A 57,671-nucleotide genomic window follows, 5' to 3' on the forward strand; every position below is an offset into this window, starting at 1 on the left:
CGCGGGCTCGACCGGCTCGACCGGCGGCGCGGGCTCGACCGGCTCCTCCGGAGGCAACGGCTCCTCCGGCGCCACCGGCTCGACCGGCTCCTCCGCCGGCAGCTGCTCCTCCGCCGGCACCGGCTCGCCCGACCCGCTCGACTCCCCCGCCGAGGACTCGCCCGACCCGCTGGACTCCCCCGCCGAGGACTCACCCGACCCGCTCGACTCCCCCGCCGAGGACTCGCCCGACCCGCTCGACTCCCCCGCCGAGGACTCACCCGACCCGCTGGACTCCCCCGCCGAGGACTCGCCCGACCCGCTGGACTCCTCCGCCGACGCCTCGTCCGTCTCGTCTGTCGCCGTGTCGCTCGGCGACGTCCCGTCGCCCGTCCCCGTACCTGCCGGGTCCTCGACGGAGAACTGCAGAGCGATCTCGACGATCTCGGGGGCGGCGGGTTCGTCCTGGTCACCGGCGCTGCCCCGCAGCCGGTCGACCACCACGGTCGTGTCCTGCTGCACGAGGACGACGGTGAAGTTCTGGACGATGACGGGTGCGGGCTTGACGACCGTGACGGGCCGGCGCCCCAGTTCGGGCCACGTCTGCCCCGTGTAGCGGACCTGCTCGCGAGCCGCGGGCCGGTCGAGCGGGTTGCCGCAGGCACACCGCACACGCGGCACGCCCCGCTCGTCCACCAGCACGGCGGTCCCGGCCTGCAGGACGGACTGGTAGGGGAGCGCCCTGCCGTTCCGGAAGCCGTGGTTGGTGACGGCCGTGTCGGTGCGGAGGACGACCGGGGTGAGCGACATCAGGAACTGCCGGATGTCGCTGGGCCGGATTCCCTGGGCACGGGCCCAAGCTGCCGCCCGGTCCGGATGGCCCTCGAAGAACTCGGCCATGAACTCGGCGCTGCAGGCCTCGGCACCCGTACCGCCGTAGAGGCCCGCGGTGTCACCGGACACGGGCACGTCCCGGCTGCTCGTCTCCGGCGGCGCACCGTCCCCGGCGTCGGGCGACCCCGGTTCCTCGCCGGTCGGGGACGCCACCGGCGCCGGCTCGGATCCTGTGCCCTCGGGTGCCGGCGGCGGCGTGAAGGGGTCACCGGCGGAGGAGTCCGCGGGTTCGGCCAGGACGGGCGTCGCCTCGACCGGGTCGAGGAGGTTCGCCAGCACTGCACCCGTCCCCAGGGCGAGGACGAGCAGGCCGACGACGGCGAAGCGCATGGCGAGACGTCGCCGCGGCGAACCGCTCGGCCGCGGACCCTCGGTGGACAGGGCCGGGATCGCGGCAGCGGCAGCACCGACGCGTGACCGGTCCCCGGCGTCCGACAGCGGTGCCGGACGCGCGACGGACCCGCGCCGGTCCCCGGCGGACCCGGCGTCGTGACCGTGTCCTGGCCCGTGGTGCTCCTCGAAGGCCGGCCCGCGGCCCGGAGAGGGGGCGGTTCCGTACGGGGCGTGGTCTGCGGCCGGGAACCCCACGGACGGTCCGATGGAGGGCCGGCTGCCGCCGTCCCCGTCGTCGACGGCCGTCGCGACCTCCGGGGGGAAGCCGTCCGACGTCGCGACGGCGCCACGCAAGCCCGCTCCGCTGTCCGCGGTCCGCCAGTCCCCTGATGGCGTTCCGGGCGTCGGCCGGACGAGGGCCGACTCGAGCTCGCTCACGAGCTCCTGGCACGACCCGTACCGGTCCGCCGGCTCCTTCGCCATGGCCCGCGTCACGACGGCGTTGACCGCGGCGGGGACCTCGGGGCGGATGCCCGCGATCGGGGGCGGCGTCTCGACCAGGTGGGCCCACAGCAGCGCGGCGTCCTCGTCCCGGCGGAAGGGCGGCTGCCCGGTCAGGCACTCGTACAGCACGCAACCGAGCGCGTAGATGTCGGTGCCCGGGCCCACCGGCCTGCCCTGGATCTGCTCGGGGGAGACGTAGTCGACGGTCCCGAGGAAGTGCCCGGTGCCGGTCAGCCCCGAGAGCTCGGACGCGCGCTTGGTGAGACCGAAGTCCGTGAGGTAGACGTGGTGGCCGCGAGCCTGCCCGGGGCGCTGCGGACCTTCTGCCACCAGGATGTTCGCCGGCTTCACGTCCCGGTGGACGAGCCCCGCCCGGTGGGCGGTGTCCAACGCGTCCCCCAGCTGGCTGAAGATCCGCAAGGCCCAGTCCAGGGGCAGTTGACCGCCCTGCTCGGTCAGGACGCCCTTCAGGTCGCGCCCGACCACGTACCGCATCGCGATGTAGAGCTGCCCGTCGGCATCGCCCGCCTCGTAGATCGGCACGATGTTCGGGTGGTCCAGCGATGCCGCCAGCCGGGACTCCCTGATGAAGCGCTGCCGGAACTGCTCGCTGTCGGCGAGCTCCGGCGGGAGCAGCTTCAACGCGACCTTGCGGCCCAGGCGCATGTCCTCGGCGCGGTAGACCACCGCCATCCCGCCGCGGCCGATGAGGGAATCGATCCGGTAGCCGGCGATCACGCTGCCCGGTTCGTAGGTGGTCATGGTCGACCGTCTCCGCTCAGCGTTCGGCCCCGCCGCACCGGGGGCGATGGCGGTATGCGGGTGTCAGCGGGGGCCGGCGGGAGGTGCGGGACGCGGCACGCTCTCCCGACACCGGCGTGCCGGCCGACCGAAGTGGCTGCTCTGGGCACATGGAACCTCGCCTGCGTGTCCGGGCGATCCGACATGAGCAGGGTCGACTCCGGCGCGAGGCCAGGATAGTCACCTCAGGTGTGATCGGAAGCCTCACGAGGTGTTTTCCCCGGCCACCTTGGTGGTGGACGGGTCCCGACGCGCCGCCTCGATCGCCGGCTGCCCGCCGCTCGTCGCCCCGACCCGGACCGGGTGCTCCGGGCGCAGGCCCTAACCTGATGGGCGTGCGAGCGGTCCGGATCACCCGGTTCGGCGGTCCCGAGGTCCTCGACCTCGTCGACCTCCCCGAGCCGGAGCCGGGTCCCGGTCAGCGGCTGTTCGACGTCAGCACGGCGGGCGTCAACTACGCCGACACCCACCAGATCGAGGACTCCTACCTCGCCCGGCAGCGGCTGCCGCTGGTGCCCGGGGCGGAGTTCGTCGGCCGGTCGGACGGCGGCCCGCGGGTCGTCGGCCTGCTCGACGGCGGCGGCTACGCGGAGAAGGTCGTCGCGGACGAGCGGCTCACCTGGCCGGTGCCCGACGGGGTGGACGACGAGCAGGCGCTGGCCGTCGTCCTGCAGGGGGCGACCGCCTGGCACCTGCTGCGCACCAGCGCCCACCTGGCCGAGGGGGAGACCGTCGTGGTCGTCGCCGGCGCCGGAGGGGTCGGCTCGCTCGCCGTCCAGCTGGCCCGGCGGTGGGGCGCCGGCCGTGTGATCGCCACTGCCTCGAGCCCCGGCAAGCGCGCCCTGGCCGAGGAGCTGGGCGCCGACGCCACCGTCGACCCGGCGTCGGCCGACGACGACCCGCGGCCGTTCACCGCGGCGTTGCGGGAGGCCAACGGCGGCGAGCCGGTCGACGTCGTGCTGGAGATGACCGGTGGGAACGTCTTCGCCGGGTCGCTGTCGGCGCTGGCCCCCTTCGGCCGGCTGGTCACCTACGGCATGGCGGCCCGGCAGGAGACCCGATCGGTGCACCCGGGAGCCCTCCTGCAACGCAGCCGGGCGGTCATCGGCTTCTGGCTCGCGCACTGCATGCGCCGGCCGCACCTGCTCGACGCCGCGATCGGGGAGCTGCTGCCCATGGTGGCCGACGGATCGCTGCGCCCGGTCGTCGGCGGCCGCTACCCGATGTCCGCCGTCCGCGAGGCCCACCGGGACCTGCGCGCCCGGCGCACCACCGGCAAGCTCGCGCTCGACCCGGCCCGTTAGCCGAGGGGCTGCAACGGCCTCGCTGCAGGGGCCCGCCGCGAGCAGAGCGAGTGGTGGGGGGCAGCGGGGTCCTTCTAGAGCAGGCGGTTGGTCCAGAGCAGGCTGAGCACGGTGCCGAGGAGAGCCACCAGCACGCCGGCCCGGACGAACCACGGGCTGATGTCGCGCGGCTCTATGGTGTAGCCGATCTGGCTGCCGAGGTCGGCGTAGACCTCCTCCAGCTCGGCCGCGCTCGCTGCCTCGCTGTAGCTGCCGCCGGTCTGGTCGGCGATCTCCTCGAGCGTCGCGCGGTCGACCGGCACCGGGACCTGCTCGCCGTCGAGGTCGAGCACCCCGTAGTCGGTGCCGAACGCGATGGTCGACACCGGCACGCCCGCGTCCACGGCGGCCTCGATGGCCTGCGTGTCGTTGCGGCCGACGGTGTTGTAGCCGTCGGACAGCAGCACGATGCGGGCCGGCGGCAGGTCCTCGGCCGGCGCGTCGAGGCTGGCCTGGTAGTTCTCGATCGCGTTGAGCGCGGTGAACACCGCCTCGCCGATCGCGGTCGACTCGGCCAGGTCGAGGTTGTCGATGGCGGTGCGCACCTGCTGGCGGTCGGTCGTCGGCGTCACCAGCGTCGTGGCGGTGCCGGCGAACGACACCAACCCGAGGTTGATCCGCTCGGGCAGGATGTCGACGAACTGCTTGGCCGCCGTCTGCATCGCCTGGAAGCGGGTGGGCTCGACGTCGCTGGCCTCCATCGACAGCGAGACGTCGACGGCCATGACCACGGTGGCCCGCTCGCGCGGCACCCGCACCTCCGTGCTCGGGACGGCGAGGCTGGCGACGAGCGCCGCGAAGCCGAGCGCGAGCAGGCCGAAGGCGACGTGGCGCCGCCAGCCCGGACGCCGGGGCACGATCGACCCGAGCAGCGCGACGTTCGTGAACCGGGCGGCGTAGGCCTTGCGGCGCAGCTGCAGGACGACGTACAGGGCGACGAGCGCGGCCACACCCAGCAACCCGAGCAGCCACAGCGGGGACTGGAAGGTCATCGGGAGGCTCCTCCGCTGCCGGCACGCCGGCGGTCTGCGACGAATCGGACCACGTCCATGAGCCAGTCGCGGTCGGTGCGCAGCTGCAGGTGCCCGGCGCCGCACCGGCGCAGGGCGGCGGCGATCTCCCTCCGCTGGGCGGCCGCGCCGGCGGTGAAGCGGGCGCGGAACTCGGCGTCGCCGGTCGGCACCTCCAGCGTCTGCCCGCTCTCCGGGTCGACGACGGTCAGCAGCCCCACGTCGGGCAGCTCCAGCTCGCGGGGGTCGACGACCTCGATGGCGAGCAGCTCGTGACGGGCGGACAGCCCGCGCAGCGGGCGCTCCCAGTCCAGGTCGCCGAGGAAGTCGGAGACCACCACGACCAGCCCGCGCCGCCGCTGCGGGCGGCGCATCGTCTCCAGCGCCGCGGCGAGGTCGCCGCGGCGCCCGCCCGCGGCCCGCGGGGTGGCCACCACGGAGCGCAGCAGCCGCTCGGCGGCCTGCCGGCCGGGCAGGGCCGGGTAGCGGTCCAGCCGCTCGCCGGTGGTGACGACGGCGCCCAGCCGGTTGCCCCCGTGCACGGTGAGGTGACCGACCGCGGCGAGGCCGGCGATCGCCAGGTCGCGCTTCGTGCAGGCCGCGGTGCCGAAGTCGAGGCTGGCGGAGAGGTCGACGACCGCCCAGGTCTCCAGCTCCCGGTCGGCGATGGTCTCGCGCACGTGCGGCACCTGGGTGCGCGCGGTCACCGGCCAGTCCATCCGCCGGACGTCGTCGCCCGGGTGGTAGGTGCGCGAGTCACCGGCCTCGCTGCCGGAGCCGGGCACCAGACCCAGGTGGTCGCCCTGCAGCAACCCGTCGAGCCGACGCCGGACGGTCAGCTCCAGCCGGCGCAGCAGCACGTCGGTCGGCCCGTCGGTGAACCGCGGCGGGGCGCCGTTCCCCCCGCCGGTCCCGACGCCGGACCCGGGCGTGGCCGGGTGCAGGAGCAACCCCGGGTGGGCGCCCCCCACGGGAGGGGGCGCCACCGGCGCAGCGGCCGCGGCGCGGCGTCGGCGCCTCACGCCGACTGCGCCCCCGGGGCGGCTCCGCCGTCCGCGGACCCGTGCCGGCCGTGTTCTGGCCCGGCCGCGTGCGCCCCGCCGGGCGGCGGCCCGAACCCCGGCCGGCCGAACGGATCCGGGCCCGGTTGCCCGTACGGGCCCGGCGCCGGCGGCCAGCCCGGGTGCGGCCCCGGCTGCGGACCGCCGTACGCGGGCACCGACGGTCCTCCCGGGACGCCCGGCCCGCCGCCCTCGGCCCGCTGGCGCGGGGCGACCTGGGGCAGCGGCACCGTCTGCACGATCCGCTTCACCACGTGGTCGGCCGGCACGCCGTCGGCCAGCGCGTCGTAGGAGAGCACCAGCCGGTGCCGCAGCACGTCGCCGGTGACGTCGAGGACGTCCTGGGGCAGCACGTAGTCGCGCCCGCGGACCAGCGCCAGCGCCCGGCTGGCCGCGATCAGCCCGAGGGACGCGCGCGGGCTGGCGCCGTAGGAGACCCACGACGCGACGTCCTCCATGCCGTGCTCCCGGGGCGACCGGGTGGCCACCACCAGCCGGACGACGTAGTCGACCAGGGCGTGGTGGACGAAGACCCGGGAGGCGGTCCGCTGCATCCGCCGCAGGTCCGCCGGCCCCAGGACCGTCTCGGCGACGGGCGGCTCCGAGCCCATCCGGTAGACGATCTCCCGCTCCTCCTCCGGGCTGGGGTAGTCGACCAGCACCTTCATCAGGAACCGGTCGCGCTGCGCCTCGGGGAGCGGGTAGACGCCCTCGGATTCGATGGGGTTCTGCGTGGCCAGCACCAGGAACGGGTCGGGCAGCGGGTGGGTCACCCCGCCGATCGACACCTGGCGCTCGGCCATGACCTCCAGCAGCGCCGACTGCACCTTCGCCGGCGCCCGGTTCACCTCGTCGGTGAGCACGAAGTTGGCGAACACCGGGCCCAGCTCGGTGTCGAAGGCGTCCTGCCCCGCTTTGTAGATGCGCGTGCCGATGATGTCGGCCGGCACCAGGTCCGGGGTGAACTGGAGGCGGGCGAACCGGCCACCGACGACCTTCGCCAGCGTCTCGACGGCCAGCGTCTTGGCCACCCCCGGCACGCCCTCGAGCAGCACGTGGCCGCGCGCGAGCAGGGCGACGAGCATCCGCTCGACCAACCGGTCCTGGCCGACGATCACCCGCTTGATCTCGAACAGGGCGCGCTCCAGGCGCTCGGCGTCGACCGACGGTGGGACGGGCGGGCCGGCCTCGCCGGCGCGGGCGTCGACGGGGGCGTCGGTCGGGGTGCTGGCAGGGCTGCTCACGGATCTCCCTGGTCGGTCCGGTCGACGCGGCCGGCGCACGGCGGGTCGACGCAGGCGGCGGAACCGCCCACCACGGCCAGTGTCCTACACCGAGGACGGGCGGCCACCGCCTCGCGCGGTCCGGCGTCCCGCCGGCCCGCTGACCGGCTCGGACGCCGTCGCCGGGTGGTCCGGAGCCGATGGCTGCGACCGCCCGGCACGCGGTCGGGAAAGAAGTTGCGAAGGCGCGCGCACTCCCCTGCCCCGCGGCGCCGGTCGCTGCTAACGTTCGCTGTGCGTCGGGCAGCTCCCCCCGTGGCTGCCCGACGCCTCTACGTCCGGCCCCGGTCGAGGTGCCGCCGCGCGCCGTGGCGGCCGCTACCGGCGAGCCCCTGCACCGGCCCGCGGACCGCCGTCCGGTCCTGCGCACGCCGGTCAGGCCGAGGGCCGCACGGCCCCCGCGTATCCGCGCCACCGCATCGGCGACACCTTGACGACGTCCCCGCTCTGCGGCGCCTCCACGATCCGCTCCCCGCCCAGGTACAGGGCGACGTGGTGGATGGTCGTCGGGTCCGACGGATCGGTCGCCCAGAAGACCAGGTCCCCCGGCTGCAGGTCGTCGACGGCGACCGGCGGCAGACCGGCGAACTGCGCCCGGCTGTTGCGCGGGATGGGGACGCCGGCCTGCGCGTAGGCGTACTGGGTGAGGCCGCTGCAGTCGAAGCCGAAGACGCCCTCGTCGAGGTCGAAGCCGTAGCCGGGTCCCCCGGTGCCGCCGCCGCCCCAGGCGTACGGCGTGCCGAGCCAGGTGAGCGCGGCGTCGACCGCGGTGGCCGCCGCGGACGCCGAGCCCGACCCGGGCGGGACGGGTGCGCGGACCGGCGCACGGACCGGCGCACGGACCGGCGCGGGCCGGGCGAGCGCCGCCGGCCGGGCCGCCGCCTGCTCGGCGGCCGCGCGGTCTGCGGCGGCGCGCTCGCCGACCAGCGCGGCGAGCTCCTGCTCGGCCGCGGCCAGCGCGGTCTGCAGCCCGGCCTGCTCGACGGCCAGCGCGACGGCCTGCTCGCGGGCGGCCCGCGTCGCCGCCTGGGCCGCCTCGAGCGCCGCGGCGGCCCGGGTGCGCAGTGCCTCGGCCTCCACCAGGGCGGTGCGCGCCTCGGCGTCGGCCCGGGCGGCCTGCTCCTGCAGCGCCGTCACGCGCAGGAGCACCGCCGACCGGTGCTCACCGGCCGCCTCCAGCAGCGCCGCCCGCTCGACCAGCTCCCCGACGTCGGCGGAGGTGATCAGGGAGGCCGCACCCGGGTACGAGCTGCCCGACATGTAGCTGTTCCGGGCGAACTCGACCAGCTCGCCGCGGGCCACCTCCAGCTCGGCGGCGGCCGCGGCGGCCGCGTCCGCGGCCGTGACGGCGCGTTCCTGCGCCGCCGTGTACTGCGCCTGGGTGGCCTGGAAGCCGTCCATGGCGATCGCGGCGGCCGCCTGCGCGGCGGCCACCCGGTCCTGCGCCGCGACCAGCTCACCGGTCAGCGCGCCGATCCGGGCGGCGACGGCATCGGCCGCGGCGCGCGCGTCGGCGATCTCGGTGTCGCCGGGCGTGGCCCCCGCGGAGCCCGGCGCGACGCCGCCGAGGAGCGTGAGGACCAGCGCGGCGGAGGCACAGGTGACCGTCCGCCGGGCGGCCCGGTGCCACCGGCTGCTGCGGATGTCGCCCACCACGCCCCCGACCTCGTCCCCGCGCGCCGGGACCCCGTCGGGGCCGGCCGTGCGGCTCGTCTCCAGCGCGGCACCCGGCAGGGCGCCACTCTGGAGGAGATCGGCCCGTCCGGGAAGGCCGTTGAGCACGCTCCCCCGGACGGGTGACGCGGGCAGGCGCCGCCGACCGGGCGGGATCACCCGGTCAGGTCAGCAGAGCGACGTCAGCGGGGCGGCCTCAGTGGACCTGGCGGTCGGAGGTCGACCAGTAAGCCTCGCGCAGCTTGAACTTCTGGATCTTGCCGGTCGCGGTGCGCGGGATCGCGTCACGGAACTCGACCCGCTTCGGGATCTTGTAGCCGGCGATCCTGCCCCGGCAGTGGGCGATGATGTCGGCCTCGGTGACCTGCTCGCCCTCGGCGACGACGACCAGCGCGGTGACCAGCTCACCCCACTTGTCGTCCGGTACGCCGATGACGGCGACCTCGGCCACCGCCGGGTGGGCGAAGACGACGTCCTCCACCTCGATCGAGGAGACGTTCTCCCCGCCGGTGATGATCACGTCCTTCTTGCGGTCGGAGATGGTGAGGTAGCCGCCGTCGTCGATGCTGCCGCCGTCGCCGGTGTGGAACCAGCCGCCGTCCAGGGCCTCGGCGGAGGCGTCGGGGTTGTCCCAGTAGCCGGCGAGCACCGTGTTGCCCCGGGCGAGGACCTCCCCCGACTCGGACACCGCCAGCCGGGTGCCCAGGCCGGGGACGCCGGCCCGCGACAGCAACCGCGCCCGCTCCTCGGGATCGAGGTCGTCGTACTCGGCGCGCGGCCGGTTGATCGTGAGCAGCGGCGCGGTCTCGGTCAGCCCGTAGATCTGGTTGAACTCCCAGCCGAGCTCGTCCTCGACCCGGGCGATGGTCTTCGACGGGGGCGGTGCGCCGGCGACGATGATCCGCACGCGGTCGCGGCCGGGGACCTCGCCGTCCCAGTCGGCCGCCGCGTCGAGCACGGCGTTCCACACGGCGGGGGCGCCGGCCATCACGGTGACACCGTGCCGGTCGACCCGCCGCAGGATCTCCGCGCCGTCCACCTTGCGCAGCACCACCTGCCGCGCCCCGACGCCGGCCATCGTGTAGGGCAACCCCCAGCCGTTGCAGTGGAACATCGGCAGCGTGTGCATGTAGACGTCGCGGTCGGAGACCTGCATGTGCATCCCGAAGGTGACCGCGTTGACCCAGGTGTTGCGGTGGGTCATCTGCACGCCCTTGGGCCGGGCCGTCGTCCCGCTGGTGTAGTTGATCGTGGCGGTGGCGTCCTCGTCGGGTTCCGACCACGGCCGCGGCTCGGCGTCGGGTCGCAGCAGCTGCTCGTACTCCTCGCCGGTGCCGAACCGGTGCTCGGCCTCCACGGTCTTGAGCGAGGTCTCCAGCTCCGGGTCGACGAGCAGCACCCGCGCGCCGGAGTGGCCGACGATGTAGCGCACCTCGTCGGGCGAGAGCCGGAAGTTGACCGGCACGAGCACCCGCCCGGACGACGGGACGGCGAACAGCAGCTCCAGCAGGCGCGCGGCGTTGTGGCTGACCACGGCCACCCGCTCCCCCTCGCCGACGCCCAGCTCGTCGAGGCCGGCGCAGAAGGCCCGGCCGCGGCGGGCGACCTCGCGGTAGCTCAGCTCGCCGAGCGAGGGCGCCGGCTGCGCGGGCTCGTCGACGACGCCGGTCCGGTCGCCGTAGACCAGCTCGGCCCGGTCGATGAAGTCGCGGGTGGTCAGGGGCACGCGCATGCCGGCTCCCGGAGGTGCGTGGCCGGCGCCCCGCCGGCCGCTCGACGTGGTCTCCGTCACGCTAACGCGTGCGGTGACGATCGGGTGACCCGGTCACCGGATCCCGCCCCGCGCACCGGGCCGGACGCCGGTCGGCGCGCGTGGGCGCCGTTCAGCGCGCGTGGGCGAGGGCCGACGGCGTGCGGCGGCCCACGATCGCCGGCGCCTCGCGCACCAGCGTCTCGTCGGTGAGCGCCTCGACCATGAACAGCGCGAAGTCGACCCGCCGCGTGCGGTTGCTCGCCAGCACCGGGTCCCCCACGTGCCGGCTCCACACCGGCAGGCCCTCGCTCTCGCCCTCCTCGAGGTCGCTGCCCCGGACCACCGTCCAGCGCGTGTCGCTGGCGAAGATCCGCCGGCAGGCCTCCACCTGGTCCCGCAGGTCGGCGAACCGGGCCAGGCGCGCCAGCAGACCGAACACCGCGACGAACGCGCGCAGCCGCCGGGTGTAGACGTCGCGGCCGTCCCGGGTGATGTGCCAGCCGCAGGAGAAGACCAGCCGGGCGCCCGGCTCGGCGGCGTCGAGCACCGCCTGGGCGGTGCCCGTCGAGTAGCCGCGCACGCCCCGGGGCACCAGCACGGTCAGCACGCCGTCGCACCCGGCCACCGCGCGGCCGACGACGTCGGGGTCGTCGGTGCGCCCCGGGACGACGGTCATCCGCCCGTCGAACTCGGCGAGCTTGACCACGCTCTCCGGGCGGCACACCCCCACGACCTCGTACCCCCGGTCCAGGGCGTGCCGGACCATGTAGCGCCCGAGCTTGCCCGAGGCGCCGACGACGCACACCCGCCGGACGCCGCCGGCCGACTGGTCGCCTGCCATCCGCTCCATCGCTCCCCCTCTCCGGCGCCCCGCGGCCGAACCGGCCCGACGCGTCGTCCCCACGGTGTCAGGCCTGCCACCACGTCGTCAGGCCTTCCACCACGACGCGGTCCGCGCACGCGCCCGCCGAGGCCCCCGGTCAGCCGAGCAGCAGCCACACCGCGGCGGCCACGCCCGCCGTCGCCGCCGCCGTCCGCACGGAGTCGACCCGCAGCAGCCGGCGGTGGGTCCCGGCGTCCCACCCGGCGCCCAGCCGCCGGTGCAACGGCACGGCCCCTCCGGCGGTCGTGCCCAGCACGACCGCCAGGCAGGCCGCGCCCACGAGCACGGGCGGCAGCGGGGCGCCGTCCGGTCGGTCGGTCAGCAGCCAGGCGGTGGTGACCGCCTGGCCGGCGAACAGCGGCCCGACGACGCGGGCGATCCGCCGCTGGTGCCGCCGCTCGAAGGCGGCGAACGCGGACGGCGGGACGAGCGCGAACTGCGGGTAGACCAGCGACCGCACGGTCCACTGGAACCCGGCGTATGCGGCGGTTCCCGCCAGGTGCAGGACAAGCAGCGTCACCCCGGCGTCACGCGACCCGGCCGACCAGCCGCGGCAACGCGGTGGCGATCGGCTCCCGGACGACGAGGTCGGCCAGCCCGTCGTAGGGGGTGGGCTCGGCGTTGACGACGACGACGCGGGCACCGTTCGCGGCGGCGACCTCGACCAGGCCGGCCGCCGGGTGCACGGTGAGCGACGTGCCGACGGCGAGGAGCAGGTCGCAGTCGGCGGCGGCGCGCGCCGCGGCGTCGAGGACGTCGGCGTCCAGGGCCTGCCCGAAGCTGATCGTCGCCGACTTGAGGATGCCGCCGCAGTCGCGGCAGGCCGGGTCGTCCTCGCCGGCGTCGACGCGGTCCAGCGTCGCGCGCATCGGCGTCCGGACCCCGCAGGACAGGCAGGCCACCTCGTGCACCGTGCCGTGCAGCTCGAGCACCAGCTCCGGCGACGACCCGGCCGCCTGGTGCAGCCCGTCGATGTTCTGGGTGAGCAGCGCCCGCAGCCGGCCCTGGCGCTCCAGGTCGACCAGCGCGGCGTGGGCGGTGTTCGGCGCCGCGGTCCAGGCCGGGTGCCGGCGCCGCTCCTGCCAGGCCCGCCGCCGGACGCCGGGGTCGGCGACGTAGTACCGCAACGTCGAGAGCTTCTCCGCCTCGGGGTCCCGCGTCCACACGCCCCGCGGGCCGCGGAAGTCGGGAATGCCGCTGTCGGTGGAGACGCCCGCGCCGGTGAGCACCGTGATCCGGCGCGCCGCGGTCAGCCAGCCGGGCAGCGGATCGGGGACGGCGCCGGTCACGTCCGCCACGGTAGGAGGTCCCCCGCCCGTTTGCGATGCAGGTCACGGAGGGGGAAGGGTTGCCCCACCGAGGCCCCGTGAGCCGCTCCTGGGATGATCGGCGGTGGTCAACGAGGCGGGAACCGACGAGGGGTAGGCGCAGAGCAGTGGCAGCCAGCAAGGACAGCTTCGGGGCCCGGTCGACGCTCACCGTCGACGGGACCGACTACGACATCTACCGGCTCGACGCGGTGGAGGGCGCGGAGAAGCTGCCCTTCAGCCTGAAGGTGCTGCTGGAGAACCAGCTGCGCACCGAGGACGGCGAGAACATCACCGCCGACCACGTCCGCGCGCTGGCGCACTGGGATCCGCAGGCCGAACCCGACCAGGAGATCCAGTTCACGCCGGCCCGCGTGGTCATGCAGGACTTCACCGGCGTCCCCTGCATCGTCGACCTGGCCACGATGCGCGAGGCGATGGCCGAGATCGGCGGCGACGCGCAGAAGATCAACCCGCTGTCCCCCGCCGAGCTGGTGATCGACCACTCGGTGATCGCCGACGTCTTCGGCACCCCCGAGTCCTTCGGGCGCAACGTCGAGATCGAGTACGAGCGCAACCGGGAGCGCTACCAGTTCCTGCGCTGGGGGCAGGGCGCGTTCGCCGACTTCAAGGTCGTCCCCCCGGGCACCGGCATCGTGCACCAGGTCAACATCGAGCACCTGGCCCGCGTGGTCTTCCCCCGGCAGGACGGCGACCGCACGGTCGCCTACCCCGACACGGTCGTGGGCACCGACAGCCACACCACGATGGTCAACGGCCTGGGCGTGCTCGGCTGGGGCGTCGGCGGCATCGAGGCCGAGGCGGCGATGCTCGGCCAGCCCGTGTCGATGCTCATCCCGCGCGTGGTCGGCTTCAAGCTGACCGGTCAGCTGCCGGACGGCGCCACCGCCACCGACCTCGTGCTGACGATCACCGAGATGCTCCGCCAGCACGGCGTGGTCGGGAAGTTCGTCGAGTTCTACGGCGCCGGCGTCTCCGCCGTCCCGCTGGCCAACCGGGCCACGATCGGCAACATGAGCCCGGAGTTCGGGTCGACCGCGGCGATGTTCCCCATCGACGAGGAGACGATCGGCTACCTGACGCTGACCGGGCGCAGCGAGGAGCAGGTGAAGCTGGTCGAGGCCTACGCCAAGGAGCAGGGCCTCTGGCACGACCCCGACCGGGAGCCGGCCTACTCCGAGTACCTCGAGCTGGACCTGTCCACCGTCGTCCCGTCGATCGCCGGGCCGAAGCGGCCGCAGGACCGGGTCTCGCTGACCGACGCCAAGGAGGCGTTCCGCGCGGCCCTCGGCGACTACGTCAGCGACGACCAGACCGGCGGTGAGGCCCGCAAGCCCGGCGTCCCCGCGAACGAGGCGCCCTACGGCGTCGCGTCCATCGTCGACGAGGCCTCGGCCGAGTCGTTCCCGGCCTCCGACCCGGCCGCCCCGGCGGCCTCCGGGGACGGCGAGGCCGGCCGGCCGCACCCCTTCGTGCACGGCGAGCAGCTCCCCGACCGGCCGACCAGGCCGACCGAGGTCGTGCTCGAGGACGGCACGGAGACCTTCGTCGACCACGGGCACGTCGTGATCGCGGCGATCACCTCGTGCACCAACACGTCGAACCCGTCGGTGATGATCGGCGCGGCGCTGCTGGCCAAGAACGCCGTCGAGCGCGGCCTGCTCACCAAGCCCTGGGTGAAGACGACGCTCGCCCCGGGGTCGAAGGTCGTCATGGACTACTACGAGAAGGCGCAGCTGACGCCCTACCTGGAGAAGCTCGGCTTCTACCTGGTCGGCTACGGCTGCACGACCTGCATCGGCAACTCGGGCCCGCTGCCCGAGCCGGTGTCGAGGGCGGTCAACGAGGCCGACCTCGCGGTGGTCTCGGTGCTGTCGGGCAACCGCAACTTCGAGGGCCGGATCAACCCCGACGTCAAGATGAACTACCTGGCCAGCCCGCCGCTGGTGATCGCCTACGCGCTGGCCGGCTCGATGGACGTCGACATCACCACCGAGCCCCTCGGCCAGGGCAGCGACGGCTCGGACGTGTACCTGCACGACATCTGGCCCTCGCCCCAGGAGGTGCAGCGGGTCATCGACGAAGCCGTGAGCGCCGAGATGTTCGCCGAGGACTACGCGGACGTGTTCGCCGGCGACGAGCAGTGGCGCGCGCTGCCCACCCCGGAGGGCGACACGTTCGCGTGGGACCCGGAGAGCACCTACGTCCGCAAGCCCCCCTACTTCGAGGGCATGCCGGCCGAGCCGGCCCCGGTCGAGGACATCACCGGCGCCCGGGTGCTGGCGGTGCTCGGTGACTCGGTCACCACCGACCACATCTCGCCGGCCGGGTCGATCAAGCCGGACTCGCCCGCGGGCAAGTACCTGCAGGAGCACGGGGTCGAGCGCCGCGACTTCAACTCCTACGGCTCGCGCCGGGGCAACCACGAGGTGATGATCCGCGGCACCTTCGCCAACATCCGCCTGCGCAATCAGCTGGTGCCCGGCACGGAGGGCGGGGTCACCAAGAACCACCTCACCGGCGAGACCACGACGATCTACGAGGCGTCGCAGGCCTACGCCGATCAGGGCATCCCGCTGGTGGTGCTGGCCGGCAAGGAGTACGGCTCCGGGTCGTCGCGCGACTGGGCGGCGAAGGGGACCGCGCTGCTCGGCGTCCGGGCGGTCATCGCCGAGAGCTACGAGCGGATCCACCGGTCGAACCTGATCGGCATGGGCGTGCTGCCGCTGCAGTTCCCGGCCGGCGAGTCGGCCGCGTCGCTGGGCCTGTCGGGCGACGAGGAGTTCACCATCACCGGCGTCACCGAGCTGAACGAGGGCCGCACGCCGCGCACGGTGACGGTGCGCGCCGGCGGGGTGGAGTTCGACGCGACGGTGCGCATCGACACGCCCGGCGAGGCCGACTACTACCGCAACGGCGGGATCATGCAGTACGTCCTGCGCTCGCTGCGCGGCGCGCGGGGCTGAGTCCGTGGACCTGGGGCTCGGCGGCCGCGGCTACCTGCTCACCGGCGCGAGCCGGGGGCTGGGGTCCGCGGCCGCCCGGGCCCTGGTCGACGACGGCGCGCGGGTGCTGGTCACCTCCCGCTCGCCGGACGGCGTCGATGCGGCGGCCGCCGAGCTCGGTGGCGCGCCGGTCGCGCACGGGCTGGCCGCCGACCTGGCCGACCCCGACGCCGCCGACCGGCTGGTCGAGGGCGAGACCGCCTCGGGTGACCCCGCCGCGGCCCGCGCCCGCAACGCCGCCCGCGTGCCGCTCGGCCGGGTCGGCGAGCCCGAGGAGTCCGGCCGGGTCGCCGCCTTCCTGCTCTCCCCCGCCGCCTCGTACGTGACGGGCGCGATGGTGCCGGTCGACGGCGGGCTGCTGCGGTCCCTGTGAAGAAGGACCCCCTCGCCCCCGACCGCTCGCCCGCTCGCGGCGGGCCCATGCGGGGCGACCCTGTCCTGGTGGCCTGCGCGCACGGCACCCGCAGCCCCGCCGGGCGGCGGCTGGTCGCCGAGCTGGCCCTGGCCGCCCGCCGCCTGCGGCCGGGCCTGACGACCACGGCGGCCTTCGTCGACGTGCAGCCCCCCACCGTGGCCGACGTCGTGGCCGGGCTCGCCGCGGAGGGCCGACCGGCGGTCGTCGTCCCGGTGCTGCTGTCCGGGGGCTACCACGTGCACGTCGACATCGCCCGGGCGGTCGAGGGAGCCGGGTCGGCCGTCGCCGCCCGGCCGCTGGGCCCCGACCCCCGGCTGGCCGCCGTGCTGCACGACCGGCTGGTCTCGACCGGCGCGGATCCGGCGGACCCCCGCACCGCCGTCGTCCTCGCCGCGGCCGGGTCCAGCGACGCCCGGGCGGTCGCCGACGTCGAACGCACCGCGGCCCTGCTGCGGAGCTCGTGGGCCGGCCCGGTGACGACCGGGTACGGCTCGGCGGCCCGCCCGGCCGTCCCGGACGCCGTCGCCGCGGCCCGGGAGGCGGGCGCGGCGCGGGTCGTGGTCGCCGCCTACCTGCTCGCGCCGGGTCACTTCCACGACCGGCTGGCCGCCGCCGGTGCCGACGCCGTGAGCGCCCCGCTGCTGCCCGACGGGCGGGCCGCCGCCGTCCTGCTCGACCGGTACGACGCGGCACGCGCCGGCCTGCCCGCGCGGTCCGCCGTCCCCTGACCTGCGGCCCCCGGGACCTACCCTGGAGCCGATGAGCGAGCCAACCGCCGACCGGCCGGGTGCGGAGGCCGCACCCGGGTCGGCGGCGCATGCCGCCGCCCGGCGGCGCCGGCGGCTGGTGTCCGCGGTGGCCACCGGCGCGCTCACCGTCGCGCTCGGCTTCGGGCTCACCGTGCAGATCCGCAGCACCGGTGCCGCCGAGACCGTCCAGGGCCAGCGGGAGGACGACCTGATCCGCATCCTGGACGAGCAGGACGGCCAGGAGGAGCAGCTGCGCCAGCAGCTCGCCGAGCAGCGGCGGTTGGTCGAGGAGCTCAGCAGCGGGCGGGAGCGGTCGGGGGCGGCGCTCACCCAGGCCCAGCAGCGCGCCGACGCGATCGCCATCCTCAACGGCACCGCCCCCGCCCGCGGCCCAGGCCTGCGCGTGACGATCCGCGATCCGGAGGGGGCGGTCGGCCCCGGCATCCTGCTCGACGCGGTGCAGGAGCTGCGGGGCGCGGGCGCCGAGGCCATCCAGGTGGACGGCGTCCGCGTCGTCGTCTCCAGCCACGTCGGGGGCGGCCCGGGGGCGCTGAGCCTCGACGGGCAGCCCCTCGAGTCCCCGTACGACCTGCGCGCCGTCGGCCCCCCGGAGGGGCTGACCGTGGCGCTCAACGTGCCCGGGGGCGTCGTCGCCGACGTCACCCGCGCCGGTGGGAGCGCTACCGTCACCGAGGTGGACGAGGTCGTCGTCGACGCGACGGTTCGGCGCACCGGCTGACCCGCCGCGGGCCCGCGGGGGACCGCGACCGGCGCGGACCGCTCGCGGACCGCGACCGGCGCGCGACGCTCAGGGCAGCCAGCCGAGCACGCGTTCGCCGAACTGCAGCACTCCCGCGAAGACCGCGGCCGCGGCCAGCGGGACCGCGGGCGTCCACCACGAGCGGCGCCGCGCGAGACGGACCAGCAGTACGGCCAGGAGCACCCAGAACGCCCAGAGCGAGAACAGCCAGGCGCCCGGGATCACCAGGCCACCGGCCGCGTAGAACCAGCCGACGACCAGGTGGCCGACGGCGGAGACGACGGCGAGCGCGAGCGGTGCGCCGCGCCGCCGGAGGCGGGTCGAGGTCACCCGGCCAGTCTCGACCGCCGGGCGGCCGCGCGGATCGGGGTTTCCCCCCGGTCAGCCCGGTCCGGTGGCCACCGGCCGGTCCGGGTCGGCCGCCCACTGCGACCACGACCCCGGCCACAGCGCGGCCGGGATCCCGGCCCGGGCCAGGGCGGCGACCTCGTGCGCCGCGGCGACACCCGAGCCGCAGTAGACGCCGACCGGGACGCCGGGCCGGGCACCCAGCGCCTCGAACCGCTGCGCGAGTGCAGCGGCTGCACGGAACGTGCCGTCCGGGGTGAGGTTGTCCGCGGTCGGCGCGCTCACCGCGCCGGGCACGTGCCCGGCGCGCGGGTCGACCGGCTCCTTCTCGCCGCGGTACCGCTCCCCCGCCCGCGCGTCGAGCAGCAGGCCGCCGGAGGCCGGGAGCGCCGCCGCTCCGTCGGGTGACAGCACCGGCATGCCGCCGCCGGTCAGCTCGACGTCCCCCGGCTCGGGGACGACCTCGCCCGTCTCGACCGGGCCGCCGGCGCGCCGCCAGGCCGGGAGACCGCCGTCGAGCAGCCGCACGTCGGCGTGCCCGCCCCAGCGCAGCAGCCACCAGGCGCGGGACGCCGCGAGCCCGCCCGTGGCGTCGTAGGCGACGACGGGGTCGCCGGTGCGCACCCCCCACCGGCGCGCCGCTGACTGCAGTCGCCGCACCGACGGGAGCGGGTGGCGCCCGGCCGCCGGGGACGGCGGATCGGCCAGCTCGCCGTCCAGGTCGACGAAGACCGCGCCGGGCAGGTGCCCGTCGAGGTAGCGCCGGTGGCCGCGGTCGTCGCCCAGCGCCCAGCGGACGTCGAGCAGCACCACCCGGCGGCCTGCCGCCAGCTCCGCGCGGAGGCCGTCGGCGGCGACGAGGACGTCGTCGCCGGGTGTCACGGCGCGGCCAGCAGGCCGCGCAGCTCCTCGGTGAGGGCGTCGCGCGCCTCGGGGCGCCCGTGCCAGGCCGCCGGGGTGGCCTGGAGCAGCGAGATCTTCCACCGCCCGCCGTCGTCGACGGCGACCAGCGTGTGCACGGTGAGCAGGTCCGGGTCGAGGTCGTTGCCGCCCGCCGGGATCATGCCGGCGTGCGCGTGCAGCACCGCGACCCCCGGCGCCATGGGCCGCACCGAGCGGACCAGGCCGACGTAGAAGGGCGTCTGGTGGGAGCCGAAGATCCGGCGGAAGTCGGACGCGATGGACAGCCGGCCGCTGGTGTGCGAGCCGTCGAACCCGACGATCTCCCCGTCGTCGGCGAACCCGGCGGACACCGCCGCACCGCTGCGCCGGTTCCAGCCGTCCAGGAAGCCGGCGTAGAGCGCCCTGATCTGGGCCTCGTGCGGGTGCGCTGCTGTCACACTTCCTCCTCGCTGGCGACCGCCGGTTCCGGGTCCGGCGGTGCGGTGCCGCTGCGTGACCACGCCAGCCCGGTCACGTCGTCGCCCTCCTCGAGATGGGACGGGTGTGACGCTAGTGGTCAGGCGGCGTCGACCGTTCGACGCTCGCCGTCGCGGAACTGCGTGCGGTGGAGGTCGGCGTAACGACCGCCGAGCGCCAGCAACTCCTCGTGCGTGCCCGACTCCGCGATGCGACCGCCGTCGACCACCAGGATCAGGTCGGCGTTGCGGACGGTGGACAGCCGGTGCGCGATGACCAGCGACGTCCGGCCGGTCAGCGCGGTGTCGAGGGCGTGCTGGACGGCGACCTCCGACTCGCTGTCGAGGTGCGCGGTCGCCTCGTCGAGGATCACGATGCCCGGCGCCTTGAGCAGCACGCGGGCGATGGCCAGCCGCTGCTTCTCGCCCCCGGACAACCGGTAGCCGCGGTCGCCGACGACGGTGTCGAGCTCGTCGGGCAGCGCGCGCACGAGCGCCGCGATCCGCGCGCCGGCCAGCGCGTCCCAGAGCTGCTGCTCGGTGGCGTCGGGGCGGGCGTAGCGGAGGTTGGCGCGGATGGTGTCGTGGAACAGGTGCGCGTCCTGGCTGACCACGCCGATCGCGTCGCGCAGCGAGGCCTGCGTCACCCGGCGCACGTCGACCCCGCCGACGCGGACCGACCCCTCGGTGACGTCGTACAGCCGCGGCACCAGGTTGGCGATGGTCGTCTTCCCGGCACCGGAGTGCCCGACCAGGGCGACCAGCTGCCCGGGCTCGATGCGGAAGGAGACGTCGTGCAGCACCGCGGTGGGGCCACCGTGCTCGGGCAGCGACACCTCCTCCAGCGACGGCAGCGACACGTCGGACGTCGCCGGGTAGCTGAACGACACCGCGTCGAACTCGATCGACCGGTCGTCCGCCGGGACCGGGACGGCGTCGGATGCCTCGTCGATCATGGGCGCCAGGTCGAGGACCTCGAAGACCCGGTCGAAGCTCACCAGGGCGCTCATCACGTCGACCCGGATGTTCGACAGCTGCGTCAGCGGCCCGTACAGCCGGGACAGCAGCAGCGCGAGGGCCACCACGTCGCCGGGGCTGAGCGAGCCGGTGAAGGCGAACCAGCCGCCCAGGCCGTAGACCAGCGCGGTGGCCAGCGCGGCCACCAGCGTGAGCGCGGTGAAGAAGGTGCGGCCGTACATCGCCGACAGGACACCGATGTCGCGCACCCGGGCGGCGCGGCCGCGGAAGGACTCCGCCTCGTCCGCCGGCCGGCCGAACAGCTTGACCAGCAGCGCGCCCGCGACGTTGAACCGCTCGGTCATCGTGCCGTTCATCGACGCGTTGAGGCCGTAGGACTCCCGCGTGATCTCCTGCAGCCGCCGGCCGATCCGCCGGGCCGGCAGCACGAACAGCGGCACCATGACCAGGGAGAGCAGGGTGATCTGCCACGACAGCGTCAGCATGACGCCGGCGGTCAGGACCAGGCCGATGACGTTGCTGACCACGCCGGACAGCGTCGAGGTGAACGCCCGCTGGGCGCCGATCACGTCGTTGTTCAGCCGGCTGACCAGCGCACCGGTCTGCGTGCGGGTGAAGAAGGCGACCGGCATGCGCTGCACGTGCTCGAACACGCGGCTGCGCAGGTCGTAGATGACGCCCTCGCCGATGCGGGCGGAGTACCACCGCGTGGCCACGGAGATCCCGGCGTCGACCACCGCCAGGGCGGCGATGAACAGGGCGATGCGGATGACCCCGGTGGCCGTCCCGTCGAGGCGGGCGATGCGGTTGACGATGTCGCCGGCCAGCAGCGGGGTCACCACGCCGATCACCGACGAGCCGATGACCAGCAGCAGGAACCAGCTCAGCTCCCGCCGGTACGGGACGGCGACCCCCAGGACGCGCCGCACCGTGCCGGGCGGCAGTTCCCGGGTGGTCACCGACGGGTCGCGCCGGAACGAGCGCATCGCCGCCATGGAGGTCATCGGGCTGCTCACGTCGGCCCCTCCTCCCGTCGCTCGACCGCCTCGACGCCAACGCCGGGCCGGCGCGGGCTGTTCCTCCCGAGTGTGTCAGCGGCCACCGACGAGTTCGTGCAGCCGCTGCACCTGCGCGGCCCGCTCGGCGGCGTCCTGGGTCGGCGGGTCGTTGCGGACGGCGGAGCGCACCAGCGCGGCGGTCGCCCGGCTGGCGCCCACCGGAGGCGCGGTGAGTGCGGCGGTCAGGTCGGCCACGGCCGCGTCGAGCTCGGCGGCGGGGACGACGGCCGTCGCCAGCCCGATCGCGCGGGCCTCGGCCGCCCCCACCGTCCGGCCGGTCAGGCAGATCTCCAGGGCCCGCGCGTAGCCGACGAGCTCGACGAGGGTGCTCGTGCCGGTGAGGTCGGGCACCAGCCCCAGCGTGGTCTCCGGCAGCCGGAACCGGGCGTCGTCGGCCAGCACCCGCAGGTCGCAGGCCAGCGCCAGCTGGGCGCCCGCCCCGATGGCGTGGCCGCGGACGGCCGCCACCGAGACGATGCCCGGGGAGCGCAGCCACCGGAAACCGGCCTGGTAGGCGCGGATCCGCTCCTGCGCCTCCTCGGCGGCGAGCCGGCCCAGGTCGCCCAGACTGCCGGGCACGTCCGGCCCGGAGCCGAACAGGGAACGGTCCAGCCCCGCGGAGAACGCCCGTCCGGTGCCCCGGACCACGACGACGCGCACGCCGTCGTCGAGCGAGGCGCCGACGGCGGCCAGCGCCGCCCAGGTGGCGGGCGTCTGCGCGTTCAGCCGGTCGGGACGGTCCAGCGTCACGGTGAGGACGGCCCCGTCCCGGCTGGTGCGGACCCAGCCGGAGGGGTCCGGCGGCCGGCTGTCTGCCGAGCCCGCCGTCACGCCTTCTTGCTGTTCCGGTTGGCCCCGCCGCGGCTGCGCAGCGTGGCCCCGGACTCCGACAGCAGCCGGTGCACGAAACCGTAGGAACGGTTGGTCGAGGTGGCCAGCGACCGGATGCTCTCGCCCTCGTCGTACCGCTTGCGCAGCTCGTCGGCGAGGTTGGTCCGGTCACCTCCCGTGATGCGCTTGCCCTTGCCGAGGTCAGCGGTGCTCGAGTCGGCCATGTCTCCCCTCCGGTGGCAGCGGACGGCCGGGGGCTGGCTGGACCTCCGCGCCGGTGCAGACATGATCACCCAGCGAGCGCACCTGCGCGATGCGAGAACACCGTCGGCCTCCGACCTCCGGCCTCCGACCTCCGACCGCTACCGCGTGCCCCGGCGCCCAGCTCGTCACGACGGTGCTTCCCGCCGCTACGCCAGCTCGACCAGGTCGGCGAAGTCCTCGCTCCAGGCGTCCTCGGTGCCGTCGGGCAGCAGGATCACCTTGTCCGGGTCGAGCGCGCGGACGGCGCCCTCGTCGTGGGTGACCAGCACGATCGCGCCGGTGTAGGTGCGCAGCGCCTGGAGCACCTGCTCGCGGCTGGCCGGGTCGAGGTTGTTGGTCGGCTCGTCGAGCAGCAGCACGTTGGCGCCGGAGACGACCAGCGTCGCCATCGCCAGCCGGGTCTTCTCCCCGCCGGACAGCGTGCCGGCCCGCTGGTCGACCGCCTCGCCGGAGAACAGGAAGGCGCCGAGGATGCGGCGCAGCTCGGTGTCGGTGCTCTGCGGGGCGGCCGAGCGCATGATCTCCAGCAGGCTGCGGTCGAGGTCGAGGGTCTCGTGCTCCTGCGCGTAGTAGCCGATCCGCAGGCCGTGCCCGGGCTGCACGACGCCGGTGTCGGGGACCTCCTCGCCGGCCAGGATGCGCAGCAGCGTCGTCTTGCCCGCGCCGTTGAGCCCCAGGACGACGACCCGGGTGCCCCGGTCGACGGCGAGGTCGACGTCGGTGAACACCTCGAGCGAGCCGTAGTTCTTCGACAGCCCCTCGGCGGTCAGCGGGGTCCGCCCGCACGACGCCGGGGTCGGGAAGCGCAGCTTCGCGACGCGGTCGGCGACGCGGACCTCCGCCAGGCCTGCGGCCAGCCGCTCCGCCCGCTTGTCCATGCTCTTGGCCGCCCGTGCCTTGGTGGCCTTGGCCCGCATCCTGTCGGCCTGCGCCGACAACGCCTCGATCTTGCGTTCGGTGTTGGCCCGCTCCTGGCGGCGGCGGCGCTCGTCGGTCTCCCGCTGGAGGAGGTAGGGCTTCCACCCGAGGTTGTAGACGTCGACCTCGGCCCGGTTGGCGTCGAGGTGCCACACCTTGTTCACCACGGCGTCGAGCAGCTCGACGTCGTGGCTGATCACGACCAGGCCGCCCTTGTGCGCGGCGAGGAAGCCCTTGAGCCAGGTGATCGAGTCGGCGTCCAGGTGGTTGGTCGGCTCGTCGAGCAGCAGCGTCTCGGCGTCCGAGAACAGGATCCGCGCGAGCTCCACCCGGCGGCGCTGGCCCCCGGACAGGGTCCGCAGCGGCTGGCCCATCACGCGGTCCGGGAGGCCGAGGGCGGTGCAGATGCGGGCGGCGTCGCTCTCGGCGGCGTAGCCGCCGAGGGCTGCGAACTGGTCCTCGAGCTGCCCGTACCGGCGGACGGCGCGGTCGCGCTCGGCGTCGTCGGCCGGCTCGGCCATGGCCACCTGGGCCTTGACCAGCCGGGCCTTGAGGACGTCGAGCCCGCGGCCGGACAGCACGCGGTCGGTGGCGGAGATGTCGAGGTCACCGCCGCGCGGGTCCTGCGGGAGGTAGCCGACCTCGCCGGTGACCTCGACCTTCCCGGCGTGCGGCAGCCGCTCACCGGCGAGGGTGGTGAGCGTGGTGGTCTTGCCGGCCCCGTTGCGCCCGACCAGGCCGATGCGGTCACCGGGCTGCACGCGCAGGGTGGCGTCGCCGATGAGGATGCGGGCGCCGGCGCGCAGCTCGAGGCCGGTCGTCGTGATCACTGGCTCCAGGGTAGGCGCTGCGGCCGCCGACCTCGACCGACTTCCGGGTGACGTCGGCGGCACCACCGGCGGGATCTCCGGGGCAGCCCCGATCCGGGACCGCCCGTCGCGCGGGGACGATCCGCCCGTGATCTCCCGGTGTGCTCCTTCGTCCTGGCCGCCCTGCCCGGTCTGCGGCCGCCCGGTGACCGCCCCCGAGCCGGCGCCGTGCCCCACCTGCGGGCTGCCCGCGGCGGGCCGGGCCGCGCTGGTGGTGGCCCGCATCGGCGCCACCCTCTCCGAGCTGGCGGCCGACCGGGACGCCCTGCTGGCCACCCTGCGCGCGGCGGCCGCGGCGTCGGCCCCGTCGCCACCGCCCGCCCCGGGCCCGCCACCGCCCGCCCCGGGCCAGGCACCGGCAGCACCGCCGGCACGGCCCGGCCCTCCGTCGGTTCCGGCCGCACCGGCCGCCCGGGTCGCGCGACGCCCCCGGCTCAGCCCGCAGCAGGTGCTGGTCGCGCTCGGCGCGCTGCTCGTGGTGGCGGCGGCGGTTGCCTTCGTCGCCGTGGCCTGGACGCGGCTGGGCGTGGCGTTCCAGGCGGCGGTGATGTCGGTCGTCACGGGCCTGGCCTGCGCCGCGTCGGCCTGGACGGCGCGGCGCGGGCTGCGGGCGACCGAGGAGGCGCTCGCCGCGGCCGGGGTCGCGCTGCTCGTCGTCGACCTGACCGCCGCCCGGGCCCTCGGCCTGCTCGGCCTCGACGGGGTGCCGCTGCGGTCCTGGACCGCGGCCACCTGCGCCGCCGTCCTCGCCGCGGGCCTGCTGCTCGGCCGGGTCACGGCGAGCACCGCGACCTGGCCGCTGACCGCGCTGCTCGCCGTCCAGGCGCTGCCGTTCCTGCTGCTGCCGCCGGCCGTCGCGGCCGGCCCGGTGGGCGTGGCCGTCGCGCTGGCGCTCGCCGTGGGCGACGTGCTGGCCGTCCGCCAGCTGCGCCCCCGGCTGCGGCCGGTCGCGCTGGCCCTCGCCGCGGTCCTCGGCGCCGGTGGGGGCACGTGCGGGCTCGCCGTCGCGGGGGCCGCGGACGCCGTGGACTCCTGGTGGGCGACCGCCGTCCTCACCGCGGCCGGCGGCACCGCCGCCGCCCTGACCCGCCTGCCGGTGCCCGCCCGGCTCCCGTCCCCCGCCGCGACGGCACGCCTCGCAGCCGCCGTCCCCGCGCTCGCCCTGGCCCTGTCCCTGCGCACGCTCGGCCCCCCGGGCCCGGTCGTGGCCGGAGCCCTGGGGCTGGCCCTGCTCACCGCTGCCGTGCCGCTGGTCCGGCACCGGCTCGCGGGGTCGGCACTCACGGCCGGGGGTGCGACGCTGGCCGGCACCGGCGTGCTGCTGCTCGTCCCGGGTGCCCGGTTCGCCGAGCTGGCCGCGCTGTCCCTCGCCGCGGTGCTGCCGGCCGTGACCGCCGCGGTCGGGCGGCCGGCGCTGCGCTCGCCCGCCACGGCCGGTGCACTGCTCGCGGCGGCCTCGGCGGTCGCGCTCGCCCGGGCGGCCGGCCTGCTCCAGGCGACGTCCGCCGGCCTGCTGCTCGCCCTGCTCGCCGCGGCCGGGTTCTCGGTCGCCGCGGCTCGTGCCGGCCGGCCCGAGGAGCGGCCCGCCGCGGGCGCCGCCGCCCTCACCGGCCTCGCCGCCGGCGTCCTGACGGCCACCGCCGGCGCGTGGGGGCAGGTGGGCGTGCAGCTGACGATCGCCGGGACCGCCATGGCCGCGTACGCGCTCGCGGCGCGGCACCCGCGGGTGGCCGGGATGGCGGTGGCGCAGCTGGTCGCCGCGGCGTGGATCGCGCTGGCCGGCGCCGCGGTGGGGACGCCGGAGGCCTACTCCGTGCCCGCAGCGCTCGGGCTGCTGATCGTGGCGCTGCCCCGCATCCGCGCCGGGGAGTCGTCCTGGTCGGCCGAGGGCGCGGCGCTCGCGGTCGCCTGCGGGCCCTCGGCGGTGGTCCTGGTGGCCGAGCCGACCGCGCTGCGCCTGGCCCTGGTGGTGGCCGGAGCCGGCGCTATCACCATCGGCGGCAGCCTGCTGCACCGGCAGGCGCCGTTCGTCGTCGGAGCGGCGACGCTGGCCTGGGTGGCGGCCGGGCTCCTCGGACCCGACGTGCTGCTGCTGCCGCGGTGGCTGACCCTCGGCACGGTGGGCCTGCTCCTGCTCGTCGCCGGCGCGACCTACGAGCAGCGGCGCCGGCAGGCCCGGGAGGCGGTCGCCTGGGTGGCGCAGATGCGCTGACCGGAGCCGACGGGCGTGGACCCGGCCGGCCACCGGGCACGGTGGCCGGCCGGGTCCGTCGTCGACCGGTCAGGCGGGAACGGGTTCCCGCGGTGGTGCGTCGGTCCCGCCGCCCGCTGCCGCCTCTCGTTCCCGCCGCGACTTGCCGAAGCGCAGGTACAGCGCCGGGATGACGAAGAGGCTCAGCAGGGTCGAGGTGAACAGGCCACCGAGGATCACCAGCGCCAGCGGGTGCTCGATCTCCTGACCCGGCCGCTCGCCGAAGACGGCCAGCGGCACCAGCGCGAGGCCGGTCGCCAGCGACGTCATCAGGATCGGCGCGAGCCGTTCGCGCGCCGCCCGGAGCACCAGGTCGAACCCGAAGGTCTCCCCCTCCTCGCGCTCCAGGTGCTGGGCGTGGTTGATCAGCAGGATGCCGTTGCGGGCAGCGATGCCGAACACCGTGAAGAAGCCGACGATCGAGCCGATCGACAACACCCCTCCGGAGGCGAAGGCCACCAGCACCCCGCCGATGAGGGCGAGGGGCAGGGTGATGAACGACAGCAGCGCCGGCCGCCAGCTGCCCAGCGACACCTGCAGCAGCAGGAAGATCACCGCGAGGGAGATGGCCCCGGTGGTGAACAGCCGCGCCGTGGCCGCCTGCTGCTCCTCGTAGTCGCCGCGCAGCTCGGCGTGGAAGCCGCGGGGGAAGTCGTACGCGGCGAGCGCGGCCGCCACCTCCTCGCCGACCGAGCCGATGTCGCGGCCCTCGACGTCGGCCAGGATGTCCAGGTGGCGCGACCCGTCCTCGCGCTCGATCGAGTTCGGTGCCGCCACCACCTCGACCGAGGCCACGTCGCTGAGCCGGATCCGCTGCCCGCTGGGCGTGTCGAGCAGCATGTCCTGCACGTCCTGGACGCTGTCCCGGGACTGCGGCTCGGTCCAGACGACGACGTCGTAGGCCCGGCCGCCGCGGAAGATGTCGCCGACCTCCTCGCCGGCGACCATGGTCGCCGCCGCCCGGCGCACGTCGCCGGGCTTCACGCCGTACGAGGCGGCCTTGGCCAGGTCGACCTCGACGTCGATCTGCGGGATGTCGGAGTGCAGGTCCAGGTGCTCGTTGGTGATCCCGTCGATCTCCCCGAGGATGTCCTCGATCGACTGCGCCTGCTCGTTGAGCGTGTGCAGGTCGTTGCCGAACAGCCGCACGATGATCGGCTCGCTGCCGCCGGCGACGACCTCCTTGGTCCGCTCGTCGAGGTAGGTCTTGCGGTCGCGGAACAGGCCCGGGTAGTCGGCGACGACCTCGTCGATCGCGGCCACCGTCTCGTCGTAGTCGACGTGCGGGTCGACGCTGATCCAGTTCTCCCCGAAGTTGATGCCGTAGGGCTCGTCGCCCTGGACGGCCTGACCCAGGTGCGCGCTGAAGTTGCGGATGCCCGGGATGGCCATCAGCTCGCGGCTGGCCGCCAGGGTGATGCGCTGCATCTCCGCCGCCGACGTCCCCGGCTGGGCGACCCAGTGCATGAGGAAGTCGCGCTCCTTGAAGTGCGGCAGCAGCGACTGCCCCAGCGTCGGCACCACCGCGACGGCGAGCGCCAGCAGCAGGCCGGTCCCGGCGTAGACGGGCTTCGGCCGGCGCACCACCCGGGCGAGCAGGTGGGTGTACCCGGCCTGCAGCCGGCGCACCAGCGGCGACTGGCGCCGCTCGATGGGCGCGTTGCGCAGCATGATCAACGCGAGCGCCGGGGTCACGGTCAGCGCGACGACCAGCGAGGCGAGGATCGCCAGGGTGTAGGCCAGCGCCAGCGGCTGGAAGAACGCACCGGTCAGCCCCTGGAGCAGGAAGACCGGGATCGAGGCCGCGACGATGATGAGCGTCGCGTACACGATCGGGCTGCGGACCTCCAGCGAGGCGTCCAGGATCACCTTGGCCGTCGATGCCCCGCTGCCGGACAACCGGTGTTGTCGGAGCCTGCGGACGATGTTCTCGACGTCGATGATCGCGTCGTCGACCAGGGCTCCCAGCGCGATCACCAGCCCGGCCAGCGTCATCGTGTTGATCGTCTGGTCGCGCATGTAGAGCACGAGCAGCGTCGCGGTGATCGACAGCGGGATGGTGAGCAGGCTGATCACCGCCACCCGCCACTCGTAGAGGAACAGCGCCAGGATCAGCACGACGAGCAGGAAGCCCAGCAGCAGCGCCTCGCTGAGGTTGTCGATCGCCGTCTGGATGAAGTTCTCCTGCTGGAACAGCGTCGAGTCGAACTGGATGCTGGGCAGGCTCGGCTCGAGGTCCTTGACGACCTCCTCCACGCCGCGGGTCAGCTCCACCGTGTCGGCCCAGGGCAGCTTCTCGACGATGAGCATCAGCCCGAGGTCGTCGTTGACCGCCCCGTCGCCCATCAGCGGCTGGTGGTCCTCGGTGACCGTGGCGACCTGGTCGAGCCGGACGACGGGCGGGGGCGCCGCCTCGGGGGCGGCCTCGCCCTCCGCGGCCGACTCCTCCGCGGCCGACTCCTCCGCGCCCTCCTCCGGCGCCGCCGCGGCGCCGCCGCCCTCGGCCGCCGCGGGAGCGACCGGGCCGGCCCGCTCGATCGGCACCTGGGCGAGGTCGGCCGGGGTGACGATCGGCAGCACGTTGCGCACGTTCATGCGCTGGTTGGGCGTCTCCATGATGCCGCCGGGCCCGATCAGGGAGCCCTCGTCGAAGAGCAGCAACCCGGAGTCCACGGCCTCGGCCGTCGTCTCCATCACCTGGTTGAGCGTGACGTCGTGCCGCACCATGTCCTCGGGGCGGACCTGGACCTGCAGCATCTGCAGCCGCTCGCCCCAGAGGGTGACGTTGGCGACGCCCGGCACCTGGAGCAGGCGGGCGCGGACGGTCCAGTAGGCGGTCATCGACATCTGGATGAGCGACTCGTCCTTCGACGACATGCCGATCTTGACCGCCCGGCTGGTCGCCGACGCCGGCGCCAGCATCACCGGTGGAGCGGCCCACGTCGGCAGGGTCGCCGTCGCCGCGGTCATCCGCTCCTGGACCAGCTGGCGCGCCGTCAGCAGGTCCACGTCACGGTCGAAGATCAGCTCGACGCTGGAGAGCATCGGCGAGGACTTCGAGCGGAGGACGTCCAGCCCGTCGACCCCGTTGACGGCCTGTTCGAGCGGGACGGTCACCAGCTCCTCGACGTCCGCGGTCGACAGGCCGAGGCAGACGGTCTGGATGATGACGCGCGGCGGCGCGAACTCAGGGAAGACGTCGAGCCGCGAGGAGGGGATGACGATGATGCCGACCGCCATCAGCAGCGCGCCGAGGGCGGCGACCAGGTGGCGGAAGCGCAGGCTGGTCGCGACCGTCCAGCCCATCAGCGTCCGGTGCGAGCTCGCCATCACTCGCCACCGCTGATGCCGGCTTCCACACCCACCAGCTCGGCGGCCGCCACGGTCACGACCGGGGTCCCCGCCGCCGGACCCTCGCTGAGCCGGACGGTGTCGCCCTCGACGGACGCGATGGCGATGGCTTCGCGCTGGTAGACGCCCGGTTCCTGCTCCACGAACGCCCAGGTGCTGCCGTCGGCGTCGTACACGACCGCGGCGTAGGGAACGGTGAGCTGCCCGCCGGCGTCCGACACGGGCGCGGTCTGGAGGCCGAGCCGCAGCACCGACTCCTCGGTCAGGTGCAGCCGTGCGGGACCGCCGTCGGCGGCCTCCTCCACCGTCGCCGCCGCGGCGATGGCCTCCTCCGCGTCCGTGGCCGACGCCGAGGCCTGGCAGCCCGCCAGCCCCAGGCCGGCAGCCACGCACAGTGATGCGATGCCGAACGAGCGGGTGGTCCTCATCGCTGATCCTTCTCCAACCTTGGCGTCGTTCGTGTCGGGTCGTGCGTGCCGGCCGTGGTTCCCGTCCGCCCCGGGTGCGGGGACGGCCGCGACGGGCTCGCCGTCGGGGGTGTCGGGCCCGGTCACCGGGGCCGGGCGCAGCCCGCCGACCGCGGAGAACAGGGACGGGACGAGGAACAGCACCACCACGGTCGAGGTCAGCAGCCCGGCGAAGAGGGCGACCGCGAAGGGCTGCACGAGCTCCAGACCCGCCCCGCCGATGACGGCGGCCGGGAGGAACAGCGCCGCGGTCACCAGCACCGCGACGACGACCGCCGGTGCCTGCTCGCGGCCCGCCGCCGTCAGCGCCGCCGCCGGCGACCGCCCGTCCGCGTGCAGGACCTGGGCCCGGCGCACCAGCACCAGCGACTGGCGGATCGCCAGGGCCACGACCGCGGCGAGCGCGGCGAGCACCCCGGCCGACCAGGCGCCGCCGACGAGGTGACCGGCCAGCAGGGCACCCGACCCGGCCAGCGGCGCCGCCACGAGCAGCGCCGCGGCGCCCTTCCAGCTGTTGGTCGCCGCCTGCATCAGCAGGTAGACGAGCACCGCGGCGGCGCCGACGGCCAGCAGGACGTTGCGCTGGGCGGCCGCCCGGTCGGCGGCGTCCCCCAGCACCTCCGCCCGGTACTCGAACGGGAAGGTCATCTGCCGCAGTTTCTCGGTGGCGTCCGCGGCCACCTCGCCCGCGTCGCGGCCCCGGACCTCGGCGATGACGTCGAGGCTGCGGTGCACGCCGTCGTGCGTGATGACCGTCGGGCTCGGGGTGACGTCGACGGTGGCCACGTCGCCCAGCCGGACGGGCCGGCCGTCGGGCGCGTGCACCGTCAGCCCGGCGAGCGTCTGGATGTCCGAGCGGGTCTGCGGGCCGCCCCAGACGACGACGTCGAAGATGGCCTGCTGCTCGTAGAGGCTCCCCACCGTCAGGCCCGAGATCAGGGTGCTGACCTCGCGCCGGACGTCGCCGGGACGCAGACCCTGCTGCTGCGCGGCCGCGAGGTCCACCTGCACCGAGACCGTGGGCTGGCGGACCAGCGGCTCGACCTCGGGCAGGATCACGCCCTCGACCGTCTTCATGGCCACCGCGACCATCTCGGCGGTCTGCTGGAGCGTGTCGTACTCGGTGCCCGACACGCGCACGACCAGGGAGTCGCCCGTGGAGGCGCTGACCGCGGCGACCCGGTCGTCGGCGTAGGTGCGCACCTCGCTGCGCAGGCCGGGGTAGGCCCGCACGGTGTCGCGGACGGCGGCGAACGTCGCGTCGTAGTCGGCACCCTCGGCGAGCTTCACCCAGATCTCGCCGGCGTCGACGTCGACGATCTCGTCGGCACCGACGGCGCGGCCGACGTGCATGCCGACCGACTCGACCCCGGCCAGGTCGCCGACCTCCGCCGCGGCCAGGCCGGTGACGCGGTCCATCTCGGCGAGCGACGTGCCCGGGGCGGCCTCGAGGCGGACCAGCACGTTGCGGTCCTCGAGCGTCGGCAGCAGCGAGCCGGAGCCGAGCGCGGGCAGGCCCGCGGCGAGGAGCACCGCGAGCACGCCGACCCCGAGGACGGCGGGGACCGCGCGGCCCACGGTGCGGCCGGCGGTCCGGTCGTACCCGCGGTGCACCAGCCGGTCGAACCGCGTCCGGTGCGGGACCGCCGCCTCCTCCGTGGTGAGCAGCACGGCCAGCACCGGGGTGACGACCAGCGCCACCAGGAAGGAGGCGAGCGCCGCGAGCCCGAAGACCAGCAGCGCCGGCCGGACGAACGCACCGGCGGGGTCGCGGACGAACAGCAGCGGGACGAGGGCGACGGCGGTGATGACGGTCGCGTAGACCAGCGGGCTGCGGCGCCCGGTCACCGCGGCGCTGATCCATGCGATCACGGTCGACCGCCCGGCGTCCTGGTGCTCGCGGGCCCGGACGCGGAAGGCCCCCGCATCGCCGACCACGTCGTCGACGACCAGCACCGTGACGGCCGCCAGGCCGAGCAGCGTCATGGTCGTCAACGGCTGCTCGGCCAGCCGCAGCACGTACAGCGCGGTCACCAGGGACGTCGCGACCGCGCCGAAGGTGATCAGCGCCGTCCGCCACGACCAGGTGAGCAGGCCGACGGCGGCCAGCATGAGCACCAGACCGACCAGCGCGGCGATGCCGAGCCGGTCGGTGGCCGAGTCGACGTACCCGGCCGGCCGGTAGACGTCGGTGTCCAGGGTGATGCCGGACAGGCCCGCGGACATGGCCTGGAGCGCGGCCTCGACGTCGGCGGTGACCTGCGCGACGTCGGCATCGGGGAACCGCTCGACCACCAGCATCAGGCTGCGGTCGCCCTCCTGGGCGGCGTCACCGATGAGCGGCTGGTGGTCCTCGATCACCTCGGCGACGTCACCGAGCCGCTTCGGCTGGCCCTGGACGCCCTCGATGGCCACGGCGGCGAGCTGCTCGGACGTGGTGATCGGGGAGACGTGCTGGACGCCGATGCGCTGGTTCGGGGTCTCGACGAACCCGCCGGTGCCCGGGGTGGAGGCCTCGACGAAGCTGAGCGGCGACACCCACAGCGCGTTGCCCGTGGTCTTGATGAGCTGGGTGAGCGTCACGTCGTTCTGCTGCAGCCGCTCCGGGTCGACGTGCACCTGCAGCTGCCGCTCGCGCTGACCCCAGATCGAGACCTGCGCGACGCCCGGGATGGCCATGAGCCGCGGCCGCATCTGCCAGCGGGCCAGCACCGACATGTCGATCATGGACACCTCGTCGGAGCGCATGGCGACCATGGCCACGCGGCTGGTCGCCGACGTCGGCTGCACCATCGTCGGCGGGGTGCCCACGTTGGGCAGGGCGTGCGCCTGCGCCATGCGCTCCTGCACCATCTGGCGGGCCAGCCAGAGGTTGGTGCCCTCCTCGAAGGTGAGGTCGATCGCGGACAGCCCCGGCATGGACTGCGACTGGATCGTCTCCAGCCACGGGATGCCGTTGAGCAGGTCCTGCTCCAGCGGGGCGGTGATGAGCTCCTCGACCTCCTCGGCGGACAGGCCCAGCGCCTCGGTCTGGATCTGCACCGCGGACGGCTTGAACTCGGGGTAGACGTCGAGGGGCGCGTCGTCGAGCTGCACGACGCCCAGCGCCAGGACGGCGACCACGGCGGCCACGACGAGCCGTCGCATCCGCACCGCCGAGTCGATCAACCAGGTCACCATCGGGCTCTCCCGTCCGCGGCCGAGCACTGCAGGCTGGGACCGTCCGGGCGCCCCCCGCTCGTCATGCGAACGGGTCGATTCCATGTGATCCCGGGGCGGACCGTATTGACCGGAGCCGCAGGTCGCGTCAGTCTTCGGGTCGCCCGAGCAGCGCCTTTGGGTCGTGCGATGCGGCACCACCGGGGGAGGTCCGCCTCCCCCGCGAGGCGGAGGGAGGGACTGTGGCCGAGCGCCACGCGCCCGAAGCCGAGCCCGCGCACGTGACCGAGGGGCACCGGACCGGCGGTTCCCTGGGCGGCATCCCGAGGACGCTCCCCGGCCCGGCGACGGCCCGGACGTCGGACGAGCGGGAACGGCTCGCCCGGGACGTCCGGCTGGCCGTCGGGGTGCTCGTGCTGCTCGTCGTCGGCTCGGGTGTCTCCCTCGAGGACGACCTCGACGTGGAGCTGACCGGCGTCGTCGTCCGGGAGCAGGTCCTCGGGCCCGGCGGCCTCCTGCTGCTGGCCGGCTCCCTGCCGCTGGCCGTGCGCCGCGCCGCGCCGATCCCCGTGCTGGCGCTGGTCGCGGCCGCCTCGCTGGCGCACGCCGCCCTCGGCTACCACCCGGCCCCGCTGCCGCTGAACGTGCTCATCGCCCTGTACACGGTGGCCGTGCAGCAGCGCAACCCGCTGGTCGGCGGCGGCTGCGCCGCGGCCTACGTCCTGGCGCTGGTGGTCGGTGCGCTGGCGGGGTGGGCACCGCTGACCGACGACGCGTTCTACATCGACTTCGTCTCGGTGGTCGCGACGGTGACTATCGGCTACGGCGTCGCGCTCGGGCGGGCGCGCGTCCGCATGGCCGAGCAGCGGGCCACCGACGTCGCCCGCGAGCAGGAGACCCGCACCCGCACCGCGGTGGCGCAGGAGCAGGCGCGCATCGCGCGCGAGGTGCACGACATCGTCGCCCACGACGTCAGCGTCATGGTCGCCCAGGCCGGCGCCGCCCGGCGCGTCTTCAGCAGCCAGCCGAAGGCCGCCGAGCAGGCGCTCGCCTCCATCGAGAGCGTCGGCCGCGACGCGCTCGACGGGCTGCGCCGACTGGTCGGCCTGCTCCGCACCGACCGCGAACCCGACGAGCACACCCCGCAGCCGAGCATCGAACGGCTGCCGTACCTGCTCGCCCAGGTCCAGCGCGCCGGGTTGCCGGTCGACCTGACCATCCGGGGCCGGCCCGGACCGCTCCCGGCCACCGTGGAGCTGCACGCCTACCGCATCGTGCAGGAGGCGCTGACCAACACGCTCAAGCACGCGGGGCCGACCCGGGCCTCGGTCGTGCTCACCTACGAGGACACGGCGCTGGAGGTCGAGGTGTGCGACGAGGGTCGCGGCGCGACGGGGGCGCCGTCGGCCGGGTACGGGCTGATCGGCATGCAGCAACGGGTCGGCATGCTCGGCGGCGAGCTGTCCTCCGGATCGATCGACGGGCACGGCTTCCGGGTGGCCGCCCGGCTGCCGGTGCCGGGAGCGGTGCGATGACCACCCGGGTGCTCATCGCCGACGACACCCCGCTCATGCGCAGCGCGATGCGCATGTGCCTGGACGCCGAACCGGACATCACCGTGGTGGGTGAGGCCGCCGACGGCCTGGAGTGCCTGCGCCTGGTCGAGCAGCGGCAGCCGGACGTCGTCGTCATGGACGTCCGGATGCCGATCCTCGACGGCATCGAGACGACCCGGCGGCTCACCGCGCGGCCCGACGGTCACCCGGTCGCCGTCCTGGTCATGACCGTCTTCGACGTCGACGAGAACATCATCGAGGCGCTGCGGGCCGGCGCCCGCGGCTTCCTGGTCAAGGACGCGCCGCCGGACGAGCTGGTGCGCGCGGTCCGGCTGCTCGCCGCCGGCGAGGCGATCCTCTCGCCGTCCATCACCCGGCGGCTGCTGGACCTCCGGGGCCGGACGCTGCCGCCCATCCCGACGCAGGCGCGGAACGCGGCGCTCGCCTCGATCACCGCGCGCGAGCTGACCGTGCTCACGCTGCTCGCACGCGGCCTGTCCAACAACCAGATCGCGACGGAGATGGACCTGGCGCCGAGCAGCGTGAAGACCCACGTCGGGCACCTGCTCGCCAAGCTCGGGCTCACCGACCGGGTCCAGCTGACCGTGTTCGCCTACGAGAACGAACTGGTCCGGCCGGGCTCCCCGCACGACCCGCCACCCTCGCACGGCCCCTGACCCGACGGCCGCGCACCGGGCGGTCGCGGCCCCGCGACCGGAGGTGCTGACCGGCGGCCGGCCGACCGGCGCCCTACGGTGAGGACCGGCCTCGGGGGACGGGAGGGAGGCGGCGATGGGCGCTGCGCCGCCGTCGACGACCGTGCCACCGTTGCCCTTCCGCAGCCGGCCGCCCCACGTCCTGCTCGCGGTCGGCGCCGTCCTGCTCGTCACCGCCGTCTCCACCCTGGCGTCCGCGCACGGAGGGCCGTGGGCGCGGTGGGTGCTGTTCGCCGCCGCGGTCGCCGTGGCCGGTGTGTCGCTGGGCGTCGCCCGCGCCCGCCTGCGCGGCTCGGCCGAGACGCTCGCCGCCAGCGCGGCCGGCCTGGCCCTCGCCGCCACCGCGGCCGGTGGCCCCCTCCTCGACGGGACGCCCGTGACCCCGCTGGTCATGGCCGGTGCCTTCCTCGCGCTGCACCTCCTCGCGCCCGCGATCACCACCTGGCCGCTGGCCTCGTGGGCCGCCGTCCAGGTCGGTGTGCTCCGGTTGCTCGACCGGGTGCCCCCGGCCGTGCACGCGGAGGCCTACCTGGGCGTGGCACTGCTCGGGCTCGGCGTCGCCCTCGGCGCGCGGCGGTCGGTCGCCCGGGTCGCGCTGGTGACCACCGCACCCTGGTGGCTGGTCGGCGTGCCCGCCGGTGTGGTCGACGTGTGGACGGGGACGTCGGGCGGCCGGTGGGCCACCGCGGCGCTCGTGGTCGCCGCCGGGGTCGCGCTGGTCCCCGCCCGGCTGCGCCCCGCGCTCGTGCCGCTGCTGGGGCCGCGGCGGGCCGCACCCCTGGTGGCCGGGATCGTCTCCGCCGCCGCGGTCACGGGTGCCCTGGCCGCGAACGGCACCTGGGCCCTCGTCGCCGCGGGGTGGGCCGGCGTCGCGGCGGCGAGCGCGGCGGACGTGCTCCTGCGCGGCCGGCCGCGGGGGGTACTCCTGCCCGCCGCACTCGCCGGGGGCGGCACCGTGACCGCCCTGTGCCTCGTGCAGCTGGTCCAGGACCGGTCCTGGGGTGCGCTGAGCCTGCTGCTGCTCCTCGTCGCGCTGCCCCCGGCCGCCGTCAGCCTGCTCCGGCCCGCGGACCGGCATGCCACCGTGCCGATCTCGGTGTGGTGCCTGTCCGGGTCGGTCCTGCTCGCCCTGCCCGCCGACGTGCTGGCACCGGAGCCGGCCGGGGTGTGCCTCGCCGGGATCTACGCCGGTGCCCTGGCCCTCGGATCCGGGGTCGCCGCCGACGTCCGGCGCCCGACGGCGCGGGCGGCCGCGCTGACCGGCGCGGCCGCGATCGGGCTCACCGCGGTGACCGGCGAGCGCGGCACCCTGCTGGCGGTCCTGCTGCTGCAGGGCGCGGCCACCCTCGGCTGGGCGGTGCGCACGCGACGGCGGACCGGGACCGACGTGGTCACGGCCCCGCCCGGCGACCCCGTCGCCACGGACATCTCCCGTGGGTGGGAGGTGGGGGCGGCGCACCTGGTCGCCGCGGGGTGGACGGCGGCCGCGCTGCTCGACCTGCGCCTGCTGGAGGCGTGGACGCTCCCGCTCGCCGCCGGGCTGCTGGTTGCCGCCGGACCGCGGCTCGTGCGCGCTGCGTCGTGGCCGGCCTGGGGACCGGGGCTCGGGGTGGCCCTCGCACCGTCGACGGCGTGGGCCGTGCTGGCACCGGACGGCCGGCGGGCGGTGTGGGTGCTCGCGCTCGCCCTGCTGGCGCTCCTCGGCGGTGCGCGGAAGGCGGTGCTCGCCCCGCTGGTCCTCGGCGCGATCACCCCCGTCGTCCTGGTGCTCGGCCTGGCGGTGCCGGCCCTGCCGTGGCCCCTGGCCGCCGCCCTGGTGGCCGGGCTCGCGCTGCTGGTGGTGGGCACCCTCCGCGAATGGCGGCCGGTGGCCGGCTTCCGCCTCCGCCTCGCCCAGCTGCGCTGACCGGCCCCGCCGCGCCCGCGGCGCCGGGACGACGCCGCGCCCGCGGCGCCGGGACGACGCGTCGGTCCCCCCTCGTGGTCACCGCGCCGGGATCGCCGGGTGCTCGACCCCCGCGGCGGGGAGATGCTTGCCGCATGCCCGACCAGCTGGTGCCGCCGACCGCGGGGCGCGCGGAGGCGGAGACGGAGGCGGGGGCGCCCCGCCGGCTACCGCCGTGGTTCCGGCGCGCCGTCGTCTTCGTGCTGGTCGCGGTCGCGGTGTACCAGGCCGTCGTGTGGGCGTTCCTGAGCCTTCGGGGCTTCCTCGGCCTGCTCTTCCTCGCCTGGCTCTTCGCCGTCAGCATCGAGCCCGTCGTCGACCGGTTGGCCCGCCGCGGTCTGCGCCGGGGGGCGGCGACGGGGCTCGTGCTGCTCGCGCTGGTCCTGCTCACCGCCGGGTTCGTCGCCGCCTTCGGCACCCTGCTCGTCGCCCAGCTCGTCGACCTCGTCGCCGCGCTGCCGGACGTCGTCCGCACCGTCGTCGCCGACGTCAACCTCAGGTTCGGCACCGACCTGGCCCCCGGCGGCGTCGCCGAGGCGCTGAGCCTGACGCCCGAGCGCCTCCAGGACCTCGTCGGCCGGCTCGCGCCGGGCGTCGTCGGGGTGGTGACGTCCGTCGTCGGGGTCGTCTTCCAGTTCTTCACGTTCCTGCTGTTCGGGTTCTACATGTCCGCGCAGGGGCCGGCGCTGCGGAGCACGGTCTCCCGCCGGTTCCCGCCCCGGCAGCAGCAGGTCATCGCCACGGTGTGGCGGATCGCGGTGGACAAGACCGGCGGCTACGTCCTGTCCCGGCTGGTGCTCGCGGTGATCGCCTCGGTCGTCACGGGCATCGCGCTCTGGGTCCTGGACGTGCCGTTCTGGCTGCCGCTCGCGCTCTGGACGGGGCTGGTGTCGCAGTTCGTCCCGACCATCGGCACGTACCTGGCGATCGTCCTGCCGGCGCTGGTCGCCCTCGCCGGCGACCCCCTCGACGCGCTGTGGGTGGTGGTCGTCGGCACCGTCTACCAGCAGGTCGAGAACTACCTCGTGGCACCCCGGGTGACTGCCCGCACGGTGGCCATCCACCCGGCGGTCGCCTTCGGCGCGGTCATCGTCGGCACCGCCCTGTTCGGCCCGCTCGGCGCGCTGGTCTCCATCCCGGTCGTGGCCGCCGTCGAGGCGGTCGTCGACACCTACGGCCACCGCTACGAGCTGGTGGAGGCGGCCGACGGCGAGGCGGCGGACCAGGAGCCGGACGGCACCTCGGCGGCGACCGCTCGGTAGCCGACGGCGAGCTACACGCGGAAGCCCAGGGCGCGCAGCTGCTCGCGGCCGTCGTCGGTGATCTTGTCCGGGCCCCACGGCGGCATCCAGACCCAGTTGATCCGGAAGTCGTCGACCAGACCGGGCCCGGGGCCGCCGGTGAGCGCCTGGCGGGTCTGGTCCTCGATGACATCGGTCAGCGGGCAGGCCGCCGAGGTCAGCGTCATGTCGATGACCGCGACGTTGTCCTCGTCGACGTCGATGCCGTAGACCAGGCCGAGGTCGACGACGTTGATCCCCAGTTCGGGGTCGACGACGTCGCGCATGGCCTCCTCGACGTCCTCGACGAGCGCCGACTTGTAGGCCGGCAGCTCCGCCGGGGTGCTCGCGGCCGCGGTGTTCTCGGTCGCGGCGTTCTCGGTCGTCCCGCTCATGAGTCGTTCCCTCCGGTCGGGGTGGTCGGGTGGGCGGCCGACAGGGCCCGGGCGGACGCGTCCTTCAGCGCCATCCAGCTCATCAGCGCGCACTTGACCCGCGCGGGGTACTTCGACACGCCGGCGAAGGCGACGGCGTCCTCGAGGCTGTCCTCCAGCTTGTCGGCGACGGCCGGGTCACCCTTGGACTGCATGAGGGTCATGAAGTCCTCCCCGGTGGCCAGCGCCTCCGTCACCGTGCGGCCGACCACCAGGTCGTGCATGGCCGACACGGAGGCCTGGCTGATCGAGCAGCCCATGCCCTCGTAGGAGACGTCGGCGATCGACCCGCCGTCGAGACGGACCCGCAGGGTCACCTCGTCGCCGCAGGTCGGGTTGACGTGGTGCACCTCGGCGTCGAACGGCTCGCGCAGCCCGCGCCCGTGCGGGTTGCGGTAGTGGTCCAGGATGATCTCCTGGTACATCGACTCCAGCTGCACGGTCAGCCCACCCCGAAGAACTTCTGCGCGTGCCGCACGCCCTCGACCAGGGCGTCGACGTCGTCGTACCCGTTGTGCACGTAGAAGGTCGCGCGGGTGGTGGCCGGCACGCCGTAGCGCCGGACCACCGGCCACGCGCAGTGGTGCCCCACCCGGACGGCGATGCCGAGGTCGTCGAGCACCTGGCCCACGTCGTGCGGGTGGATCCCCTCCACGGTGAACGACACCGCTCCCCCGCGGGCCACCGTGTCGGGCGGGCCGATCACGGCCACCCCCGGGACGGCGGACAACCGCTCCAGCGCGTAGGCGGTGAGCGCCTTCTCGTGCGCCTCGACCTCGCGCATCCCGAGCCGCTCGAGGTAGTCGACGGCGGCGGCCAGGCCCACGGCCTGCGCGGCCATCGGCACGCCGGCCTCGAAGCGCTGGGGCGGGGCGGCGAAGGTGCTGCCCTCCATCCGCACCACCTCGATCATCGAGCCGCCGGTGAGGAACGGCGGCAGCGCGTCGAGCACCTCGTACCGCCCCCACAGCACGCCGATGCCCGACGGGCCGAGCATCTTGTGGCCGGAGAACACCAGGAAGTCGGCGCCCATCGCGGCGACGTCGGCCCGCTGGTGCGGCACCGACTGCGCGCCGTCGACCAGCACCAGCGCGCCGACCTCGCGCGCCCGGGCGACGATCGGGCCCATCGGGTTGATCGTGCCGAGCAGGTTCGACTGCTGGGTGACCGCCACGAGCCTGGTGCGCTCGTTGACGACGGTGCCCAGGTCGGAGAGGTCGAGCCGGCCGTCGTCGGTGAGCCCGAGCCAGCGCAGCGTCGCGCCGGTGCGCTCGCACAGCTGCTGCCAGGGCACCAGGTTGGCGTGGTGCTCCATCTCGGTCACCACGATCTCGTCACCCTGCCCGACGGCGTACCGGCGGAAGGCAGCCTCCTTCGCCGTGCCCGCGTTGCTCAAGGCGTAGGCCACCAGGTTGATGCCCTCGGTGGTGCTGCGGGTGAAGACGACCTCGCGTTCGTCGTCGGTGCCGAGGAAGCGCGCGACGGTCCGCCGCGCCTCCTCGTAACGGTCGGTGGCCTCCTCGGCGAGCTGGTGCGCGCCGCGGTGCACGGCGGCGTTGTGCTGCTCGTAGAAGGCCCGCTCGGCGTCGAGCACCTGCCGTGGCTTCTGCGCGGTGGCGCCGGAGTCGAGGTAGACCAGCCGCTTCCCGCCGCGCACGGTGCGCGACAGGATCGGGAAGTCCGCCCGGATCGCCTCGACGTCCAGCGGCAGCGCCTCCTGCGCCCCCTCGGGACGCGAGACGGTGGCGGTCATGCCTTCGCGACCTCCGTCGAACCCTTGACGTAGCGGGCGTAGCCCTCGCTCTCCAGCTTCTCCGCCAGCTCCGGGCCGCCCTCCTCGACGATCCGGCCGTTGACGAAGACGTGCACGAAGTCGGGCGTGATGTAGCGCAGGATCCGCGTGTAGTGCGTGATCAGCAGGACGCCCACGTCGCCGTCCTCGCGGGTGCGGTTCACGCCCTCGGCGACCACCCGCAGCGCGTCGACGTCGAGGCCGGAGTCGGTCTCGTCGAGGACGGCGATGCGCGGCTTGAGCAGCCGCATCTGCAGGATCTCGTGGCGCTTCTTCTCGCCGCCGGAGAAGCCCTCGTTCACGTTGCGCTCGGCGAAGGCCTGGTCCATCTCCAGCGCCTGCATCTCGGTCCTGACGTCCTTGACCCAGGTGCGCAGCTTGGGCGCCTCGCCTCTGACGGCGGTCGCGGCGGTGCGCAGGAAGTTGGAGACCGAGACGCCGGGCACCTCGACGGGGTACTGCATGGCGAGGAAGAGGCCGGCGCGGGCGCGCTCGTCGACGGTCATCCCGAGCACGTCCTCGCCGTCGAGGGTGACCGTGCCGCCGGTGATCGTGTACTTGGGGTGACCGGCGATCGAGTAGGCCAGCGTCGACTTGCCCGACCCGTTCGGGCCCATGATCGCGTGCGTCTCACCGGCGCGGACGGTCAGGTCGACGCCGCGCAGGATCTCCTTGGCGTCCTCCCCCTCCCCCACGGTGACGTGCAGGCCGCGGATCTCCAGCACCGAGCCGGTGCCGGACGCGGCCGCGCCGGGGGTGGTCTGGGTCTCGACGGTCATCTCGCTCCTCGGTTCGGGGTGGCGCCCGCGGCGACGTCGACGTACACGTCGTCGCCCTCCACGCGGACGGGGTAGACGGGCACCGGCTCGGTCGCCGGCAGGTTGGTCGGCTCGCCGCTGGTCAGGTCGAAGCACGACCCGTGCAGCCAGCACTCGATGGTCGGTGCGCCCTTGAACTCCTCGACGTCGCCCTCGGAGAGCGGCACCTCGGCGTGCGAGCACACGTCGGAGATGGCGAAGACCTCGCCCTCGAACCGGACGACGGCGATCGCCCCGGGGCCGGCGGCGTCGTCGAGCTCGATGCGCAGCGAGCCGGGCTCCTTGACGTCGGTCAGGGAGCAGACGCGGGTGAAGGGCACGGTCAGGCCACCCCCACCGGCTGCTCGACGGGCTGCTCGGACAGCGCGGGCAGGGCACCGAGCCGCGCCTCGACGGACGCCATCAGCCGGTCCTGCAGCTCCGGGATGCCGACGTGCTGGACGACGTCGGCGAAGAAGCCGCGGACGACCAGACGCCGGGCGGTCTCGGCGTCGATGCCCCGCGAGCACAGGTAGAACAGCTGCTCGTCGTCGAACCGACCGGTGGCGCTGGCGTGGCCGGCACCGACGATCTCGCCGGTCTCGATCTCCAGGTTCGGCACCGAGTCGGCGCGGGCGCCGTCGGTGAGCACCAGGTTGCGGTTGAGCTCGTAGGTGTCGGTGCCGGTGGCCTGCGGCCGGATGCGGACGTCGCCGATCCAGACCGTGCGGGCCTGCTCGCCCTGCAGCGCGCCCTTGTACATCACGTTGCTGCGGCAGTTGGGCACCGCGTGGTCGACCCAGAGGCGGTGCTCCTGGTGCTGCGTCTCGTCGGCGAAGTAGACGCCGAACAGCTCGGCGTCCCCACCCGGGCCGCTGAACTGCACGTTGCTGACCAGCCGCACCAGATCGCCGCCGAGGGTGACCACGACCTGGCGGAAGCGGGCGTCGCGGCCGACGACGGCGTCGAACTGGCCGCCGTGCAGGGCGCCCGGCGCCCAGTCCTGCACCGTGACCAGGTCCACCTGCGCGCCGTCGCCGACCAGCACCGCGACGCCACCGGCGTAGCGGGCCAGGCCGGAGTGGTCGAGCACGACCGTGGCTCGGGCGAACGCGCCGACCTCGACCACCAGCTGGCCCCACACGACGTCGTCCGAGCCGGTGCCGGACAGGCCCAGCGTCACGGGTCGGTCGAGCACCGCCTCGGCGGGCACCCGGACGACGGCGGCACCGCCGCTGCGCCGGCGGGCCAGCGCGGCGAGCCGGTCGGCCGGCTCGGGCAGACCCTTGAGCAGCGGGTCGTCGGCCTCGACGCTGGTGAGCTCCACGCCCCCGGGCAGGTCGGTCGTCCAGGCCAGGTGGGCGTCCGACGGCGCGCCGTCCAGGAGCGGGCGGATCCGGCGCATGGGCGTGAACCGCCAGGTCTCCTCCCGGCCGGTAGGCACGCCGAAGGCGTCCGGGTCCAGCGAGGTGAACCGCTCGGCCGGCGAGCCGGTCGGCGCGGGGCCACCGTGGCTGTGCGCGCCGGCGGGCGCCTGCCCGGCGGTGCCGGTGCCGGCCGCGGGCGTGGTCGGCGGCCCGGCCTGGGCGCCGACCCCCTCGGCGAACAGCTCGCCGGCCATGGTGGGGGTGTCGGTCGTGAGACCGGTCGCGTTCGGGTCGGTCATCAGCCGACGGCACCTTCCATCTGCAACTCGATCAGGCGGTTCAGCTCGAGGGCGTACTCCATGGGCAGCTCGCGGGCGATCGGCTCGACGAACCCGCGCACCACCATGGCCATGGCCTCGTCCTCGGACAGGCCGCGGCTCATCAGGTAGAAGAGCTGGTCCTCGCTGACCCGCGACACGGTGGCCTCGTGACCCATCGCGACGTCGTCCTCGCGGACGTCCACGTAGGGGTAGGTGTCCGACCGGCTGATCGTGTCGACCAGCAGCGCGTCGCACTTCACCGTCGACTTCGAGCCGGCCGCGCCCTCGTCGATCTGCACCAGGCCGCGGTACGACGTCCGGCCGCCGCCGCGGGCCACCGACTTGCTGACGATGGTCGAGGACGTGTTCGGCGCGGCGTGCACCATCTTGGCACCGGCGTCCTGGTGCTGGCCCTCGCCGGCGAAGGCGATGGACAGCACCTCGCCCTTGGCGTGCTCGCCGGTCATCCACACCGACGGGTACTTCATCGTGACCTTGGAGCCGAGGTTGCCGTCGATCCACTCCATGGTCGCGCCCTCGTGGGCGACCGCCCGCTTGGTGACCAGGTTGTAGACGTTGTTCGACCAGTTCTGGATGGTCGTGTACCGGCAGCGGGCGTTCTTCTTCACGATGATCTCGACGACCGCCGAGTGGAGCGAGTCCGACTTGTAGATCGGCGCGGTGCAGCCCTCGACGTAGTGCACGTAGGCGCCCTCGTCGACGATGATCAGCGTCCGCTCGAACTGGCCCATGTTCTCGGTGTTGATCCGGAAGTAGGCCTGCAGCGGGATCTCGACGTGCACGCCCGGCGGCACGTAGATGAACGAGCCACCCGACCACACCGCGGTGTTCAGCGCGGCGAACTTGTTGTCGCCGGACGGGATGACCGAGCCGAAGTACTCCTTGAAGAGGTCCTCGTGCTCCTTCAGGCCCGTGTCGGTGTCGAGGAAGATGACACCCTGCTCCTCGAGGTCCTCGCGGATCTTGTGGTAGACGACCTCGGACTCGTACTGGGCGGCCACGCCGGCGATCAGCCGCTGCTTCTCGGCCTCCGGGATGCCCAGCTTGTCGTAGGTGTTCTTGATGTCCGCGGGCAGCTCGTCCCAGCTCGCGGCCTGCTTCTCCGTGGAGCGGACGAAGTACTTGATGTTCTGGAAGTCGATGCCGGACAGGTCCGACCCCCAGTCGGGCATGGGCTTGCGGTCGAACAGCTTCAGCGCCTTGAGCCGGCGCTCGAGCATCCACTCCGGCTCGTCCTTGCGCCGCGAGATGTCCCGGACGACGTCCTCGTCGAGGCCGCGGCGCGCCGAGGCGCCGGCGACGTCGGCGTCGGCCCAGCCGTACTGGTAGCGGCCGAGCGCCTCGATCTGCTCGTCCTGCGTCAGCGGCGTGCCGGTCACCGGCTGCTGGGTGCTGGTCATGCGGGCGTCCTCTCCCGGTCTCCTGGGGTGCTGCTGGTGCTGGTGGACGGTGCGGTGCGCGCCGGGAGGCGCGCTGCCCGCTCACCGAGTACAGGTCGTGCCGTCGTCGTTCTGTTCCCGCCGCCCGGGTGGTCCGGGCCACCGGCCGGCGCGGAGGTGCTTCGGTGCACCGGCCCCGGGATGTGCGTCGTGCACACCCCGTCACCGTGGGCGATGGTGGCCAGGCGCTGCACGTGCGTACCCACGAGCCGGCCGATCACCGCGGTCTCGACCTCGCACAGCTGCGGGAACTCGGCGGCCACGTGCGCCACCGGGCAGTGGTGCTGGCAGAGCTGCCCGCCGCCGGAGATCGCCGAGGCCGTGGCAGCGTAGCCCTCCGCCGTCAGCGCCCCCGCCAGTGCCTGCGCCCGGTCGACCGGGGCCCCGCCGCGGCTGGTGGCGCGGGCGACGGCGGTGGAGCAGCGCTCCTCCAGGCCGGCGAGCTGCCGCTCGGCGACGGCCCGGACGGCGTCCGGTCCCCCCGTCTCCGCCACGTGGCGCAGCGCGGTGAGCGCGAGGTCGTCGTAGGCGTGCGGAAAGGCCTCGCGCCCCGCGTCGGTGAGGTGGAACCGCCGGGCCGGGCGGCCCCGGCCGCGGTGCGCCTCGCGCGTCAGCCGCTCGTCGACCCGGCCGGTGGACACCAGCGCGTCGAGGTGCCGCCGGACGGCGGCCGGCGAGACCCCCAGCCGGGCGGCGAGCTCGGTGGCGGTCTGCGGCCCGTGCTCGAGGAGCAGGCCCGTCACGCGGTCGCGCGTGCGCCGGTCGTCGGCGGTCACCGACGGCCGGGCGGCGTGCTCCACGGATGATTCCACAACACGAGTGTGCGCTATTTCCGGCGGCCTGCAAGCAAGGCGAGCCTTACCCGGCTCCGGGCCCGCCGGACCGGTGACCTGCGGCGTCGCCGCCGCGGAGGGGGCACCGCCTAGCATCGGGCCGTGCCGGTCCTGCCCACCGCCTCCCCCGCCGCCGTCTCGCGGCTGGCGCTGGCCAACCTCGTCGCGAACGGACTGATCGTGGTGACCGGCGGCGCCGTCCGGCTGACCGGCTCCGGGCTCGGGTGCCCGACCTGGCCGCGGTGCACCGAGGAGAGCTTCGTCGCGACCCCGGAACTGGCGTCGCACGGCGCCATCGAGTTCGGCAACCGGCTGCTCACCTTCGTGCTCGCGGCGGTCGCGGTGGCCACGCTCGTCGCCGTCGTCCGGTCGCCGCGGCGCGACCTCCGCCCGCTGGCCGTGCTGACCTTCCTCGGCATCCCCGCCCAGGCGCTGCTCGGCGGCGTCACGGTGCTGACCGGGCTGAACCCGTGGACCGTCGCCGCCCACTTCCTCGTGTCGATGGTGCTGGTGGCGCTGGCCACGGCGCTCTGGCAGCGCTCGCGGGAGCCGGGCGGTCGGCCGACGCGGGCCGGCCGTCCGGTGGCGCTGCTGGTCACCGGCATCGCCACGGTCACCGCCGCCGTCCTGGTGCTGGGCACCGTCGTGACCGGCAGCGGGCCGCACGGCGGCGACCCGGAGGCCGGCCGCACCGGCTTCGATCCGCGGCTGGTCAGCCAACTGCACGCCGACGCCGTCTTCCTGCTCCTCGGCCTGACCGTCGCCCTGCTGGTCACGGTGCACGCGACCGGTGCGCCGGGCCGGATCCGCCGAGCCGCCCGGGACCTGCTCGCCGTGCAGCTCGCACAGGGCCTCGTCGGCTACGTGCAGTACTTCACCGACCTGCCGATCGTGCTGGTGCTGCTGCACATGCTGGGCGCCGTGCTGGTCACCGCGCTCACCGCCCGGCTCGGGGAGTCGCTGCGCGGCCCGGCCTCCGGGGTGCCGCTCGCCCCCGCCGCACCGGCGGCGGCCGCCGGACGCTGACCCGCCGGCCGGCGCTGCCGTGACCTGGCCGACCGCCGGGCCGAGCGCCGGACTGCAGGGGCGATCAGTCCGCCGCCTCGTCGAGCAGCGGCTTGAGGGCGGGATGCTGGAGGGCCTCGGCCGCTCGGGGGTCGTCGAGGACCCGTTCGAAGGCCTCCCTGATGCGCCGGCCCTTCTCGACCTGCGCGAGCGTCAGGTCCGGGATGGCCCGGTAGAAGCCGGTCGCCGGGACCTGTGCCGCCTGCAGGGAGCGCTTGACCGCTGCGGCGTCCCGGAAGGCTTCCGGGGACGAGGAGTACTCGACCGTGTGCCGGAGCCAGTCCTGCCAGTTCTCGATGCCGATGATGGCCACCGCGTCGTCGATGTAGGGGTCCCAGTCGGTGTCGAAGGAGGTGATCCAGAGCAGACGCGTGTCGTCCTCGAAGACGGCGTGCCGCATGTCGACGATGCCGATCTTCACGACCTCCTGCCACGGTGCCCTGCGGACCCGCTCGTGGAAGCGGACCAGGCCGGCCCGCAACTCGTCAGCTTCACCGGGCTTCACGGTCAAGAACGCCGTGACCTCCGACACGACGCCGTGCCGGGCTCCCCGTCCCGACTTGACGGTCGTGGTGCAGGTGGACTGGGTCATGTCGCTCCTCCTCCTGTGTGTTCTCCGGAACGTCGGTCAGCCCTCGAGGTCCGCCAGCCAGCGCAGGGCGGTGAGCGACGGCGCGAAGCAGTACTCGCCGCCGCGGGTGCTGACGAACTGCGGGAGATCGGTGAGTCGCCGGCGGATCGGGCGGGCCGGGATCGTGAAGACGCCGGGACCGTCGTGCGACCCGACCAGCGGATCCCGCTCCTCGGGTGCGCCGAACGCGCGGCCGTCGCCGACCCACTGGGCCTGCACGAACTCGAACTGGCGAGCGATGTGCGCGCCGATGAACACGAAGCACAGGCCGCGCTCGGCGCCGTCGTCCTCGAGGACGCCGTCGGGCAGCGGCGGGCCGTAGCTCGTCCCCCTCCGGATCATGCGGTGCAGCCGCACCTCGCCGGTGACGACGGCGTCGCGGGGGTTCATCCGCCGGACGTGCGAACCGACCGGGCAGCGCAGACCCCGCTCGTCCTCACGGCGGTAGAGGTAGTCGTTGTTGCGCGTGGGGTCGGCACCCAGCGCCGGGTCGTCCCGCTCGGGGGCGAGCACGAGGGGGGCGCCGCTCCGCCAGCGGCCGACGAGCTTCGCGGCGAGGCGCTCCTCGTCCTCCGCGCTCGCCGAGTGGTCCCGCAGGTAGCGGCGGAACCCGGCGACGTCCTGGTGCAGCTTGCGGAACACCACGTAGGTGCCGTTGCGGCCGAGCGCCTCCGGCTGCGGGACCGGGGCGCGGTCGCCGGTCTCGTCCACGTACCCGGTGACGAACTCGCCCGCCTCGAGCGGCCGCTCCTGCGGGTTGCTGCCCGGGATGCCGCTGCCCTCGACGGCCGGGTGGCTGATGCCGTCGCGGAAGCCGAACGCCTCCCGCTCTGTCGGCAGTGCGTAGCAGTCCTGCCGCCAGATCAGCCGGACGCCCGGCAGCCTGCCGTAGGCCGCACGCGCCTCCTCCAGCAAGACGTCGAGCCGCTCGGCGTCCTTGGCGATGACGGCCAGTGCGACGTGCACGTCGGCGGTCCCGAGGGGCCACTCCCAGTGCTCCGGTGACTGGACACCCACGTCGCCGAGGACGCCGGCTCGCGCTGCCATGCCCGCCCGGAACTCCGGCGGGAAGGTGGCCAGCGACTCCGCCGGCACGCCGAGGGCCGCCAGGCCGCGGTGGGAGAGCGCCACGTTGAACCAGGAACCGCTGTCCGCGGACCACGTGGCCGCCGGGGCGATGCGCTCGGCGAGCCGGCGCAGCATCTCGCGGCCGTCGCGCCGGTCGTCGATGCGCAGGAGGAGGTACGTGCCGACGTACGGCGACGGCCGGGGGTTCAGGATCCCGCCCTGGACGTCGGCCAGGTCCAGCGGCGTGGTGGTCGTCGTCGTGGTCATCTGGCCCCCTCGGTCGGCACCCTTGGCTCTCGCGGTCGCCAGGGTCCGCAGCGACGCTGCCGCGGCGCTGCCAGCTGAGGCCGGATCGCTGCCACCGCGCACTCCCGACGCCGTCCGTCCCGTCCCCGGCGTGGCAGCGGCGTGGCCGTGGCCGGACGCATGCTGCGGCCAGGGGCCCGCACAGGGGCCCACGTCGACGAGGAGGAAGCGATGGGAGGAGCGAGCAGGCCCGCGAGCGCGCGGTCGGGACGCCGGCGCAGCCCGGCCGAGACGGTGCTGGCAGCCGAGGGCCGCGTCCTGTGCGGTCGGTACGGACCGCGCCGCATCCTGTCCGGCATCGACCGGTACCTGCGTCGCGCGGCCCCGGACCGGACGGACGAGCTGCTCGCGGCGATCCGGCGGCGCAGCGACGCGCTCGTGGAGGCCAACCGGGACATGGCCGTCGACGGGCCGTCGGAGGGGATCCTCCGCCTCGCCGCGGCCGTCCGGGCGGCGTACGAGACCCTGCCCCCCGTCTTCGGGCACGACGAGAACCGCACCCTCCGGTACCTGCGCGGGCTCGTCGGGTCGCTCCTGCAGCGACCCCTCGAGATCGGGATGGACGCGCTGGGCCGCAGGGAGGACGCGCTCGGCGCGGTCGACGTGGCTTGCCGCCGAGGTGTCGCCATGTACGGGACGTACTTCGACATCGGGTTCGCGCGACCGGATCGCGACGTCCTCGAGATGCAGGTCGAGCGCTGCCTGTTCCGCGACTTCTTCGCCCGGACCGGCGACCCGCGCGTCACCACCGTGATGTGTGCCTGGGACCGGAGCTGGATGAGCGAGCTCGACCCGGCCGAGAGCGGGCTGCGCGCCGAGCGGACCACGTTGATGTCGCTCGGCGACGACGCCTGCCGCTTCCGGGTGCTACGGACCGAGGACCCGCTCGCCCCGCTGGTCGACCGGCTCGACGAGATCCAGCCCGCCTGATGCACCCGGTCCCCGTCGGACGACGCTGTCGTCAGCCGCGCGCGAAGCGGGCCGGGCCACCGTCAGCTCGGCCAGCGCGACGTCCCGCGACCGACCCCAGCCCCGCTGGAAGGCGAGAGCGGCCGCGCGGTCGCCGAGCGCCCTCCGGACGGAGGCCGCCGTCCGTTCGGCGGCGGCCGCGTCGTGGGCGTCCGCGGTCAGGCCCGCGGCGTCGCGGTGCGCGGCCGCCGCGCCCAGCAGCTCGGCAGCTCGGTCGGGGTCCCCGCCGGCCGCGACCGCCGCGGCGAGGACCTCGAGCCCGACGGCGACCGCGACCTGGTCGGCGTCGCGGTGGGCACGGTGGATGCCGTCGACGGCGAGGTCGCCCGCCTCCGTCCCCGATCCGTGCGACACGGCGATGACGCTCAGGCCGATGAGCGCACGCGCGACGGGGCTGCCACCGAGGAGCACGTAGAAGGCCTGCTGCGCGAACGTCGACCCCTCCGGTGGGCTCTCCGCGAGCACCCTGCGGTACAGCGACTCGGCCGTGGCGAGGCCTCCGCGGCGGTGCACCGTCGCGGCAAGGCCCTCGTGGGCGAAGGCCGCGAACCAGGGCGAGACGGTGGCGTCGACCAGGTCCACGGCCTCGTGCTGCAGCTTCCGGGCGGCACCGAGGTCACCGTCGAGCATCACGTACCGGCCGAGCACGGCGAGGACGAAGCTGACGTAGTGAGGAAGCCCGACGCCGCGCACGAGCCGCAGCGCCGCCCGGCACTCGGCGACCGCGGCGCCCGTGTCGCCGCGCCGGCCCGCCGCCCAGGCGAGGAGCAGCCGCCCCCACGCCTCGAACAGGTCGTACCCGAGGCGGCGAGCGGGCCGGAGGATCTCCTGCGCCTCGTGCTCGGCGAGCGCGACGTCCCCTGCCCGCATCGCGCTGCGCGCGGCCGCCAGTGCGCAGGAAGCCAGCCCCCAGTCGCCCCGCGGATCCGCGACGTCCCGGTAGGCGGCCCGCGCCTGCGCCAGCAGCGCGGCGACGCGGTCGGGTGGTCCGGTCTCCCCGAGGGCCAACGCGAGGATCGCCGTCGACTGGGCGATCTGCCACCGGTCGCCGGCGCGGTGGGCGAGCTCGAGCCCGCGCTCGGCGTCGGCCACGCTCCCCGCGGCGTCACCCTGCTGGGTGCGGAGGAAGCCCCGGTAGCTCACCGCCCGGGCGAGGACGACGGCGGAGGTGCCGGTGTCCGGGACCGCCAGGGCCGCGTCGAGCCAGTCCCGCCCCTCGTCGTGCCGCTCGCTGACGGCGAAGAAGAAGCCGAGCGCGCCGGCCACGCACAGCGCGAGGTCGCCCCGTCCGGCGGCCACGGCCCAGCGCAGCGCCGCGCGCAGGTTCTCCCGATCCTGGTCGAGCCGGCGCAGCCAGCCGCTGCTGTCCGACCCGTACAGGCCCGCCTCGCCGGACTCGGCGAAGGAGGCGAACAGCTCGGCGTGCCGCCGCCGGGCCGCGTCGTAGCCGCCCTCGGCGCGGAGCCGCTCGATGCCGTACTCGCGCAGGGTCTCCAGCATGCGGTACCGCGGCTCCCCGTCGACGCCCGTCGAGGCCACGACGAGCGACTTGCCGGTCAACCCGCTGAGCAGGTCGAGCGTGCTGTAGGCGCCGAGGCCCAGCCGCGCGCCGATCGACTCCGCGGTGGGGAGCGAGCAGCCGGAGGGGAACACCGCGAGCTGCTGGAAGAGACGTCGTTCGTCCTTCCCGAGCAGGTCGTAGCTCCACTCGACGGCTGCGCGCAGCGTCTGGTGACGGGGCGGGGCCGTCCGGCTCCCCGTCACCAGGAGGCGGAACCGGTCGGCGAGCCCGGCGGTGATGCGAGCCACGGGCAGCACGGTCACCCGGGCGGCGGCGAGCTCGATGGCGAGCGGCAGCCCGTCGAGGCGGTGGCACAGCTCGGCCACGGCCGGCGCCGCTTCCGTGGTGATCACGAACGACGGTCGGACCTGCGCCGCGCGGTCCTCGAACAACCGGAGGGCCTCGGTGCCGAGCAGAGCGGCCGGGTCGTGCCGAGCAGGATCGGGCACGCTCAACCCCTCGACCGGCCAGAGCGCCTCTCCCGGGACTCCGAGGGACTCCCGGCTCGTGGCCAGCAGGCCGAGCCGCGGACAACCCGCGAGGAGCGTGTGCACCAGATCGGCGACCTCGCCGAGGAGGTGCTCGCAGTTGTCGACCACGACCAGGGCGGACCGGCTCCGGAGGTGCTGCACCACCCGGTCGACCAGGGGGGTCTCGGCTCCTCCGGCACCGCCCGGTCGCACCCCGAGGGCCGCCGCCAGCGTGGTGGTGACCTCGCCGCCCTGCGTGAGCGATGCCAACTCGACCATCCACACCCCGTCCTCGACGTCCGGGTGCAGCGCCCGGGCGACCTCGACGGCGAGGCGGGTCTTGCCGACCCCCGGTGGCCCGGTGAGGGTGACCAGTCGGGCCTGCTTCACCAGTCTCTGGACCGCGAGCAGCTCCTCGGCGCGCCCGACGAAGCTGGTGAGCGGAGCCGGGAGGTTCCCGCTGCCCCCCGTCGCGCGGAACCGTGGCCGGGGTGCCGCCAGCTGCGGGTCGTGGCTCAGGATCGCGTGCTCGAGGTCGGCCAGCTGCGGGCCCGGGTCGAGGCCGTGCTCGTCGGCGAGGATCCGGCGGGCGTCGGCGTAGGCCGACAGCGCGTCCGGCTGTCGCCCGCAGCGGTAGAGCGCCACCATGAGCTGGCCCCACAGCCGCTCGCGGAACGGGTGCTCGGCGAGGACCTCACGGATCGGCTCGAGGACGTCGGCGTGCCGGCCCGTGGCGAGATCGACGTCGAAGCCGTCCTCGACCGCGTCGAGGTACTGGCCCTGCAGGCGGGCCGCGGGCGGGCGGGCCCAGTCCCGGTCGAGGAACTCCTCGAGCGGCGGACCACGCCACAGCGCCAGCGCGGCCCGCAGGGCGCTGCCCGCCTCGTCGAGCGAGCCGGCCCGCAGCGCGGCGCGGCCCGCGGCGGCGAGCCGGGTGAACTGGAGCGCGTCGACGTCGTCGTCCCGCACGTCCAGCAGGTATCCGGGACCGCGGGTGACGAGAGCTGCACCGATCGCCCTCCGCAGACGGGAGACGTGGTGGTGCAGCGCGCCGTGGGCGTCCGCAGGAGGCCGGTCCGCCCACACGACGTCGATGAGACGATCCGTGCCGACCACCCGCCCGGCCTCCAGAGCGAGTCGCGCGACCAGGGCACGCTGCCGCGAGCTCGGCACGGGCACCGGGCGGCCCTGTCTCCGCACCTGCAGCGGGCCGAGCAGGTGGACCTGCAACGACTCGCCCATCGCAGCCTCCCCGGCGCCGGCCCGCCGATGCACCCGTCCGAGTTGACGTGCCGTCCATCGTCCGGGGAGAACCGGTACCGGCAAGGGGCTTCCGCCGCCCCGGCGGGCGGCGAGGCACCGAGGGCGACCTGGTGCGGGCGCAGCGGCCGGGACCGCCGGCTCGACCCCGTCCGGTTGCCCACCGCCCGCACCTGGCTGGGCGCGCTGGCCGTCCTGCCCGGGCACGCCGTGGCGATCGTCGCGCGCCCGCTCGGGGGCTGGCCTTCGGCCGGATCGGTGACCGCGTCGGTCGTCGCCGCGCGCTGATCGGCTCGCTCACCCTGATGGGCGCTGCGACCGTCGGCGTCGGACGCCTGGGGGTGGCGGTTGCCGTTCCTGCTCAGCGGCGCCCTCGTCGTCATCGGTCTGACCCTTCGGGTACGCCTCCCCGAGACCCCGGAGTTCGTCGCGGCGGCGCAGCGCTCGGACGGCGGGCGCACCCGGGCGGGGCGCGTCGGCACGCTGCTGACGGACGCCTGGCGGCCACTTCTCGCGGGCACGTTGACGTGGACCGGCCCCGTCGCCCTCGGGTACGCCTTCCTCACGGGGCTGTTCGCCCACGTGGCGCTGCACGTCCCGGGGCTGCGGGTGACCGATGCGCAGATCGGGCTCGTCGTGAGCGCCGCCCCGGTCGCCGCGCTCACGGCCGTCAGCGGCTACGGTGCTCCCGCTGCCCGCGCTCGCGCTGGTCGGTTCGTCGGGCGGCTCGCCGGTACCGCTCAGATCATGGTGATCGTCGGCGGGGTCGCCACGGCTGCCGGTGGGCTCCTCCGTGGGGCGCAGGAGCAACGGCCGTCAGCCGCAGTGTCGTCCGGAGACGACGGATCACACGAGCACGTCGATGACGATGGCGATCGACAGCAGGGCCATGTAGCTGATCGACACGTGGAAGAGCACCATCGGCCGGGTCTCCTCGGCGCGGCGGATGCGCCCCAGCAGCCGGTGCGCCTCCACGACGAACCAGGCGCCGAGCCCCACCGCGGCGGCCGTGTAGAGCCAGCCGATGCCGTACGCGGCACCGACCGGCCACAGCAGCAGCGAGACGGCGACGGTCAGCCAGGCCCAGACGACGGTCTGCCGGCCCACCGACCGGGCGGAGGCGACCACCGGCAGCATCGGCACGTCGGCGCGGGCGTAGTCGGCGCGGAACCGCATGGCCAGGGCCCAGAAGTGCGGCAGCTGCCAGCAGAAGACGACGCCGAAGAAGACCACGGCCGGCCAGGCCAGCGAGCCGGTGACCGCGGCCCAGCCGATCAGCACCGGCGCGGCGCCGGGCACCCCGCCGAAGAGCGTCGAGTGCCGCGTGTGCCGCTTCAGCACGACCGTGTAGAGCAGCGCGTAGTAGGCGATCGCCGCGGCGGCCAGGCCGGCGGCCAGCGGCGTGGTGGTGGCGGCGAGCAGCGCGATGGACGTCCCGGTCAGCACGACGCCGAAGACCAGCGCCGCGCGCGGGGTGATCACCCCCATCGGCAGCGGACGGCGCTCGGTGCGGTGCATGAGCCGGTCGATGTCGCGGTCGAACCAGCAGTTGAACACGTTGGCCGCGCCCGCGGCCAGCGTGCCGCCGACCATGGTCGCCAGCAGCAGCCGCCAGGACGGCCATCCCCCGGCGGCGAGCAGCATCGCCGGCAGCGTGGTGACCAGCAGCAGCTCGATGATCCGCGGCTTGGTGAGGGCCACGTAGGCGCGCACCCGGGCGCCGAGCGCGGCGGGCGGGGACGCCGGGACGACGGGGCGCTCGGAGAGCGCGGTCACCGGGTGCCCTCGATTGCGTGCGGGCAGCAGGGCACCACCGGACACCTGGACAGCACGGGGTCCCTTCGCACCGGGGATGGAGACCGCCCAACTGTAGCCCGTGGGATTTCCGCCCCCCGGCCGGACCGGGCCGTCCGCGAGCGGTCGGGCGGACCGGCCCACGACTAGGGTCGGGAGCACGTTGGGCCCGCGCGTGCACCGGGTAGGCGGGACGACGACGACGGTCCGGGGACCCGCCCCGGACCCCGGTCCCCGCCGACCCCGAGGGAGCGCCGACCAGATGGCCACCGACCGCACGACCGACCGGAGCACCGAGTCCGAGGCGCCGCCCGAGGCCGCCACCGACGCGCCCACCGGCCGGCCGTCGCAGCCGAGCCCCACGCTCCCCGACGGCTTCGGCGACCTCGACCGGCGGGCGATCGACACCATCCGCGTGCTGGCCATGGACGCCGTCCAGAAGGTCGGCAACGGTCACCCCGGCACCGCGATGAGCATGGCCCCGACGGCGTACCTGCTCTTCCAGAAGTGGCTGCGGCACGACCCCGGCGACCCGGACTGGATCGCCCGCGACCGGTTCGTGCTGTCGATGGGCCACTCCAGCCTGACCCTCTACATCCAGCTGTACCTGTCCGGCTACGGCCTGGAGCTGTCCGACCTGCAGGCGCTGCGCACCTTCGGTTCGCGCACCCCCGGCCACCCCGAGGTGGGCCACACCGCCGGCGTCGAGACGACCACCGGGCCGCTGGGCCAGGGCGTGGGCAACGCCGTGGGCATGGCGATGGCCGCCCGGCGCGAGCGCGGCCTGCTCGACCCCGACGCGCCCGAGGGCGAGAGCGTCTTCGACCACACGATCTGGTGCTTCGCCTCCGACGGCGACATGGAGGAGGGCGTGAGCGGCGAGGCGTCGTCCCTGGCCGGCACGCAGCAGCTGGGCAATCTGGTCCTGGTCTACGACGACAACCGCATCTCCATCGAGGACGACACGAACGTCGCCTTCACCGAGGACGTCGGCAAGCGCTACGAGGCCTACGGCTGGCACGTGCAGGAGGTCGCGGACGGCGAGGACCTGGCCTCGATCGACGCCGCGTTCGCCGCGGCCAAGGCCGAGACCGGCCGGCCGTCGCTCATCGTGCTCGACACGATCATCGCCTGGCCCGCGCCGAACAAGCAGAACACCGGGGCCGCGCACGGGTCGGCGCTGGGCGAGGACGAGGTGCGGGCCACCAAGGAGATCCTCGGCTTCGACCCGTCGGCGACGTTCGACGTCGACGACGAGGTGCTCGCGCACGCCCGCTCCGTGGTCGAGAGGGGTCGCGCCGACCACGCCGCCTGGGAGGAGCGGTTCGCGGCGTGGGAGAAGGAGAACCCCGAGCGGGCCGCACTGCTCGCCCGCATGCGCACCCGCTCGCTCCCCGACGGCTGGGCCGACGACCTGCCGGTGTTCCCGCCGGACGAGAAGGGCATGGCGACCCGCAAGGCCTCCGGCAAGGTGCTGGCGGCCATCTACCCGAAGGTGCCCGAGCTGTGGGGCGGGTCGGCCGACCTCGCGGAGAGCAACAACACCGCCGTGGAGGGCGAGCCGTCGTTCGTGCCGGCCGACCGGCAGACGAAGATGTGGACCGGCGGTCCCTACGGGCGGACGCTGCACTTCGGCGTCCGCGAGCACGCCATGGGCTCGATCATGAACGGCATCACGCTGCACGGCGGCACCCGCGTGTACGGCGGCACCTTCCTCGTCTTCTCCGACTACATGCGCCCCGCGGTCCGGCTGGCCGCGCTCATGCAGCTGCCGGTCACCTACGTGTGGACCCACGACTCCATCGGCCTCGGCGAGGACGGCCCCACCCACCAGCCGATCGAGCACCTCGCCGCGCTGCGGGCCGTCCCGGGCCTGGACGTCGTCCGCCCGGCCGACGCCAACGAGGTCGCCGTCGCCTGGCGGACCGTCCTCGAGCACAACGACCGCCCGGCGGGGATCGCCCTGTCGCGGCAGAACCTCCCGGTGTTCGACCGGGAGCGGTACGCCTCGGCCGAGGGCGTCGCCCGGGGCGGCTACGTGTTCGCCGAGGCCTCCGACGGCCAGCCGCAGCTGGTCCTCCTGGCCACCGGGTCGGAGCTGCAGATCGCGGTGGCCGCCCGCGAGCTGCTCGAGGCCGAGGGCACGCCGACCCGGGTGGTCTCGATGCCCTGCCTCGAGTGGTTCGAGGCGCAGGACCAGGCCTACCGCGACTCCGTGCTGCCGCCGTCGGTGCGGGCCCGGGTGAGCGTGGAGGCCGCCGTCCCGATGAGCTGGTACCGCTACGTCGGCGACGCCGGCCGCACCGTCGGTCTGGACCACTACGGCGCCAGCGCCTCCTACTCGGTCCTGTACGAGCAGTTCGGGCTGACCGAGGAGGCCGTCGTGGCCGCCGCGCACGACAGCCTGCAGGCCGTGGCAG

Annotated in this window: 43 protein-coding genes and 1 pseudogene (1 of these 44 running past the window's edge); 14 read left to right on the top strand and 30 right to left on the bottom strand. The window is 75.0% G+C overall.

The genetic code is table 11. The features are described from left to right. Window positions 1-2,472 (bottom strand): serine/threonine protein kinase (locus OF117_RS01180; protein ID WP_263550956.1); only part of this gene is annotated, 2,472 nt, incomplete at its 3' end. Between the two features lie 368 nt (window positions 2,473-2,840). Between OF117_RS01180 and OF117_RS01185 the strand changes: the two genes are divergently transcribed. Continuing rightward, window positions 2,841-3,815 carry a zinc-binding alcohol dehydrogenase family protein gene (locus OF117_RS01185; RefSeq protein WP_263550957.1) on the top strand — a complete coding sequence of 325 codons (975 nt, stop codon included), beginning with the start codon at window positions 2,841-2,843 and terminating at the stop codon, window positions 3,813-3,815. Window positions 3,816-3,889: 74 nt separating this feature from the next. Here OF117_RS01185 and OF117_RS01190 read toward each other — a convergent pair whose 3' ends face one another. The 8 genes and pseudogenes from OF117_RS01190 to OF117_RS01225 form a co-directional block, all read right to left on the bottom strand. Then, window positions 3,890-4,846, bottom strand: a complete 957-nt coding sequence (locus tag OF117_RS01190; RefSeq protein WP_263550958.1) for a VWA domain-containing protein — start codon at window positions 4,844-4,846, stop codon at window positions 3,890-3,892. Continuing rightward, complete coding sequence (locus tag OF117_RS01195; RefSeq protein ID WP_263550959.1) at window positions 4,843-5,850, bottom strand: DUF58 domain-containing protein; 1,008 nt, start codon at window positions 5,848-5,850, stop codon at window positions 4,843-4,845. The genes OF117_RS01190 and OF117_RS01195 overlap by 4 nt, the downstream gene beginning before the upstream one ends. A 302-nt stretch (window positions 5,851-6,152) precedes the next feature. Beyond that, a pseudogene (locus OF117_RS01200) lies at window positions 6,153-7,073 on the bottom strand (AAA family ATPase); the annotation flags it as partial. A gap of 510 nt (window positions 7,074-7,583) precedes the next feature. Next, entirely contained in the window at window positions 7,584-8,864 is a 1,281-nt protein-coding gene (locus OF117_RS01205) for an NlpC/P60 family protein (RefSeq protein ID WP_263550961.1), read from the bottom strand. Between the two features lie 214 nt (window positions 8,865-9,078). Continuing rightward, window positions 9,079-10,614: a long-chain-fatty-acid--CoA ligase gene (locus OF117_RS01210; RefSeq protein ID WP_263550962.1), complete on the bottom strand. Its 1,536-nt coding sequence runs from the start codon at window positions 10,612-10,614 to the stop codon at window positions 9,079-9,081. A gap of 151 nt (window positions 10,615-10,765) precedes the next feature. Then, window positions 10,766-11,476, bottom strand: coding sequence for an NAD(P)-dependent oxidoreductase (locus OF117_RS01215; protein WP_263550963.1), 711 nt, complete (start codon window positions 11,474-11,476; stop codon window positions 10,766-10,768). Window positions 11,477-11,615: 139 nt separating this feature from the next. Next, window positions 11,616-12,038: a DUF1772 domain-containing protein gene (locus OF117_RS01220; RefSeq protein WP_263550964.1), complete on the bottom strand. Its 423-nt coding sequence runs from the start codon at window positions 12,036-12,038 to the stop codon at window positions 11,616-11,618. A 7-nt stretch (window positions 12,039-12,045) separates the two neighbouring features. After that, window positions 12,046-12,807 (bottom strand): SIR2 family NAD-dependent protein deacylase, encoded by a 762-nt coding sequence (locus OF117_RS01225; RefSeq protein ID WP_263550965.1) that lies wholly within the window; start codon window positions 12,805-12,807, stop codon window positions 12,046-12,048. Between the two features lie 146 nt (window positions 12,808-12,953). On the opposite strand from OF117_RS01225, the gene OF117_RS01230 reads away from it, so the two are divergent. The 4 genes from OF117_RS01230 to OF117_RS01245 are packed head-to-tail and all read left to right on the top strand — an operon-like array spanning window position 12,954 to window position 17,754. Beyond that, window positions 12,954-15,812, top strand: a complete 2,859-nt coding sequence (locus OF117_RS01230; RefSeq protein WP_263550966.1) for an aconitate hydratase — start codon at window positions 12,954-12,956, stop codon at window positions 15,810-15,812. Window positions 15,813-15,816: 4 nt separating this feature from the next. Beyond that, a complete protein-coding gene (locus OF117_RS01235) occupies window positions 15,817-16,224 on the top strand; it encodes an SDR family oxidoreductase (protein ID WP_263550967.1) in 408 nt (135 codons plus the stop codon). 47 nt (window positions 16,225-16,271) lie between these two features. After that, a complete protein-coding gene (locus tag OF117_RS01240) occupies window positions 16,272-16,994 on the top strand; it encodes a sirohydrochlorin chelatase (protein ID WP_263550968.1) in 723 nt (240 codons plus the stop codon). A gap of 31 nt (window positions 16,995-17,025) precedes the next feature. Then, window positions 17,026-17,754 carry a DUF881 domain-containing protein gene (locus OF117_RS01245; protein ID WP_263550969.1) on the top strand — a complete coding sequence of 243 codons (729 nt, stop codon included), beginning with the start codon at window positions 17,026-17,028 and terminating at the stop codon, window positions 17,752-17,754. Window positions 17,755-17,823: 69 nt separating this feature from the next. Here OF117_RS01245 and OF117_RS01250 read toward each other — a convergent pair whose 3' ends face one another. The 7 genes from OF117_RS01250 to OF117_RS01280 form a co-directional block, all read right to left on the bottom strand. Further along, window positions 17,824-18,105, bottom strand: coding sequence for a hypothetical protein (locus OF117_RS01250; protein ID WP_263550970.1), 282 nt, complete (start codon window positions 18,103-18,105; stop codon window positions 17,824-17,826). A gap of 51 nt (window positions 18,106-18,156) precedes the next feature. Continuing rightward, entirely contained in the window at window positions 18,157-19,005 is an 849-nt protein-coding gene (locus OF117_RS01255; protein ID WP_263550971.1) for a sulfurtransferase, read from the bottom strand. Beyond that, a complete protein-coding gene (locus tag OF117_RS01260; protein WP_263550972.1) occupies window positions 19,002-19,463 on the bottom strand; it encodes an SgcJ/EcaC family oxidoreductase in 462 nt (153 codons plus the stop codon). The genes OF117_RS01255 and OF117_RS01260 overlap by 4 nt, the downstream gene beginning before the upstream one ends. Window positions 19,464-19,582: 119 nt before the next feature. Then, window positions 19,583-21,475: an ABC transporter ATP-binding protein gene (locus OF117_RS01265; RefSeq protein ID WP_263550973.1), complete on the bottom strand. Its 1,893-nt coding sequence runs from the start codon at window positions 21,473-21,475 to the stop codon at window positions 19,583-19,585. A gap of 75 nt (window positions 21,476-21,550) precedes the next feature. Next, window positions 21,551-22,348, bottom strand: coding sequence for an enoyl-CoA hydratase/isomerase family protein (locus tag OF117_RS01270; RefSeq protein ID WP_263550974.1), 798 nt, complete (start codon window positions 22,346-22,348; stop codon window positions 21,551-21,553). Continuing rightward, entirely contained in the window at window positions 22,345-22,572 is a 228-nt protein-coding gene (locus OF117_RS01275; protein WP_263550975.1) for a helix-turn-helix domain-containing protein, read from the bottom strand. Before OF117_RS01275 ends, OF117_RS01270 begins: the two co-directional genes overlap by 4 nt. 186 nt (window positions 22,573-22,758) lie before the next feature. Then, window positions 22,759-24,360, bottom strand: coding sequence for an ABC-F family ATP-binding cassette domain-containing protein (locus tag OF117_RS01280; RefSeq protein ID WP_263550976.1), 1,602 nt, complete (start codon window positions 24,358-24,360; stop codon window positions 22,759-22,761). A 184-nt stretch (window positions 24,361-24,544) separates the two neighbouring features. On the opposite strand from OF117_RS01280, the gene OF117_RS01285 reads away from it, so the two are divergent. Continuing rightward, entirely contained in the window at window positions 24,545-26,611 is a 2,067-nt protein-coding gene (locus tag OF117_RS01285) for an SCO7613 C-terminal domain-containing membrane protein (protein ID WP_263550977.1), read from the top strand. Between the two features lie 69 nt (window positions 26,612-26,680). Here the strand turns inward: OF117_RS01285 and OF117_RS01290 are convergent, their stop codons facing one another. Further along, entirely contained in the window at window positions 26,681-29,980 is a 3,300-nt protein-coding gene (locus OF117_RS01290; protein WP_263550978.1) for an efflux RND transporter permease subunit, read from the bottom strand. Further along, window positions 29,980-33,648, bottom strand: a complete 3,669-nt coding sequence (locus tag OF117_RS01295) for an efflux RND transporter permease subunit (RefSeq protein ID WP_263550979.1) — start codon at window positions 33,646-33,648, stop codon at window positions 29,980-29,982. The genes OF117_RS01290 and OF117_RS01295 overlap by 1 nt, the downstream gene beginning before the upstream one ends. Before the next feature lie 221 nt (window positions 33,649-33,869). Between OF117_RS01295 and OF117_RS01300 the strand changes: the two genes are divergently transcribed. The 4 genes from OF117_RS01300 to OF117_RS01315 all read left to right on the top strand — a co-directional run bounded on the left by OF117_RS01300 (window position 33,870) and on the right by OF117_RS01315 (window position 39,106). Beyond that, window positions 33,870-35,162 (top strand): sensor histidine kinase, encoded by a 1,293-nt coding sequence (locus OF117_RS01300; RefSeq protein ID WP_263550980.1) that lies wholly within the window; start codon window positions 33,870-33,872, stop codon window positions 35,160-35,162. After that, complete coding sequence (locus tag OF117_RS01305) at window positions 35,159-35,860, top strand: response regulator (RefSeq protein WP_263550981.1); 702 nt, start codon at window positions 35,159-35,161, stop codon at window positions 35,858-35,860. The genes OF117_RS01300 and OF117_RS01305 overlap by 4 nt, the downstream gene beginning before the upstream one ends. 115 nt (window positions 35,861-35,975) lie before the next feature. Beyond that, a complete protein-coding gene (locus OF117_RS01310) occupies window positions 35,976-37,805 on the top strand; it encodes an SCO7613 C-terminal domain-containing membrane protein (RefSeq protein ID WP_263550982.1) in 1,830 nt (609 codons plus the stop codon). Window positions 37,806-37,939: 134 nt separating this feature from the next. Beyond that, complete coding sequence (locus tag OF117_RS01315) at window positions 37,940-39,106, top strand: AI-2E family transporter (RefSeq protein WP_263550983.1); 1,167 nt, start codon at window positions 37,940-37,942, stop codon at window positions 39,104-39,106. A gap of 11 nt (window positions 39,107-39,117) precedes the next feature. Here OF117_RS01315 and OF117_RS01320 read toward each other — a convergent pair whose 3' ends face one another. From OF117_RS01320 to OF117_RS01355, 8 genes are read right to left on the bottom strand one after another with little or no spacing between them, the layout of a single operon-like run. After that, window positions 39,118-39,519, bottom strand: coding sequence for a metal-sulfur cluster assembly factor (locus OF117_RS01320; RefSeq protein ID WP_263550984.1), 402 nt, complete (start codon window positions 39,517-39,519; stop codon window positions 39,118-39,120). After that, the gene (gene sufU, locus OF117_RS01325) at window positions 39,516-39,998 is read right to left on the bottom strand and encodes a Fe-S cluster assembly sulfur transfer protein SufU (protein ID WP_263550985.1); all 483 of its coding nucleotides are present in this window, start codon (window positions 39,996-39,998) and stop codon (window positions 39,516-39,518) included. Before sufU ends, OF117_RS01320 begins: the two co-directional genes overlap by 4 nt. Before the next feature lie 2 nt (window positions 39,999-40,000). Continuing rightward, on the bottom strand, window positions 40,001-41,311 hold the full coding sequence (locus OF117_RS01330) for a cysteine desulfurase (protein ID WP_263550986.1): 1,311 nt from the start codon (window positions 41,309-41,311) through the stop codon (window positions 40,001-40,003). After that, window positions 41,308-42,129, bottom strand: a complete 822-nt coding sequence (gene sufC / locus OF117_RS01335) for a Fe-S cluster assembly ATPase SufC (RefSeq protein WP_263550987.1) — start codon at window positions 42,127-42,129, stop codon at window positions 41,308-41,310. The genes OF117_RS01330 and sufC overlap by 4 nt, the downstream gene beginning before the upstream one ends. Beyond that, on the bottom strand, window positions 42,126-42,488 hold the full coding sequence (locus OF117_RS01340) for a non-heme iron oxygenase ferredoxin subunit (RefSeq protein WP_263550988.1): 363 nt from the start codon (window positions 42,486-42,488) through the stop codon (window positions 42,126-42,128). Before OF117_RS01340 ends, sufC begins: the two co-directional genes overlap by 4 nt. Before the next feature lie 2 nt (window positions 42,489-42,490). Next, window positions 42,491-43,813 carry a Fe-S cluster assembly protein SufD gene (sufD, locus tag OF117_RS01345; protein ID WP_263550989.1) on the bottom strand — a complete coding sequence of 441 codons (1,323 nt, stop codon included), beginning with the start codon at window positions 43,811-43,813 and terminating at the stop codon, window positions 42,491-42,493. Then, window positions 43,813-45,255, bottom strand: coding sequence for a Fe-S cluster assembly protein SufB (gene sufB / locus OF117_RS01350; RefSeq protein WP_263550990.1), 1,443 nt, complete (start codon window positions 45,253-45,255; stop codon window positions 43,813-43,815). Before sufB ends, sufD begins: the two co-directional genes overlap by 1 nt. Continuing rightward, window positions 45,252-46,106 (bottom strand): helix-turn-helix transcriptional regulator, encoded by an 855-nt coding sequence (locus OF117_RS01355; protein ID WP_263550991.1) that lies wholly within the window; start codon window positions 46,104-46,106, stop codon window positions 45,252-45,254. Before OF117_RS01355 ends, sufB begins: the two co-directional genes overlap by 4 nt. A gap of 123 nt (window positions 46,107-46,229) precedes the next feature. Here OF117_RS01355 and OF117_RS01360 point away from each other — a divergent pair, with 123 nt between their 5' ends. Beyond that, window positions 46,230-47,153, top strand: a complete 924-nt coding sequence (locus OF117_RS01360; RefSeq protein WP_263550992.1) for a COX15/CtaA family protein — start codon at window positions 46,230-46,232, stop codon at window positions 47,151-47,153. A gap of 64 nt (window positions 47,154-47,217) precedes the next feature. Here OF117_RS01360 and OF117_RS01365 read toward each other — a convergent pair whose 3' ends face one another. Together OF117_RS01365 and OF117_RS01370 are read right to left on the bottom strand one after the other, a co-directional pair. Then, window positions 47,218-47,784 carry a hypothetical protein gene (locus tag OF117_RS01365; protein WP_263550993.1) on the bottom strand — a complete coding sequence of 189 codons (567 nt, stop codon included), beginning with the start codon at window positions 47,782-47,784 and terminating at the stop codon, window positions 47,218-47,220. A gap of 36 nt (window positions 47,785-47,820) precedes the next feature. After that, window positions 47,821-49,158, bottom strand: a complete 1,338-nt coding sequence (locus tag OF117_RS01370) for a Dyp-type peroxidase (protein ID WP_263550994.1) — start codon at window positions 49,156-49,158, stop codon at window positions 47,821-47,823. A gap of 210 nt (window positions 49,159-49,368) precedes the next feature. Here OF117_RS01370 and OF117_RS01375 point away from each other — a divergent pair, with 210 nt between their 5' ends. Then, window positions 49,369-50,127: an L-2-amino-thiazoline-4-carboxylic acid hydrolase gene (locus OF117_RS01375; RefSeq protein WP_263550995.1), complete on the top strand. Its 759-nt coding sequence runs from the start codon at window positions 49,369-49,371 to the stop codon at window positions 50,125-50,127. Here OF117_RS01375 and OF117_RS01380 read toward each other — a convergent pair. Further along, entirely contained in the window at window positions 50,065-53,439 is a 3,375-nt protein-coding gene (locus tag OF117_RS01380) for a BTAD domain-containing putative transcriptional regulator (RefSeq protein ID WP_263550996.1), read from the bottom strand. The genes OF117_RS01375 and OF117_RS01380 overlap by 63 nt on opposite strands. Window positions 53,440-53,613: 174 nt before the next feature. On the opposite strand from OF117_RS01380, the gene OF117_RS01385 reads away from it, so the two are divergent. Beyond that, complete coding sequence (locus OF117_RS01385) at window positions 53,614-53,745, top strand: hypothetical protein (protein WP_263550997.1); 132 nt, start codon at window positions 53,614-53,616, stop codon at window positions 53,743-53,745. A 558-nt stretch (window positions 53,746-54,303) separates the two neighbouring features. On the opposite strand, the gene OF117_RS01390 is transcribed toward OF117_RS01385, so the two are convergent. Beyond that, window positions 54,304-55,233, bottom strand: a complete 930-nt coding sequence (locus OF117_RS01390) for a heme o synthase (protein WP_263550998.1) — start codon at window positions 55,231-55,233, stop codon at window positions 54,304-54,306. 280 nt (window positions 55,234-55,513) lie between these two features. Here OF117_RS01390 and tkt point away from each other — a divergent pair, with 280 nt between their 5' ends. Then, window positions 55,514-57,671 carry the 5' portion of a transketolase gene (gene tkt / locus OF117_RS01395; protein WP_263550999.1) on the top strand. It continues 14 nt past the right edge of the window, so 2,158 of the gene's 2,172 nt are visible here — the first part of the coding sequence; it begins with the start codon at window positions 55,514-55,516; its stop codon lies off the right edge, out of view.

Origin of the sequence: Geodermatophilus sp. YIM 151500 (assembly GCF_025716945.1) — a bacterium.
In the GTDB taxonomy this organism is placed as follows: Bacteria; Actinomycetota; Actinomycetes; order Mycobacteriales; family Geodermatophilaceae; genus YIM-151500.

Excerpts from the sequence above, each read along its gene's own strand:
- OF117_RS01185 (WP_263550957.1), top strand. The coding sequence starts at position 2,841 with ATGGGCGTGCGAGCGGTCCGGATCACCCGGTTCGGCGGTCCCGAGGTC.
- OF117_RS01190 (WP_263550958.1), bottom strand. The coding sequence starts at position 4,846 with ATGACCTTCCAGTCCCCGCTGTGGCTGCTCGGGTTGCTGGGTGTGGCC.
- OF117_RS01210 (WP_263550962.1), bottom strand. The coding sequence starts at position 10,614 with ATGCGCGTGCCCCTGACCACCCGCGACTTCATCGACCGGGCCGAGCTG.
- OF117_RS01215 (WP_263550963.1), bottom strand. The coding sequence starts at position 11,476 with ATGGCAGGCGACCAGTCGGCCGGCGGCGTCCGGCGGGTGTGCGTCGTC.
- OF117_RS01240 (WP_263550968.1), top strand. The coding sequence starts at position 16,272 with ATGCGGGGCGACCCTGTCCTGGTGGCCTGCGCGCACGGCACCCGCAGC.
- OF117_RS01245 (WP_263550969.1), top strand. The coding sequence starts at position 17,026 with ATGAGCGAGCCAACCGCCGACCGGCCGGGTGCGGAGGCCGCACCCGGG.
- OF117_RS01275 (WP_263550975.1), bottom strand. The coding sequence starts at position 22,572 with ATGGCCGACTCGAGCACCGCTGACCTCGGCAAGGGCAAGCGCATCACG.
- OF117_RS01290 (WP_263550978.1), bottom strand. The coding sequence starts at position 29,980 with ATGGCGAGCTCGCACCGGACGCTGATGGGCTGGACGGTCGCGACCAGC.
- OF117_RS01295 (WP_263550979.1), bottom strand. The coding sequence starts at position 33,648 with ATGGTGACCTGGTTGATCGACTCGGCGGTGCGGATGCGACGGCTCGTC.
- OF117_RS01305 (WP_263550981.1), top strand. The coding sequence starts at position 35,159 with ATGACCACCCGGGTGCTCATCGCCGACGACACCCCGCTCATGCGCAGC.
- OF117_RS01310 (WP_263550982.1), top strand. The coding sequence starts at position 35,976 with ATGGGCGCTGCGCCGCCGTCGACGACCGTGCCACCGTTGCCCTTCCGC.
- OF117_RS01315 (WP_263550983.1), top strand. The coding sequence starts at position 37,940 with ATGCCCGACCAGCTGGTGCCGCCGACCGCGGGGCGCGCGGAGGCGGAG.
- OF117_RS01320 (WP_263550984.1), bottom strand. The coding sequence starts at position 39,519 with ATGAGCGGGACGACCGAGAACGCCGCGACCGAGAACACCGCGGCCGCG.
- OF117_RS01330 (WP_263550986.1), bottom strand. The coding sequence starts at position 41,311 with ATGACCGCCACCGTCTCGCGTCCCGAGGGGGCGCAGGAGGCGCTGCCG.
- sufC (WP_263550987.1), bottom strand. The coding sequence starts at position 42,129 with ATGACCGTCGAGACCCAGACCACCCCCGGCGCGGCCGCGTCCGGCACC.
- sufD (WP_263550989.1), bottom strand. The coding sequence starts at position 43,813 with ATGACCGACCCGAACGCGACCGGTCTCACGACCGACACCCCCACCATG.
- sufB (WP_263550990.1), bottom strand. The coding sequence starts at position 45,255 with ATGACCAGCACCCAGCAGCCGGTGACCGGCACGCCGCTGACGCAGGAC.
- OF117_RS01365 (WP_263550993.1), bottom strand. The coding sequence starts at position 47,784 with ATGACCCAGTCCACCTGCACCACGACCGTCAAGTCGGGACGGGGAGCC.
- OF117_RS01370 (WP_263550994.1), bottom strand. The coding sequence starts at position 49,158 with ATGACCACGACGACGACCACCACGCCGCTGGACCTGGCCGACGTCCAG.
- OF117_RS01375 (WP_263550995.1), top strand. The coding sequence starts at position 49,369 with ATGGGAGGAGCGAGCAGGCCCGCGAGCGCGCGGTCGGGACGCCGGCGC.
- OF117_RS01380 (WP_263550996.1), bottom strand. The coding sequence starts at position 53,439 with ATGGGCGAGTCGTTGCAGGTCCACCTGCTCGGCCCGCTGCAGGTGCGG.